This window comes from Enterococcus sp. AZ156, from assembly GCF_051714165.1.
Classification (GTDB): Bacteria; Bacillota; Bacilli; order Lactobacillales; family Enterococcaceae; genus Enterococcus_B; species Enterococcus_B pernyi.
This window is the reverse complement of the sequence record NZ_JBIORI010000001.1, coordinates 1,682,882-1,740,552: the sequence shown is the minus strand read 5'-3', so window position 1 is coordinate 1,740,552 and position 57,671 is coordinate 1,682,882. Positions and strand designations below refer to the sequence as shown.

Sequence of the window (57,671 nt, the reverse complement as noted above, 5' to 3'; positions counted from 1 at the left end):
ATTGACCGGACAATATCTGTCTGGCAAAAAATCGATCCCTGTTCCTGAAACAAGACGAAAAGGTACAGGGAAAGCGATCAAGATCACAGGTGCGACAGAAAACAACTTGAAAAACGTGTCCGTCGAGTTTCCTTTGGGTGAGTTCGTGGCGGTCACTGGAGTCTCTGGTTCAGGGAAAAGTACGCTTGTGAACAGTATCTTGAAGAAGGCATTAGCACAAAAAATCAATCGTAATTCAGCCAAACCAGGAAAGTTCAAAACGATAACTGGTTATGAAGGAATCGAAAAAATCATTGATATCGATCAAAGCCCGATTGGTCGGACACCAAGAAGTAATCCGGCGACTTATACGAGTGTTTTTGATGATATCCGTGATCTGTTTGCTCAAACTAATGAAGCGAAGATGCGTGGCTACAAAAAAGGTCGTTTCAGTTTCAATGTGAAAGGTGGACGCTGTGAAGCTTGCCGCGGGGATGGGATCATCAAAATCGAAATGCATTTCTTACCAGATGTGTATGTCCCATGCGAAGTCTGTCATGGGAAACGTTATAACTCAGAAACATTAGAAGTTCATTACAAAGGAAAAAGTATTGCGGATATCTTAGAGATGACGGTTGAAGATGCCGTTGAGTTTTTCCAACCGATCCCTAAGATCCATCGAAAACTACAAACGATCGTTGATGTTGGTTTAGGGTATGTCACGATGGGACAACCAGCAACGACATTGTCCGGCGGAGAAGCGCAACGAATGAAACTTGCGAGTGAACTGCACAAAATTTCTAATGGGAAGAATTTTTATATTTTAGATGAGCCGACTACAGGGCTTCACACTGATGACATTGCTCGTTTATTGCATGTTTTGCAACGATTGGTTGATGCAGGAAATACTGTGTTAGTCATTGAACACAATTTAGACGTCATCAAAACAGCGGATCATTTGATCGACCTAGGACCTGAAGGTGGCGAAGGTGGCGGTACGATCCTAGCGACTGGTACACCAGAGGAATTAGTGAAAGTCAAAGAAAGCTATACAGGACATTATTTGAAAAAAATCATGGGAAAATAATAAAAGTGATGATGATAGTTAAAAAAATATTAAAAGAATACAATATGTATTGTTTTCTTTTCATGAATATTCTAGAATATTTTATATGGTAGTTCTTTCTACACTTATTGGTATAGATAAAAACTTCCTATAAGTTCAATCCGTTCAAAAAAGAATTGAGCAATCGGAGGAGATTCCTTTGATTGCTTTTTTCTTTATGGTATGATATTCCTTGTGTAATTGTAAAAGAAAAAACAAGAGATTATTAAGTTAGTGAGAGATAATGATGAACAGTAATGAAAAAAATGAATTTATCCCTATTTTATTAGGTAGCGATATGAACGTTTATGGTATGGCCCGTTCATTTCACGAGGCATATGGCACAGTTTGTCAATCCTATGCGTCGAATCAATTAGCGCCTACCCGCTATAGCAAAATCGTAAACGTTGAAGTGATTCCAGGATTTGATCAAGATCCGGTTTTTATAGAGACGATGAGACGTTTAGCAAAAGAAAAATATACGGATAAAAATAAAAAATATTTACTGATAGCTTGTGGCGATGGATATGCCGAGTTGATATCTCAGCATAAAGAGGAGCTGTCTGAAACTTTTATATGTCCTTATATCGATTATTCACTTTTCGAGCGATTAGTGAATAAAGTGAGTTTTTATGAGATATGTGAAGAATATCAGTTACCTTATCCCAAAACATTGATCATTCGAAAAGAAATGTTGAACAATGGCCGCTTGGAACAAGAGTTACCTTTCAATTTTCCTGTAGCACTAAAACCGGCAAATAGTGTGGAATATTTATCTGTCCAATTTGAGGGACGAAAAAAAGCGTTTATTATTGATAATCGCGAGGAATTTGATTTGATGTTAGGTCGGATCTATGAAGCAGGTTATACGAGCGAAATGATCGCACAAGATTTTATTCCTGGGGATGACAGCAATATGCGTGTTTTGAATGCCTACGTTGATGACCAGCATCAAGTACGAATGATGTGTCTAGGACATCCATTACTTGAAGACCCAACACCAGCGTCTATCGGAAACTATGTGGTGATCATGCCTGACTATAACGAGAAGATCTACCAAACGATCAAAGCATTTCTAGAAAAAATCGAGTACACTGGTTTTGCAAACTTCGACATGAAATATGACCCACGAGATGGGGAATATAAATTATTTGAGATCAATCTTCGTCAAGGAAGAAGTAGTTTCTTTGTTACGCTTAATGGTCTGAATTTAGCACGTTTTCTAACAGAAGACCGTGTCTTTGGTGTGCCATTCGTGGAAACGACCTACGGAACGAACCAATCAGACCAAGCGAAGCTATGGCTTGGCGTGCCTAAAAAAGTCTTTTTGACTTATGCCAAAGAGAACGAACAAAAACAACGTGCCTTGCAGTTGATCAAAGAAAAACGCTATGGAACGACTGTGTTTTATGAGAAAGATCATTCACTTAAACGCTGGGTATTGATGACTTATATGTTCCGAAACTATATTCCAAGATTTAAAAAATACTTTCATTCGAAAGAAGGCTAGTTCATGGAGAATTTTTTCAGCATCTTAGGTGGGATGGGAACGATGGCAACGGAAAGCTTTGTACGCTTGATCAATCATCGTGTCAAAGCCGCCAAAGATCAGGATTATTTGAACTATGTATTGTTCAATCATGCGACAGTTCCTGATCGAACGGCCTACATTTTGGATCAAACAAAAGAAAATCCTGTCTCTTATTTAGTAGAGGATGTCAAAAAACAAAATTTACTACAACCGAATTTCATTGTTTTGACTTGTAATACAGCTCATTACTTTTTTGATGACTTACAAGCAGAGACGACGATTCCGATTTTGCATATGCCACGAGAAGCGGCAAAAGAGCTTGTCCGTCAAAAAACAACGGGTAAAGTAGCTGTTTTAGCAACTCAAGGAAGTATTCTTGCCGGCGTTTACGAAAAAGAAATCAAAGCGTTAGGATTTGACGTGGTGATTCCTGACCAAGAACTACAAGAAAAAGTGAACTACTTGATTTATCATGAAATCAAAGAAGCAGATCGCTTGAACAAAGAACTTTATTTTGAGATTTTAGAAGAAGTCGTTCAACGATTGGCATGTGAAAAGATCATCTTAGGCTGTACAGAATTGTCTTTGATGCAAGAAGTTGCCTCCGATAATCCTTATCCTGTGATCGATGCGCAGTCGATATTAGCTGATCGAACAATCGAGATGGCACTGTCTGCTCGAAAGTAAGATACGTTTTGAGTGTAATAATAGTTGTGGGCTGAGTTTGATCCACAGGGGTTCAGCTCCTATAAATTAGCGCGAAAAGAGTTAGAGACAGAAATGTTTCCCCTCGAGAAATAAGACGCCATCCACGAAAATTGTTCTTCAAATTTTTGTGGATGGCGCCTTATTTCCGAAGAGCGTACTTTTGTTCTCGCCATTTATTCGGTTTTAGAATGTGCGTGAGGACTAATGTCCCACTCACTTTTCGTGCTTATTTTGAAGTGATTTGTTTTTGTTTCACAGTCTTTGAATAAAATCAAAAGAAATCGAATTCAAACTAGCAATGATACGCCCGGGATGATATAATTTTATAGGAGAACGAGAGAGGAGGCCATACGGATGGCTGATAATTTAGAACTAGTAATCATTACAGGAATGAGCGGTGCAGGTAAAACTGTGGCCATTCAAAGCTTTGAAGATATGGGGTACTTTTGTATCGATAATATGCCCCCAACACTGATCCCGAAATTCTGGGAACTGATCAAGGAATCGGGGAAAGTCACAAAAATGGCACTTGGTGTGGATCTACGTTCACGCTCTTTCTTTGAAGAGATCCAAAGTATGTTGATCGAGATCGAAAACACAAATTTCATCGATACCTCTGTCTTATTTTTAGATGCTTCTGATGAAGAGTTGGTTGCTCGTTATAAAGAAACCAGAAGAACACATCCGATGGCGATGGATGGTCTAGTAACGGAAGGTATTCGTAAGGAACGGGCGATTTTAAATGACATCAAAGCACAAGCTTCGGTCATTATTGATACGACGACTTTAACTCCACGACAACTACGTGAAAAAATCAATCAAACATTTAAAACAAAAGATGATCAAGGATTTCGCATCGAGTTTGTTTCGTTTGGTTTCAAATATGGATTACCGATTGATTCAGATATTGTAATGGATGTTCGCTTTTTACCGAACCCTCATTATATCGCTGATTTAAGACCATTGACTGGGAAAGATAAACCAGTCTATGATTACGTCATGTCCTTTGACGAAACAGAATTATTTTATTTGAAATTCCTTGATTTATTAAAGACAGTCATGCCAGGATATATCAAAGAAGGAAAAAGCAGTTTGACTGTAGCAATTGGCTGTACGGGTGGACAACACCGTTCAGTTGCTTTAACAGAAAGGTTATCTCAAGCGCTTAGTGAAACATATAAAGTCAATGTAACTCATCGTGACAAAGATAAGCGCAAAGAGACGGTGAACCGCTCATGAAAATGAAAACTTACCGAATTCGAAAACCCAAAATCGTTGTAGTCGGAGGCGGTACTGGCTTACCTGTTATTTTGAAAAGTCTACGTAATCAAGGAGCCGATATCACGGCAATCGTGACTGTCGCAGATGATGGCGGTAGCAGCGGTGAGATTCGCCAGTCGATTGCGATGGCTCCTCCAGGAGATTTAAGAAATGTGTTAGTCTCGCTATCTGATATGCCTCAATTTTACGAAGATATCTTTCAGTACCGTTTCAAAAAAGAAGACCAATTTTTAGCCAATCATACCATTGGTAACTTGATCATTGCGGCAGTTGCTGAAATGAGAGGGAGTACTTATGAAGCAGTACAACTATTGTCTCGAATGATGCACGTGGATGGTCACATCTATCCCTCTTCTGAAACGCCGTTGACCTTACATGCGGTCTTCAAAGATGGAACGACAGCGATCGGAGAATCTAAAATCGCTCTTGACCGCAAAACGATCGATCGGGTATTCGTGCGTAATACAGAAGACGAAAGTGAAGCCAAAGCAGGCCGCAAAGTCGTTTCTGCGATCATGGAAGCAGATATGGTCGTCTTAGGACCGGGAAGCTTGTTCACGAGTATTCTTCCTAACTTAGTCATACCAGAAGTTGGTGAAGCCATGCTTCAAACGAAAGCAGAGGTCGTGTACATTTGTAATATCATGACACAAAAAGGGGAAACAGAACATTTTTCAGATGCAGACCATATTCGTGTGTTGCATCAACATTTAGACCAACCCTTTATCGATACTGTTTTAGTCAATACAGAAAAAGTACCAAAAGATTACATGGACCCGGAAATCTACGATGAATACCTTGTCCAAGTAGCACATGATTTTAATGGCTTAAGAGAAGAAAATTGTCGGGTCATTTCGACAGACTTTTTAGAGTTGAAAAATGGCGGGGTCTTCCATGATGGTGAAAAGGTAGTCGAAGAACTATTTCGTATCGTCTTTGGCTCAAAGTAATTAAAGGAAAAATTTTGTGAAAAGGAGGTGGATAACGTGTCATTTGCAGCTGAAGTCAAGAAGGAATTGACTGGTTTGGAAGTCCATCGAGAACATGCAAAAGCGGAATTAGCCGCGTTATTACGAATGAATGGCTCACTTGGAATCGTCAACCAGCAATTCATCTTGAATGTACAGACAGAAAACGCCGCAATTGCTCGACGGATCTACTCACTTTTAAAAGATCATTATCAAGTACGAAGCGAACTGCTCGTACGCAAGAAAATGAAATTAAAGAAGAATAATGTCTACATCGTTCGCTTGAAACAAGGAACAAAAAATGTATTGATGGATCTGGATATCATGGATGGCATGATGTTCAATGGGCATGTTTCCGATGAGATCATGGGAAATGCACAAAAGATGCGTTCATATTTACGTGGCGCATTTATGGCGTCGGGTTCAGTCAATAACCCGGAAACAAGTCGTTATCACTTAGAGATTTATTCGATCTACGAACAACATAACCAAGATATTTGTAATATGTTGAATTACTATGGTTTACACGCGCGTACACTAGAAAGACGTAATGGCTATATCTCTTATTTAAAAGGGGCCGAAAAAATTGCTGATTTCTTGACTCTGATTGGGGCAACAAATTCGATGTTGCGCTTTGAAGATGTGCGGATCGTGCGTGATATGAGAAATTCAGTTAACCGGTTAGTCAATTGTGAGACGGCTAACCTGAACAAAACCATTGATGCAGCATCAAAGCAGATTGAAAATATTGAATTGATCGAAGCACGAGTGGGTTTACAAGCACTTCCGGAAAAGTTACAAGAGATTGCTGAATTACGCTTGCAACATCCTGAAGTCAGTTTAAAAGAACTAGGAGAAATGATCCCATCCGGAGCGATCTCGAAATCAGGGATCAATCATCGGATTCGAAAAATCAACGAATTTGCTGAAAAATTAAAGGAACAAGCATCCTAACGAACAATGAATTTATTGTTCATTTAATGGAAATATAAACATATTGTGGTTTGACTAATTTGTCTTTTGCTTTTAGGGTCCATCGAAGCAAGAGGATAGATGTCAGACCACTTTTTTTCTTTTTCTTAAAAATGGGCCTGAATCTAAAGTTTAGGTACTTATAATGAATGTAAATTAGTGATAGTGAGGAGGAGATTGCATTATGGAAGAAGCACATAAAAGTAAGAAACGTAAAATAGATGAACTATATCCTACAAGAGACCTAAAAGAAAAGCGTGATCAAGCCATTTATCGTGAGTTAATATCAGGTCAGTTGGAAAAAGACATCATGAACAAGTATCAAATCAGCAGAGAGCGCCTCTATACAACCAAGAAAAAGCTGGCAATCCAAGAGATTATCGGGCAAAAAAGCCAAAAAAAATTGCCTATCGGTTGAAATTGACAGTCTCACAAGTTCGTAAGTATCGAAATGATTATATTTATACCGCATTAGCAAAAAATGGAGAGATAGCAGCATTAGCAGCTGAATTTCAGATGAGTGAAAAACAAATCTTGCAGATTCGCAATAAAAGGATCGAGTTTAACAGAAGTAGCAAAAGATTCACAGTTATCAGTCAATAAAATTCGTTCAATCAGAAATGAACAGATTATCGAACGATTGAAAGAACAACATCCTGAAGAAATTGCCAGAGATTTCAATTTATCAATGGAACAAGTATTTTTGATCAAGCAACGTTCGCTAGAATCAAATAGTAAGACAAAAGAGTTGTCTTCCGCGAACAAAAATCTCTTGGATCAATTAGAGGAACGCAAAGCGAAGATGCTAAGTTTACTTGAAGAAAGCAAAACAACAAAAGCTGTAGCACAAGAATTAATGATCAGTCAACGAGCAGTCATTGATATCCGTAATCGGGAAATCGAAAAATCATTCGAAGCTGGATAGACTGGCCAAGAAATCAGTCAGCGATTCCACATTGGAATCGAGGAACTCTATCGACTAAGAGATGTTCGTCTATTGATACAAAGCGATCAAGGGAAAACGAGTAGTCTTCTTTCAAAAAGATTTAATGTGTCATTATCCAGAGTTGGATCGATTTTGTGTCGGAATAATGCTTCTAGTAAGCTTGATCATACTACAGCAAGCTCTCGAAAAACATTTGATATTTCAGTAGTGTCTGATGAGACAAGACAAGAAATTCTGAAACGAATCAAAGAAACAAAAATAACGAAGGCTTTGGGAAAAGAATTAGGAGTAATCGTCCCCCTGATCTATAAAGTGAGAAATCATGGGATATTAACAAAATTGAACATTGGAGAATCCACTCAAGCGGTCGCAGAAGAATTCAAAATGGATATCAAAAATGTTCGTGAAGTTATTTTCCGAGCAAATCTGGCAGAATTTCCAAATATCAAACGACGTACTTTAGATTATTTGACACCTGAACAAGTGCAAACAGTTAGAAACTGCCTCAATCGCAAGATGACGCTCAGAGAAATCTCTGAAGTACTAGGAATCAAAGACTCGCTGGTCAGATGTGTGCAAACAAAAATGAAATCACAAAAAGGAACAATCAAGATGAAGCATCGAGTCACAAAAGAACAAAAAAAGCAGATCATGCAAGACCTAAACTACATGACTCCTTTTGTGAATTCTTCGAAATCAGGGGTTAGTGAGTCGACCATCCGCGTTTTGGCTACTAGGTTTGAAGAAATCAAGGGGAGAGAAATCCAAGAAAGACGAAAAACAGCAAAAATGAAGGCACTACAAAAGATGGATGAACTACTTACTAAGGTGAAAGAAGAAGCGAAAATCCGCAATATCCAGCAAATTATTCAAAAAGAAAAAATGCCAAAAACGAAATTGATGACACAACGTGAATAAATAGATACGAGTAATGGACAGTATTCTAAAGAGCATTAGCACTCTTTTTGATCAAGACGAAGTAGAATCATTCCCTTGATCTCTTTTTAGCATATGTTGAAAAAAAGAAAGATCGATCAAAGAAATACTCCTATAACGAGAGAATGAAACAAACAAGTTAGGAGGAAACTGTAAATGAGTGATTATGAAAAACAGGTAGTGACATCCAAAAGAAGATTTCAAATACGTACGCAAGCAATCGAAAAAAACAAGACGTATTAGCGGAAATAAGACATCGCAAAACGAACGCATATATCATAAAAAAACATCACCTTACTCTTTGGCAGGTCAGATTCGTTATAAAAAGAGAAATTATACGACAGATCAAAAAAGGTACGCGTATGGAAATAATCGCTCACCGATTGAATATGTCGCTAGATCAAATTCGAGAGGTACGCAATAACTATATCAAACATCATCTAATAAACGGTGCTTCAAAGAATGATCTCGCTAAAAAGCTACATATGGAGCATCAACAGATACTTACTATTCGAAATCATATGATCGAGAAAAAGTTAGTTCAAAAATTGACCATCAAAGAAGTTGCACACAGGTGGAGATTGGCAGAGAGTAGTGTAGAAAAGATACGAGAACAAGCCATTTTAAGACGATTACAAATGACTCATCCAGAAGATGTTGCCACTACTTTTCGATTATCAGTTGAAGATGTTTTACGTATTCGTCAGAAAATTAGCCAACCACTTGCCTTGCAAGGTCATGTCACAAAAGAAAGTAAGAAATGGCTAAAAAATATCAATCGACAAGAACAAGCAATTGTCGCGAGCTTAGAACAAGGAAAGCCAACAAGAATCATTGCCCAGCAATTGAATATCAACCAAAAATTTGTGATTCGGACACGCACGCGTCATATTGAACAAGCATTCGAGCAAAGGCAGCCACTAGTAGAAATCAGCAAGCGATTTTATACACCTGTGGATGAACTAAGAAAACTTAGGAATCAGCGAATTTTGTATTATCGCGAGGGTGGAATCAAAGCAAGGATCTTAGCTATAAAGTTCAATATGAAAACTACTGCACTTCGGAAAGTCGTTTATCATAATCGAGCAGTAAAACAGCCCATGAAAAAAGATAAGAAAGAGAATAAAACTGAGCCACTGACGTTGTTTTCAGTTGAAGCATGTGCCAAATTTATGGAGGAATTAAAAAAAAGGAAATCAATGGCCGAAATTGGTCTCTCTCTTAACTTGGATCACCATAAAACTTGTGCAATTAGAAATCACCTGATTTTAACGAAGCTTAATAACGGGGAGAAAACAGAAGCTGTCGCAAAGCAATTCAATACTAATTTGACCAATATCTATCAAATCACGTTTCAAGCGGATCTAGTAAACTATCCCAATATCAAAAAACGGACAAATAGTTATTTGACAGAGGAGCAAACGCAAGATGTTAAGCGGATGATTGGGGAAGGAAAAACAAACAGCCAAATTGCGCAGCTACTTTCGGTAAAAAAATCATTAGTCATCAGTAAAAGGCGATCATTGAAAAGACTGACAAGATTATCTAACAAAAAGTATTGAATTACAGATGAACAAAAATCAGCGATCCTTGCAGATGCTAGGTATCTCGATAAGGTCACTAATGCCATGAAACATGGGGTAAGCATAGAGTCAGTTCGAGTCATCTCGAAGCGCAATAATAAAATGAGCATAAAAAAAATCAGTGAACGTAAAAATGATGTGGAGAAACTAAAAAAATTCAAGGAAATAGAAAAAGAAATCAAACGACAAGCAAAAGTAGAGAATATCAAGCGGGTCCTCCAAGAAAAGCCGCAACAGTTTCGTTCAACCAAGCATACTTCGTTACTACAACGATAAAAAATAGACCGAAAAAGCCAATCGCTTTTCGGTCTATTTTTGATTTTGAACATCAAGGAATGATCAAATGATGAATTATTTAACCAATTCACTCAATTCTTCTGGTGTAATCGATTCATCAAAGATATGTTCATCGATGATTACAGTAGGGACGAATTGGATGTGAGCAGCATTTGCTTCATCGATGATTGCTTGAGTAGTTGCTTGGTCTTCTTTTTCGGTTAAACCAAGTGTTTCTGTTGCATATTCGGCAATGCCGGCTAAATCAAGTTGTTTCCATTCATCTTGCGCATCGAAAATCGCTTTGATTTGTTTTAATGCGACTTTTCCATCCGTCGTAGTGATATGATGATGCATCACATTTCCTTTTTGTAAACTAGGTTTTTCTTTGTCGAACAATTTGATGATTCGTAAGAGTCTTCCAGATTGAACCGCCTCTTCTAAAATGTCATAAGATTCGATAAACCATTGTCGACAATAAGGACAAGCAAGATTAACAAATTCGATCATTTGTTTTGGTGCATTTTCGTTTCCGTACATGATTCCAGTAGTTTTGTTTGTTTTTGTTGCATCAATAATTGAAATATCCATTTTTTAACACCTCTTTATTCTATTGTAATAACTTTGCCCTAAAAAAGACAATGATTTGTTCAAAGAAATAAATGTGTGTGAATCGTTAATCTCTCATTTCCTAGATTAAAAAGCTAAAAGTTGTAAGAAGGGAAAAGCTATTTTTTTATTTTTTACCTGTCGATTCTGGTCGAAGCATTTCTGTCATATCTTTAGCATGTGATTTTTCTTTCAAAATTAGGAGGTTTTCTTTGTTCGTTTACGGTATAATAATAAAGATTATTTAGATAAATTGAGCAAAGGTGATGAAACATGCGGAAAATGAAGACGATGGATGGGAATACTGCTGCGGCATATATTTCATATGCCTTTACAGAATTAGCAGCGATCTATCCAATTACGCCTAGTTCAACAATGGCTGAACTGGTTGATCAATGGGCAGCTTCAGGTAAAAAAAATATTTTCGGACAACCAGTGAAAGTCGTAGAGATGCAATCAGAAGCTGGTGCTGCTGGTGTCGTACATGGGTCATTAAAAACCGGAGCATTGACAACAACGTACACTGCTTCACAAGGATTATTATTGATGATCCCAAATATGTATAAGATAGCCGGTGAACTTTTACCTAGTGTTTTTCACGTAGCTAGTCGAGCGGTGACGACGAATGCGTTGAATATTTTTGGTGATCATGGCGATGTGATGGCCGCTCGCCAAACAGGATTTGCGATGCTTGCGGAAAGCAGCGTCCAAGAAGTGATGGATTTAGCGCCAGTTGCGCATCTAGCTTCCTTAGAAGGAGAAATCCCTTTTGTTAACTTTTTTGATGGTTTTCGAACGAGTCATGAAATCCAAAAAATCGAAGTGTTGGAATATGATGAATTAACTCCTTTGATTCCTCAAGAAAAATTGGAGGCCTTTCGTGAACGTGGAATGAATCCTAATCGGCCGACGACCAGTGGGACGAATCAAAACCCTGATATCCACTTTCAACAACGAGAAACGATCAACCGATACTATGATCGTTTGCCCCAAATCGTGAAAAAGTATATGGATAAAATCAATGAACTTCGAGGAACTTCTTATGATCTGGTCACTTATTATGGAGCGGCTGACGCAGAAGAAGTCATTATTTCAATGGGATCAGTTGCGCAAACGATCCAACAAACAGTTGATTACTTGAACCAAAACGGTCGTAAAGTCGGCTTCTTGAATATCCACTTATATCGTCCGTTTCCAATTGAAACATTGATTGAAAAACTACCGAATACCGTAAAGGCAATTGCTGTTCTAGATCGCAGTAAAGAGCCGGGAGCAGGGGGAGAACCTTTATTATTAGACGTTCAAAGTGCGTTATATGATGCAGAACGTCATCTGAAAGTGATCGGCGGACGTTATGGCATTGGTTCAAAAGATGTCACCCCTGATCAGATTGTAGCGGTATATGATGAATTGAAAAAAGAAAAAACGGATATGAAGAAACGTTTCACGATCGGGATCATTGATGATTTAACTTACTGTTCTTTGGAGGTTGGCCCATTACTTGATTTGACTGAAGCGAATACTTTCCAAGCGAAATTCTGGGGATTTGGATCTGATGGAACAGTTGGAGCAAATAAATCAGCGATCAAAATCATTGGTGACCATACAAACAAATACGCACAAGGCTATTTTTACTATGATTCAAAAAAATCAGGTGGTCTGACTGTTTCACATTTGCGTTTTGGCGATACACCGATCCGTTCGACCTATTTAGTCGAACATGCCGATTTTGTAGCTTGTCATACCCCTGCTTATCTTCACAGCTATGATTTAGTCAAAGGGTTGAAACATAAAGGGACTTTCTTATTGAATACACTTTGGTCAGACGAACAACTAGCTACGCATCTACCGACCCATTTAAAACGATATTTAGCTGAAAATGAGATCCAATTTTATACGATCAATGCGATGCGTTTGGCGCAAGAAGTAGGTCTAGGTCGGCGGATCAATACGGCGATGGAAACAGCATTTTTCAAGTTGGCGAATATCATACCTTTCGAAGAAGTCCTACCGATTTTGAAAGAGGAAGCCTTGAAGAGTTATGGTCATAAATCAATAGCGATCGTTGAAAAAAATATCAAGGCGATCGATCGTACAGTGGAATTGTTGCATAAAGTCGAAGTGCCGGCTGAATGGGCAACATTGGCGCTTCCTGATAAGGAGAAAAATACTCAAAATCGCTATATCAGAGACATCCTTGAACCAATCAACGCTCAAGAAGGAAATCAGCTCTCAGTGAGGACCTTAGCAGAAAACGGAATGACACGAGGCGATATGCCTTTAGGAACCACTGCTTACGAAAAACGCGGAGTAGCACTTGAAGTACCTGAATGGATCAGTGAGCGCTGTACGATGTGTAATGAATGTTCGTTCGTTTGTCCTCATGCAGCGATTCGACCATTCTTAGCCGATGAGGAAGAACTAGAAGAAGCACCGGAAGGGTTCATTGTTCGAGAAATGCGTGGGCCAGATGGTTTGAAGTATCGCATCCAAGTGTCTGTCGAAGACTGTACTGGTTGTGGCCTATGTGTTGAAGCTTGTCCAGCAAAAGGTAAAGCACTAGTGATGAAGCCCTATGAAGAACAAAAGAAACAAGCAATCAACTGGGCATTTGCGATGACCTTGCGACAAAAAGAAAATCCGATCAAAGGCAAAAATACAGTGCTATCAACACAGTTCAATCAACCTTTATTAGAATTTTCCGGGGCATGTTCCGGTTGTGGGGAAACGCCTTACGTGAAGCTATTGACACAGATGTTCGGTGACCGTATGATGATCGCCAACGCGACAGGTTGTTCATCTATTTGGGGCGGAGCAGTGCCGGCTTCACCATTTACCACAAATGATTGTGGGCAAGGACCTGCGTGGTCAAATTCATTATTAGAAGACAATGCTGAATTTGGTTATGGGATGCTTTTAGCCGCACAAACAAGAAGAGAAGCTTTAGCAGAAACGATGAAAAAAGTGATGTCTAAAGTCTCCTTAAAACTACGTGAATTGATGGAAGATTGGTTGGCGCATATGTTTGAAAGCGAAGGAACCCAACAACGGGCAGCTAAATTACGTGGGGCAATCGAAAATGAGCTTGAAGCTGTTCCTGAATTACAAACGATCTACCAAGAAAAAGATCTATTTGTCAAAAATAGTCAATGGATGATCGGTGGTGATGGCTGGGCGTATGATATCGGTTTTGGCGGAATCGATCACGTCTTGGCAAGTGGCGCAGATGTAAACATTTTAGTCATGGATAACGAAGTCTATTCCAATACAGGTGGACAAGTCTCGAAAGCTACACCTGCTTCAGCAATCTCTAAATTCTCAGCAAATGGGAAATATGCCTCGAAGAAAGATTTAGGCATGATGGCGATGACGTATGGGAATGTGTATGTAGCACAGATCGCTTCAGGCGCGAATCAAATGCAAACGATCAAAGCATTTGAAGAAGCAGAAAAATTCCCTGGACCATCGTTGATCATTGCGTATACGCCATGTATTGCTCATGGGTTACTAGGTGGAATGAAAGAATCGATCAAAGAAGCAAAAGAAGCAGTGGCTTCAGGCTATTGGTCGTTGTATCGCTATAATCCTGAATTGATCGAAAAGAAGAAAACGCCGATGACGCTAGACTATAAAAAGCCTGATTTTACCATGATGGCTGACTTCATGCGCAAGCAAGTCCGTTTTTCATCGCTTGAAACGATTCATCCGCAGGCAGCGGAGCAGTTATTTAATAAAACGATCCAAGATGCGAAAAAACGGTTTTACAACTATGCGGCGATGACTGGTCAATTAGAAAAAATCAAAGCGAAGATCGAACCGGCAGAAGGTACTGAAAGTCCAGAGATCGAAAAACCGAGAGTCAAAAAAGAACGAACGGTTGATCCGGAAGCAGAAGCTAGACGTGCTGCCAGACGTGCCGCTAGAGCGGAACGAAGAAAAACCAAAGAATGATAAAACGAAACGATCCAAGGAAATAGAATAACTTATTGGTGAATAAATGGAAAATGTAAATTTCTTGAAAAAAATTGGTTTTTGTTAGGAAATTCCAAGCAGATAAGTCTCTTCTGAGGAAACATATGATATACTAAAGAGGAAATCTCAAAAGAGAAGAGAGGCTGTCTATGTCATTTCAAATCGGAGAACTTTTTAATTTAGACTATTGGCGACAAATGTTTTCCGGTGACTTGTTTTCTCAGAATTTTTTGGTGAACATACTCGATGTATTGGTTGTTTGGTATTTAGTTTATAAACTCATTCAACTATTGCGAGGAACAAAAGCAATCCAATTGCTAAAAGGGGTAGGGATTTTTGTTGTTATTCGGATCTTAGCCGAGATTATTGGTCTACATACCTTATCTTGGTTGATGAATCAAGTGATCACGTATGGTGTGATTGCGGCTATCGTCATTTTTCAACCAGAGATACGGCGTGGATTAGAACACCTCGGTCGTAGCTCACTTTTCAAACAATCGAAGAGTGAGAAGCAAGAAGATGAACAGATGATCCTTTCTTTCGACAAAGCGATCCAATATATGTCCAAACGTAAAATCGGTGCCTTGATCACGATCGAACGCCACACCGGGTTGGATGAATATATCGAAACAGGGATTGCTTTAGATGCCGATATCACTGGCGAATTACTGATCAATATTTTTATTCCGAATACACCGCTGCATGATGGTGCAGTGATCGTAAAAGATGGAAAAATTGCAGTAGCCAGTGCCTACTTGCCTTTATCTGAAAGTATGTTGATTCCGAAAGAATTCGGAACCCGTCACCGAGCGGCTGTCGGAGTCAGTGAGGCGAGCGATGCGATTACGATCGTTGTCTCAGAAGAAACAGGAGATGTCAGTATTACGTTGGATAACCAATTGATGCCTGGCTTATCTCAAGAAGAATATTTGACGATCTTGCGTAAAAATTTGATCGTCGAAGAAAAAAACAAAAATAAAAATACGCTCCAAACCTTCTTAGACGTGATGACTAAAGGAGGGGATCACAAATGATCTCAAAAGAGAGGCGTAAAAGTATCTTATATGCGTTTGTTGCGTTATTATTCAGTATTGTGCTGTATTTTAATGCAAATGGACAATCTGTCCAAGACACGCTGTCAGGAAATGAAGCCTATACGCAAAACGTTTCTGATGTGTCAGTACAACTTTTATATGATACGGATCAATATTATATCCATGGATATGAGAGTACGGTCACAGCGAAGTTGTCCAGTGCCAATCGTGTTCAGTTGAATGCCGAAGCAATTGAAGATACAAGAATGTTTCGGGTGACAGCAGATCTCACTGGTTTAGGTGAAGGAACACATGAAGTACCATTGAAAATCAGAAATCTGAGCAGTGCAGTCAAAGCAAAACTAGAGCCGGATACGATCACAGTGACTATCGAGAAAAAAGTGACAAAAGAATTTGAGGTCACGCCTTTACTCACAACAGAATCAACTCCAGCTGGATTCGAATTGAATGACCTTGAATTATCACCAAAAAAAGTGACGGTCACGACTGGCGATCAGACACTGGAAGAGATCCAACAGGTCGTAGCGAGGATCGAACCTGCGATGATCACGGACGATGGGGTCGATACGAGAGTCACTGTACAAGCATTGAATAGTGCAGGAGAACCTTTAAGTATTGTTTCAGATCCAGTGCAAGTCACTGCAAAAGCAACGGTAACAAAGCCTACGAAAACGATTCGACTTTATGGAACAGCACAAGGGACCCCCGCAGATAATGTGGAGAGTTACGATTTCAGTTTCTCTGACATTGAAGCAGAAGTCACTGGTTCAGAGAGTCAACTGGCTCAACTAGGAAATAGCATCACGATACCAATCGATATTTCTGGGATCGTCCACCGGACGACAAGAAATATTGATATTCCGGTAGAGAGTGGACTTAGTATCACACCACCTTCAATCGATGTTGAGATTACACCGGTCCTGAAAACAAGCACGGAAAACACTAGCCGTTCTAATTCGGGAAATTCCGGAAATTCGGGAGGAAGTACAACTTCTGGTGCAGGGTCGACACCTGCGAACTCTTCGTCATCGACGACACGTCAGTCTGAAGAGACGCAGTCAACATCGAGTGAAGGGTCGAATGAATCATCAAGTGAGACAACACAATCAAGTAGTCAACCGAATAGTCAAGAGGATTCATCGGAAAATTAAGTTAAAGGAGCAAATTTACAGCTATGGGTAAATATTTTGGAACGGACGGTGTCCGTGGAGAAGCGAATAAAGAACTAACACCGGAATTGGCCTTCAAATTAGGACGTTGCGGCGGTTATGTACTGAGCCAACATGAGAAAGATGGAAAACGTCCACGTGTATTGGTTGGACGTGACACAAGAATTTCAGGTCAAATGCTTGAAGAAGCGTTAGTTTCTGGTCTGTTATCTGTCGGGATCGAAGTTTTTCAATTAGGTGTGATCTCTACACCAGGAGTGGCTTACTTGACACGTTTGCAAAAAGCAAGCGCAGGTGTCATGATTTCTGCTTCACACAATCCAGCTCAAGATAATGGCATCAAGTTTTTTGGTGCAGATGGATTTAAATTAGATGATGACCAAGAATTAGAAATCGAAGCATTGTTAGATGCGGAAGTCGATGAATTACCACGACCTTCTGCTGAGGGATTAGGTACAGTCGAAGAGTTCCCAGAAGGGTTGCTGAAATATTCACAATTCTTAGTACAGACGATCAACGGCGATCTTTCGGGCTTAACGGTCTGTGTAGATGCGGCAAATGGTGCAACAGCAACATCTGTCAATCGCTTGTTTGCTGATTTGGAAACTGATTTCTACACGATGGGAACAAATCCGAATGGCTTGAACATCAATGACGGTGTCGGATCAACGCATCCTGAGCGTCTAGCAGAAATGGTAGTAGAAAAAGGAGCAGACGTCGGTCTTGCCTTTGACGGCGACGGCGACCGTATCATTGCGGTGGATGAATTAGGAAATATCGTAGATGGCGATAAGATCATGTTTATCTGTGCGAAATATTTGTCAGCTAAAAATCGTCTGAAAAAAGATACGATCGTTACAACGGTCATGAGTAACCTCGGCTTCCATAAAGCGGTCGAAGAAATCGGTTTGAAAGATGTTGTGACACAAGTGGGCGACCGCTATGTGGTCGAAGAAATGCGTAAAAATGACTACAACTTCGGTGGCGAACAGTCTGGTCATATGATCTTCTTAGATTTCAATACAACAGGAGATGGTATGCTTTCTGGGATCCAATTGTTGAATATCATGAAACAAACTGGTAAAAAATTATCAGAATTAGCAGCAGAAGTAACGATCTATCCGCAAAAATTAGTCAATATCCGTGTAAGTAACAAAAACGGTGCAATGGAAGTTCCTGCAATCAAACAAGTCATTGAAGAAGCAGAAGCTGAAATGGCCGGTGAAGGACGTATCTTAGTTCGCCCTTCCGGAACAGAACCATTACTACGCGTGATGGCAGAAGCACCATCTGATGAAAAAGTAAACTATTATGTTGACAAAATCGCAGCAGTTGTCAAAGCTGAGATTGGAATCGATTAAAACGTACGATGAGAGAATCAACCCTCAAGTAGAGGATGTTGATTCTCTTTTCTTTTGATCAAATGCACGTTCTTTAGTAATTTTTGATATCTAAAAAATCGCCAAATAGGGGATCATTTACAATGATTCCGGGGAATTCATTGGTTAGAATGAGTTGTTTGAAAATTCGGTAACCTTTTAAAGACTTTGACATGCCTAATGTTTCTAAATGATGGAGTGATTGTTCCATCATTCGATCAGCAAGAGACACATCGTTTTCTAAAAAAGCAATCCAACCTTCATAAAAAGGAATAAAAATGGCTTGTTCGATGTGCTCTTCTTTAAAGACCCATGTTTTCCATAGTTTGAATGTTTCTTTAGCGTAAGCTACTTCTTCGAAGAAACAAAAGACCGAAAATATTGTTGTAAAGGTTTGATAGAGAATATCTTTATTTCCCGGTATTTTGGATAAACGCTGACTTTTCTTGACCGCAATTTTCAAGCAACGAAATAATAGAGAAGATTCAATTGCTATAGAGATACGGGCGAATAATTTTAACTCGTAGATACCCCAAGTATCAGTATTCAATAAATAGTGTTTGGCAGGTTCTAAGTAATGATTATGCTTTTTATATGCTTCAAGGACAGGCGTATCTTGAATAATCTCCTTTTTCATTGCCAAATCAAAACGAAATAATTGTAACACATGATCCAATTCCAAAGAATAATTTTCTTGATAATAAATATACAATTTTTCATACTGTTCTTCTAACTTTATCCAGTCTTGGATTGTTTCGATATACATATATTCCATATATTCGATAATCGCCAATTGTGAAGCAGAAAAAGTATTCCCAGTTTGCATCAATATAAATTCATCAAGTGTTACTTGTAACTTTGACAATAAGTGATGGAATCTCTCGCATGAGATCGTTGATTTCTCATTTTCAAACTGAGAAAGAAGAGACATCGATAGCTGTTTATCCGCCAGTCCTTTAAGTAAAATCCCTTTACTTAAGCGAATTTCTTTAATTGTTTTTCCGTAACTTTTCATACGCGCACCTTCTTTTCAATATATTGAACTAAAATAAATAATACTTCTAATTTTATATATAGTTGAATTATCTTATAGAAACGAGGAAGAAGCCATGCAAAAAGAAAAAATAATCGAAAGTATTGATCTAAAAAAAGATTTTGGTAAAAAACAAGTATTAAAAGGCGTAGATTTTACGGTTAAACGTGGTGAAATTTTTGTTCTTTTAGGCTCTAATGGGGCTGGAAAGTCAACACTTTGTAAAATTTTGACTACGATTCTTCCTTTTGATGGAGGGCAAGTTCGAATCAATGAACATGATCTACTGAAAGACGGAGTTAAAGTGCGAGAAGCTATTAGTCTGACTGGACAGTTTGCCGCAGTTGATGAGATGTTGACAGGTTACGAGAATATGAAAATGATTGCAGCTCTTCGTCATGTGAAAGATAAGCACAAGGTTGTAAGTGACTTATTGAAACGGTTTGATTTGCAAATATACAGCCAAGAACTAGTTAAAAATTATTCAGGTGGAATGCGAAGACGTTTAGATATAGCGATGAGTTTTATCGGTGATCCGCAAGTGATTTTTCTCGATGAACCGACAACAGGCTTGGACCCCCAGAACCGAATCGCAACGTGGCAATTGATCAAAGAAACCGCAATATCAGGGCGGACTATTTTTTTGACTACGCAATATTTGGAAGAAGCAGAGTATCTTGCAGATAAAGTGGCTATATTACATGAAGGTAAAATCATTGTGAATGCTACGCCACAAATGATCAAAAGCACATATGACAAACAGAAAATGGAGATCAATGTATTGACCATAGAGGATTTTAATCTACTTTCTGCACATTTTAAACGACGACTACTGACAAAAAATGAAGAAAAACTTTCTGTGACTGTCAATGTAGGGGATCATTTCAATGATTCAGTTGATCTTCTGAACGAGTTAAAACGATTACCGATCAGGATCACAAATTTCCAGCAGAAAAATGCATCTTTAGAAGGCATCTTTTTAAAATTAGTACAAGGAGTGGTCTAATTGAAAGCAATCATAGAAACAAATACATTATTTAAACGTAATATTAAATTATCTTTTCTTAGCCTGGAAACATTTATCGGTGGACTACTAACCCCAGTGATATTGATGTTGCTTTTTGTTTATGTACTTGGAGGAGCGATGGATGTAGGTGAGCTATCTTATGTTGATTTTGTTTTGCCCGGAGTGTTAGTCCAATGTATTGCTCAAAGTGCTTCTGTCGTCGGGTTAGTCATTAACCAAGATGTCCGTTCTGGTATGGTTGAACGACTCCTAACACTAAATCTTTCAAGGGGAGCATTTCTAAATGGACATGTATTTGCAGCTGCCTTTAGAAGTGTGATGAGCAGTTTTGTCGTATTAGCCGTGGCATTGCTCATCGGTTTTCATCCAAACGCCACCTTTGCAAAATGGCTACTTGTTTGGTTGCTCATTCTTTGTTTTATCCTTGCCTTTACTTGGATTTCGGCCTTGTTTGGGTTATTAGCGAAATCAGCAGAAATGGCAAGCTTATTTACTCTCCTGACTACCATCTTACCTTATTTAAGTTCAGGATTCGCACCGACTGAAAATATGCCTACAGCGATCAGACTATTTGCTGAGTACCAACCGATGACACCAATCATCCAAGCACTTCGAGGGTTGCTACTAGGTCTCCCAAATCCACCATTAAAGCAAGCATTTTTATGGAGTATTAGTTTGATTTTGATTTTTAGTTTCTTAGCATTATTGGCTTTTAATAAGTGTGTGAGGTGGAAATAACTTATCGAACTACAATAAAAAAACCAGTGAGAAAACAAACTTTTCGTTTTTCTCACTGGATTTTTTGCTATTGATTACTTATTTTTTAATCGGACAATTATTCAACCGTGACTGATTTAGCTAAGTTTCTTGGTTTGTCTACATCGAATCCACGCAATAGGGTAGCGTAATAAGCAAGCAATTGCGTCGGGATGACCATGGCAAGAGGAGAAAGGTATGGATGGACAGCAGGAATCACTAATTGATCCGTTTCTTTTTCTAATCCATGTGACGCGATCACTAAGGTTTTTGCACCACGACTTTCAACTTCTTTTAAGTTGCCACGTGTATGAGCCCCTGTGATTTCCTCACTAATAATCCCAATTACTGGTGTGCCTTCTTCAATCAGTGCAATGGTACCGTGTTTCAATTCACCGGCAGCAAAACCTTCTGCTTGGATATAGCTGATTTCTTTTAGTTTCAAAGCAGCTTCTAAAGCGACATCGTGATCGTTGCTACGACCGATATAAAAAGCGTTGCGCGTGTCATTCAAGAATTCCGCAGCTAGTTCTTGGAGTTCATCTTTTTGGGTAATTACTGTTTCCATCGCATTCGCTACCATACTCAATTCATGCGCTACATCAAATGTCAATGAACGTTTATTGCCTTTTTGATCACCGACTGCTTTTGCAAGTAAAGCTAGTACAGCGATTTGAGCAGTATATGCTTTAGTTGAAGCAACAGCGATCTCCGGACCTGCATGTAGCAACAGAGTGAAGCCAGCTTCTCTTGATAACGTAGAACCAGCAACGTTCGTGATCGTCAATGAAGGATGACCTAATTGATTGATCTTGACTAACACCTGACGACTATCAGCGGTTTCGCCACTTTGACTTAAAAAGATAAAGAATGGTTTTTTCGATAATAAAGGCATGGTATAACCAAACTCACTGGCCAAATGGACTTCTACTGGAATGTCAGTCATTTGTTCGAAGGAATGCTTGCTCGCTAATCCTGCATGATAACTTGTGCCGCATGCCACGATGTAAATACGGTCACTTGCTAACAGTTCATCCATCAATTTGTGATCTAAAGGAATTTCATTGTCCTCATTCACATAGGTTTGCGCGATTTTACGCATGATGATCGGCTGCTCGTCGATTTCTTTCAACATATAGTAAGGGTATGTTCCTTTTTCAATGTCAGAAGCATCTACTTGTGCTTCATAAGAATCACGTTCTATGATCGTACCAGTCATTGTTTGGATCGTGATATCATCTGCTTGAACGATCACCATTTCTTGGTCTTCGATTTCAATAAATTCTTTAGTGTAAGCAAGCATCGCCATCGCGTCACTTGCGATCACATTGAATCCTTGGCCTTTACCGATCAATAAAGGGCTTTTGTTTTTGGCAACGAAAATTGTTTCAGGAGCTGTGCGATCCATCAAGGCAAAAGCGTAAGAACCTTCGATGACTTCTAGCGCTTTTCTAAATCCTTCTTGTGTATCTTGCGTTTCTTCCACGAATTTTTCAATCAAATGAACAACGATTTCCGTATCTGTTTCGCCGATGAAGTCATCAGTGGCTACGTATTGTTGTTTCAATTCTTCAAAATTTTCAATCACCCCATTGTGGACTAAAACAAAACGTCCGCTTTGTGAGTGGTGGGGGTGCGCATTTTTCTCAGCGGGTTCCCCATGAGTTGCCCATCTTGTATGACCGATACCTGCTGTACCAGTTGTTTCTGGAGATAATTTATCTTTAAGGTTTTGGATTCTACCGCGTGCTTTGACTAAATGGTCCTGTTTTCCATTTGAGACAAAGATACCCGCCGAATCATACCCGCGATATTCTAATTTTTCTAAACCATTGATCAACCCTGGTGTCACGTTCTCTAATCCAATCATTCCAACAATTCCGCACATAAAAAAACATCCTACTTTCTGTTATAAACTTGATATTAGCGTTTCCAACTGCGTAAGAAACCTTTTGTTCTACCTTCACAGATAGTTTTTATGTTTCTTTTTAGGATGCAGTCCCTAGGGCCATCCGCCGAATCCTTCGATCAACCCTTTCCTCGTCATCTGTTAAAACAGACCTGGCGCTATTCCGTATTGGTCTAATTATCCTCCTGTTATTATTTTCTTTGGAAACATCTAAAATCATAACGTTAATGTGTGAGGTTTGTCAATAAAAAAGACAAAAAAATAAATTGGTATATATCTAATTGGGATGGACGAAAGAAAAATATCAAATTCGACTATCATCTTTTCTTGTAGTTCGGTACAATAATTATAGATAGAAGGAGGATGAAAGATGGAAGAGAAGATAGAAATCATGACGTTGGGGATGTTAAAAAAACAAATTGCAGCATTTGAAAAAACAGAACACGTGACGGATGACACTAAAATCTTTTTGGATACCGGATGGGACAGTATCCAAGAAATCGCCCCTGATGCGTTCGAAATCGAACATGCGCAACAGTTTGTCGTTGAAGATGAATTGACCCACGAACAGTTTACTGGTTACACCCTTGAAGAAAAAGCAGAAAAGATGAATGCGAAACCTGGTTCTGAAACGGTGATCGTGATTAGAAATCTATATTAGGAGCGTGTAAAATGAATAAGAAACGTTGGATAGCAGTACTGATTGCTGCCGGCTTATTGGTTGTTTCGTTGGTATCATCAAGTTTGACGCAACCGCAAGAAGAGATGCAGATGGGGAACATCAATAGTTGGTTATATGGGGACGATGAAATGTCACCGGTGGTACTTGAAGAAGGCAGTGGCATGGGAAGGATCGCAAAATTGTCCGTTGATGGTGCCATAGCTAGTGGAGGCTCTTCTGGTTTATTTGCTACTGAGAGTTATAATCATGAAGACTTCTTGAAACAAATTGAAGCGATCGAAGTCGATGAACGCGTCAGTGGGATTTTATTGGAAGTCAATTCTCCGGGTGGCGGAGTTTATGAAAGTGCAGAAATTGCCAACTTACTCAACGAGGTCCGAACAGAACGTGATCTACCGATGTATGTCAGCATGAAAAATATGGCTGCCAGTGGTGGTTACTATATTTCCGCACAAGCAGATAAAATCTTTGCAACGGAAGAAACAGTAACTGGTTCAATCGGTGTCATTATGTCCGGACTCAACTATTCGGGCTTACTTGAAAAAATCGGTGTCGAAGATACAACAGTAAAAAGTGGCGCACTAAAAGATATGGGATCGGCTACTCGACCTGAAACTGAGCAAGATCATGCAGTGTTGCAAGCTTATATCGATAACGCCTATAATCGTTTTGTTAAAGTTGTTAGCGAAGGAAGAAACAAATCAGAAGATGAAGTGAAAAAAGTCGCAGATGGTCGTATTTACGACGGTGTACAAGCGAAAGAAGCAGGTTTGGTGGACGAAATCGGCTATCCAACAGATGCTTTAGCTGCGATGAGAGAAGATCTTGATCTACAAGATGCTGAGTTAGTCGAATACTCAACTAGTTCTACTGGATTTGGCAATACTTGGTTTGGTGCAAAATTAGCAGAATTACAAGGGTTGCAAGCTTCTGAAACAAGTCAGATCTTGTCATTACTTGAAAGTCTAGGAACAGCAGAATCTCCAAGAGCAATGTATCTATATGGAGGTGAGTAAGCATGAATGAGAAATCAACGAACGCGTCAACACCCGAAGAACGCTCAAAAACCAATGAGGAACCGAAAGTAGCTGAACGTACAGAGGGATCATCTAAACAAGTTTTTAAGGTAGAAGAAAATAAATTAGTAGATCCTACTAGTAGAAACCAGGATACAGTAGACGCTTTAGTTGCTCCTAAAGACGAAATTACAGCTGACAAAAACACAAGTAGCTCGTCGGAAGAACTTGAGTTTGCAGCACAAGCAAAAAATGACCAACCGGCTGTAGGACCAGATGCGGGATTTTCTCAAAAGGTGCTAAGTTCCTTTGAAGAAAAACCACTGTCAGAAACTGAGATCAAAGAAAATCAGAAAAAATGGAAAAAATATACAGAACAAAAAACCGAGGAACCAAGTATCAATCGTTTTCCTTATTATTTCTTTGCCGGTTTTTGGGTTCGTTTTGCTGCGTTTTTGGTTGATTTGATTTGTATTGGGTCAATCACTCGCTTAACGTTAGGTATCGCAGTGAACCTAGGATGGCTTCAAGTTTCTGATTCTTATTTGAGTATCTATGGTAGTTTGTCGTTGATCGCCTATTTAGCTTATTTTATTTTATTGACGAAATGGAATCACGGACAGACGATTGGAAAAATGATTTTTGGTATTCGAGTGATCAGTTTTGATGAAGAGGAACTTTCATGGAGTACAGTATTAGTCCGTGAGGGCGCTTGTCGCTTCATTTTGAGATTTCCGTTACTTTTTATCGGCTATCTCCCAGTTATCTTTAGTAAGAAAAAACAACACATCGGTGATTATTTCTCAAATACGAGTGTAGTAACCATCAATATGATCAAAGCATTTAATCAAGAGATGAATGCTTGATGCTTTAGGTAGAGAAAATGGCTGAATATGGTTATTATTCAATAAGTCGTGTCAGACAAATGATAAAACAGTGAAGGGAAGAACCTAAGTGAGACCGATCGATTTTCCTGATAAATACGACAATTTGATGCGTATTGGCCAACAGGCATTAACAGATCATCAATACAGTCAAGCAAAAGAGCTGTTTGAACGTGCATATGAACTTGAAGCAACATTTGAAGCAAATACGTTATACGTGTTGGCACTATCAGAATTGGATATGTGGGAAGAAGCACTTCATCAAGCACTTTTGCATGAAAAACAGTATTTGATGAATGAAGAATTGGCTACTTTTTACTTTGATCTACTGATTACAGCAAAAGATTTTTTATATGCACGAAAATTGATTGCAAGTGCTGATTTTCCCGATGATTTTGAGCAAGCAGTTTTGTTGAAAATCCAACAATCAGAAGAATTAGTCGGACAGATGCGAAGACAGAAGATTCGTGAAATCTATCAACTGGTAGAAAAATTACCTTTTGAAAAACCAACTACCCAGTTGAGTTATATTCAAGAAATCGAGCAACTGCCTTACCACGAATTTATCCAGACCGCTAGAAAGTTGATCGTTTTAAAAACGGTCCATGTTCTTGTAAGGGCTAAGTTGCTTGAGTCGCTCGTTCAAGTCGAAGAAGCAGCACCAGTTGCATACTTGACGATCGAGGAAGAGTTGATCGAAGTGATACCAAAGAAAATGGTGCGTCCAGAAGAGCAAACTTCCTATCGACGAATCAAACAAATGGCGGAAGCATATGAACGAGAAGACGCCTTAATGAGTGAGAACTTGAAAGAAGAGTTTGCGATGCAATCGGCGATCGTTTATCCGATCTATGATAGCTACATTGGAAATCTTGACAAATGGTTCAAACAAACAGTAGCAACCTATACGAATCAGCCGTGTGAGGATCTTTTGGCATCTGAACAACACGAATTCACTGAAAAAAGAAATAAAATAATGACAGAACTATTATTATTCAATACGTAAAAAAACAGAGGAAAAGATAAAAAAGTCATGAAAAACGTGGATTCCCCTCGTTCAATATGTTTACAATTTGGAAGGGTTAGTGTACTATTTAAAGGTATGCATGAAACGTTTTTGATGTATCAAATGAATTTCTAAACTCGGAGGGAAATAAATGACTGCAACATTCGAAAAAAAAGGCACAAATGATGGTGTTTTAACATTTACGATCGGGCAAGATCAAATCCAAAAAGGATTGACAACTGCCTTTAATAAAGTAAAAGGAAACTTGAACGTTCCTGGATTCCGTAAAGGAAAAGTATCTCGTCAAGTATTCAACCGTATGTACGGAGAAGAAGCATTGTACGAAGATGCATTGAACGCTGTCTTACCTGAAGCATATGAAGCAGCTGTTAAAGAAGCAGCAATCGATCCAGTTTCTCAACCTAAGATCGATGTGGCAAGCATGGAAAAAGGTCAAGACTGGACGATCACAGCAGAAGTAACTGTAAAACCTGAAGTAAAATTAGGTGATTACAAAGACTTAGTGGTTGAAAAACAAGACCGCGAAGTAACAGAAGCAGACGTTGAAGAACGTATTAAACGTGAACAAGAAGCGCAAGCTGAATTAGTCATCAAAGAAGATGCTGCAGCTGAAAATGGCGACACTGTTGTCATCGATTTTGAAGGTTTCATCAACGATGAAGCATTTGAAGGCGGAAAAGGCGAAAACCATTCACTTGAATTAGGATCAGGTTCATTCATTCCTGGTTTTGAAGACCAATTAGTTGGCCACAAATCAGGCGAAAACTTAGATGTTACTGTGACATTCCCAGAAGATTATCAAGCAGAAGATCTTGCGGGTAAAGAAGCAGTCTTCAAAGTAACGATCCACGAAGTGAAAACAAAAGAAGTACCTGAACTAGATGATGAGTTCGCAAAAGATGTAGACGATGAAGTATCTACATTAGCAGAATTAAAAGAAAAATACATGAAAGAATTGACTGAAACGAAAGAAAAAGCTGCAGAAGATGCAAAAGATGAAGCAGCAATCAAATTGGCAGTCGAAAATGCGGAAATCGTTGATCTTCCACATGTTATGGTCCATGATGAAGTTCACCGTTCAATGGACGAATTCTTAAACAACATGCAACGTCAAGGAATCTCACCAGAAATGTACTACCAATTAACTGGTTCAACAGAAGAAGACTTGCACAAACAGTTTGAAGAAGAAGCAGAAATGCGTACAAAAACAAACCTTGTGATCGAAGCTGTAGCAGCTGCTGAAAACTTAGATGCAACAGAAGAAGAAATCACTGCAGAGATCCAAGAATTAGCAGAAACTTACAATATGCCAATTGACCAAATCAAACGTGTATTGACAGAAGATATGCTAAAACATGATGTGATCATGAAAAAAGCAATCGAATTGATTACAAGTACAGCAAAAGAAGCAGAATAAGCGAATAGAATTGTTGATCTGCATCTATATGAAAGAGTCCAGGCGCTTAGATGAAGCCTAGACTCTTTCGTTTTGTTTTAAACTTCTTTGATACTTTTGCTTTTTTTTAAATTATGGTATGATAAGGAAAGACTGTAAAGTCTTTGATAGTTTCTTGCGAATCAACGCAAGTTAAGGGGTGAAGACCATGTATGATAATCCAAGTGGTAATGAGACTGTACGCTGTTCTTTTTGTGGTAAAACACAAGAAGAAGTAAAGAAAATCGTAGCAGGTCCGGGGGTCTACATCTGTAACGAATGTATCGACCTATGTAAAGAAATCATTGATGAAGAATTCTATGAAGAAGCAGTACGAGAGTTTACTGAAGTACCGAAACCTTCTGAGATTCTTGAAGTATTGGATAATTATGTGATTGGACAAGAACGTGCAAAACGTTCATTGGCTGTAGCTGTTTACAATCACTATAAGCGTGTCAATCAAGAAGCAAAAGACAGCGATGATGTCGAATTGCAAAAAAGCAATATCTGCCTGATCGGTCCAACTGGTTCAGGTAAAACATTCTTAGCGCAAACATTAGCAAAAACATTGAATGTACCATTTGCCATTGCTGATGCAACAAGTTTGACAGAAGCGGGTTATGTAGGTGAAGATGTCGAAAATATCTTATTGAAACTTTTGCAATCTGCTGATTACAATGTTGAACGTGCGGAAAAAGGAATCATCTACATTGATGAGATCGACAAAATTGCACGTAAAAGCGAAAATGTATCGATCACACGCGATGTATCAGGGGAAGGTGTACAACAAGCCTTACTGAAAATCTTGGAAGGAACAGTTGCCAGTGTGCCGCCACAAGGTGGACGCAAACATCCTCATCAAGAATTCATCCAAATCGATACGACGAATGTGTTGTTCATTGTCGGTGGTGCGTTTGATGGCATCGAAACAATCGTAAAAAATCGTATGGGCGAGAAAACGATTGGTTTCGGTACACAAAACCAAAAACTCTCAGAAAATGAAAGTGTCATGCAACATATCATTCCTGAAGATTTATTGAAGTTCGGCTTGATCCCAGAGTTTATCGGACGCTTACCTGTAATGGCTGCGTTAGAAAAACTAACAACCGACGATTTAGTTCGTATCTTGACGGAACCGAAAAATGCGTTAGTGAAACAATACCAAAAATTACTTTCACTAGATGACACTGCTTTAGAATTTGAACCAGAAGCACTAAAAGCCATTGCGAAAAAAGCAATTGAGCGTAATACTGGTGCACGTGGTTTGCGTTCGATTATCGAAGAAATCATGATGGATGTCATGTTTGATATTCCTTCTGATGAAACGATCGAAAAAGTGATCATTACAAAAGAAGCTGCCGAACTTACCGGCAAACCAACAGTTATTTACAAAGACTCAGAAAAAAAAGCGGGATAAAATGAAAGGAGCAGTCGTGAAAGTTTTAGCAGCTTTTTCGACTACTCCTTTTCATTCTGTCGAAGAAAGTGGAGAGGGATTGAGCCACTTTGCCGCTTTGAAGGAGAGAGAGCATATGAAAGTCCATCATGCGGATATTGTGATCAGTGCTGTTGCACCGAAACAATATCCAGAAACAGATCTACCAGAGATTGCCTTAGCAGGTCGCTCAAATGTCGGGAAATCTTCCTTTATCAATACGCTGATCGATCGAAAGAATCTCGCACGTACATCAGGTAAACCAGGGAAAACACAAACCCTGAATTTTTATCTGATCGAAAATGCGCTGCATTTTGTCGATGTTCCAGGTTATGGTTACGCGAAAGTTTCTAAAACTGAGCGTGCGAAATGGGGACAGATGATCGAAACTTATTTGACATCGAGAGAACAATTAAAAGCTGTGGTGTCACTGGTGGATGTTCGCCATAAACCATCGCAAGAAGATATCCAAATGTATGAATTCTTAAAATACTATGATATCCCAGTGATCGTTGTTGCGACAAAAGCAGATAAGATCCCTCGTGGAAAATGGAACAAACACGAAAGCGAAATTAAAAAAGCATTGAATTTCGATCGCAATGACACATTCATTTTATTTTCTTCTGTAACTAAACAAGGAAAAGAAGAAGCGTGGAAAGCGATCGAAGACGCGATCAGCGAGTAAACAAAAAAGACTTGATACTTAGGTTGAAAGACAAACTTTCAAAAGCTAAATATCAAGTCTTTTTTGTTTATTTCTTTTTTTTGTCTTTTTTTGGGTCGCTTTTTGGTTTTAAAAAGCGGTCAATGTCTTCTTTTGGAGCAACGGTCTTTTCCGGATCAACGCCAAAAGATTCAAATAGTTTGTCGAAATTATCTGTACGCTCAAATTTCAATCCCATGTTTATCACCTCTTTCTTTATTTTAACATGCTACCCCTCAATCGGTGGCATAAGACGAAAAGTTTTAGTTTTTTTTTATTATTCGTTATAATTTGATTATAAATAGATTTGAGAGAGGTGAGAAATATGGTGTCGAAAGAAAAAATGATGTTCCGTCTCGTGTTGACCAGAGATCGTACGAACGAAAAAGAAGAAGCCTATGATTGGTCCATGCTGACTCGTATCTTGCTTACTCCTGACTTTTTCCAATCCTCTCGTCATTCTAAAGAATCATATACCTTAATTGCACTAAAAGAAGCCTTAGAAGAAATCTCTGATGAAGAGATCGGTTGGTTTGAAATTTATCAGAATGATCTCACTTGCCGTTTCGAATTTGGCTATCATCATCTCCAAATTGATTATCAGTTTTTGTGGCAGGTATTTCAAAAAAATGAATCGGTGATTCGAAACTATCTTCAAACAAAAATGCAAAAAAATGGTATTTTTGCTTATATGAGAAGTGTCGAAGAATATTTATATCATAATACGAAAGAAATCGAAAAGCGTTTATCCTTTGAATCTGCCGAGAACATCGAGAAGTTGCCTAAAATCAAAGGTCGAAATGGGCAGATTGAGGTAGATTGTAACCAGTTTCCCGGTTATGATCTAATCGTAGAAGGGCGTTGTTTTACTTCTTGTTGGGAAATGTATTATAGTCAATATTATTATCGACTGATCCCTAAAGAGATTTTTTTGGAAATGCAACAGGTGGAGGAAATCACCCAATACGAGAATCAAGTCATTGGTATCCAGTTGTATCGCGAGCCATTTCGTTGGCAAAGTGAAGCGAATTTAAAATTTCAACAATACTATCGAGATCAATTAGGCTTTGATCATTTGTCGTGGGACAACGGCGTTGGTTTACTGAAAGAGCCATTTGTCGAGTATGCCTATACTCAGGACTCCTTGCAAGCGGTCCAGTATCAAAATCATTTGATGCAACCAACAGAAAAGAAGAAAGCAACATTTTTCGTAACAAGAAGCTATGATTTTGCTACTTACGATTACAAAGAAAAAAGAGCGAGAGGTGTCCTGAATCGTCAAGCATTTTTTCCTTGGGTCGATGAAAGCCATAGCCAGTTGATCTGTTATAAAGTGATCGATCCAACATTCATGTTAGATAAGGGAATCGATGCTTATAGTTATTATATTAATGAATACTTGAATGTTGAAGCCCCCGATGAAATGTACCAAGACTATTTGACCTCATTGCGCATTTACTTGCCGACCAAGTTTTTAGCTGATTTTCCCATCGAGGAGATCCGCGATCGATTATCAGAGATCCAATTCAAACGAATACGCAAGAGAAGAGGACGTTTAAGCTTTGATGCAGTTCAAGGAAAAAAACGTCTTCGGGTCGTCTTGTTAGATCAAGCGGAATTGTCTGGGAATCTATTGATGCAGAAAAATTAGCTGATTTCAATAATTTGCAAGAAAAGCCGGATCATACTGAGATGATCGGAAAAGTGAAATGGTAAAGTAGTTTAAAATCTAAAATATCAGAAGGCATCCATAAAAATTGAAGTATGATTTTGTGGATGCTTTCTTACTTGTAATTGAAGTTACGTGTGTTTTCAAGATTTTTATCGTTTTTGAATGTTTTTGAATGAATATTGTTGAATGTTAAATAAAAATATGCTAGAATCTATCGTGAGGTGATCGTGGAAATGCTTACAGAAGAACGTAAACAGAAAATCCTACAACTATTGGAACAACATAAAATTGTCAAATCCCAAGAGTTAGTAGTCTTATTAGATGCTTCTGAATCAACGATTAGACGGGATCTCCAAGAGTTAGAAGATGAAGGTTTATTGCAACGTATCCATGGAGGAGCAAAAAAAGAGGATCTTTTAGGTTTTGAACAAAACATGAGTGAAAAAACGCTCAAAAACGTTCATGAAAAGCAAATGATTGCACGATTAGCAGCAGAACTGGTGAACAATGAGGAAGTCATTTATCTTGATGCAGGATCAACCACGTTAGAGATGATTCCTTTTTTAAAAGATAAACAGATCACTGTTGTGACCAATTCAGTGAAACATGCTGCCGCGCTAGTTGATCTACAAATCTCAACGATCGTCCTAGGGGGCCAAGTGAAACTCTCAACGAATGCAGTGTTAGGAGCTAATACACTTAGCCAATTACAGGCTTACCATTTTAATAAAGCATTTATGGGAATGAATGGCGTTCATCTTGAACGTGGGTTTACTACCCCAGATCCAGAAGAAGCAGCGGTCAAACGCTTAGCCATTACAAATGCCCAAGATAGTTATGTTTTACTTGACCATACGAAGTTCAATAAGCAAACCTTTGTTTCTGTTGCACCACTGCAAGATGCCACGATCATAACCGAGCGTTGTCCACTAGAATTTCTTGACGACTACAGTGAACGGACGACAATTAAGGAGGCAAATCAATGATTTATACAGTAACGCTTAATCCATCCATAGATTTTATCGTACGAGTAGATGGATTAAAACTCGGTGATTTAAATCGAATGACCGAAGATTTCAAAGTCCCTGGAGGAAAAGGGATCAATGTTTCCCGTATTTTGAAGCGCATCGATTCTGATTCGACCGCTTTAGGATTTCTTGGTGGTTTCACTGGGAATTTTATTTCTGACTGGTTGAAAGAAGAACAAATCGCAACAGCTTTTACACAAGTGGAAGAAGATACTCGGATCAACATCAAATTAAAGTCTGATTCTGAAACAGAGATCAATGGACAAGGACCAACAATCTCGGATCAAGCCATTGAACGTTTGAAAGCAGAATTAGCAACTGTTGGAGCAGACGATATCGTGGTATTATCAGGAAGCGCACCTGCGAGTTTACGTGCTGGATTCTATCAAGAATTGATTGAGATCATCCGTGAAAAAGGTGCTGAGTTTGTGATCGATACTACCGGCGATGATTTGAAAGAAGCATTAAAAAAAGAACCGTTGTTGATCAAACCAAACAATCACGAGTTAGCTGAATTGTATGATGTGACATTCCGTTCCGTTGAAGATATCATTCCTTACGGCAAGAAATTATTGGCAGAAGGAGTAAAAAATGTGTTGATTTCAATGGCTGGAGATGGTGCTTTATTGTTCACAAAAGAAGGAACCTACCGTTCCAATGTATTAGTTCGACCATTGAAAAATTCAGTGGGTGCCGGAGACTCGATGATTGCTGGTTTTATCGGTTCATATAGCAAACATAGAGATGCGGTAGAAGCGTTCAAGTGGGGCGTGGCATGTGGAAGTGCAACTGCTTTTTCGGATGATTTAGCGGTTCGCCCATTCATTGATGAATTGTTACCAGAAGTAGAAATAACAAAAATTGATTAATATCGTGGGGGATAAATCATGGAAATCAAAGACTTAATGATTAAAGATGCGATGATCATGGATCTACAGGCAACTGATAAAAAAGGCGCCATCGATGAAATGGTCCAAAAAATGTATGATGCAGGTCGTATCTCAGATATCGAAACTTATAAACAAGGGATCTTAGCTCGTGAAGCTCAAACATCCACTGGGCTAGGCGATGGCATTGCAATGCCACATGCGAAGAATGCTGCTGTCAAAGAAGCAACAGTTTTGTTTGCGAAAAGCAATAAAGGCGTAGATTATGAAGCACTAGATGGTCAACCAACTTTCTTATTCTTTATGATCGCCGCACCAGAAGGAGCAAACGACACACATCTGCAAGCATTAGCTGCCTTATCACGTTTATTGATCGATCCAGATTTTGTTGGAAAATTAAAAGAAGCAGGAACACCGGAAGAAGTCCAAGAATTGTTCCAAACAGCTGAACAACAAAAAGAAGCAGAAGCGGTAGCAGAACAAGAAGAAGCAGCACAAACAGCGGCTTCATCTAATAAAAAATTCGTTGTTGCAGTTACTGCATGTCCGACAGGGATAGCCCATACTTACATGGCTGAAGATGCGCTGAAGAAAAAAGCCAAAGAGATGGGTGTTGAGATCAAAGTTGAAACAAACGGTTCAGAAGGAATCAAAAACCGTTTGACTGCTGAAGATATTGCTCGTGCAGATGGCGTCATCATTGCGGCTGATAAAAAAGTCGAAATGAATCGTTTTGACGGAAAAGAATTAGTCAATCGTCCAGTAAGTGACGGTATTCGAAAAACTGAAGAATTGATCAACTTAGCTGTCAGTGGCTCAGCACCAGTTTTCCATGGTGATGGAAAAGAAAAATCTTCTGACGAAGGAAATGCAGATGGAACGATCGGCCAACGAATCTATAAAGATTTGATGAACGGTGTTTCTCACATGTTACCATTCGTTATCGGTGGTGGGATTGCCATTGCATTATCATTCATGGTCGACCAATTCATGGGTGTACCACAAGATCAATTAGCAAACCTTGGGAATTACAACCAAGCAGCAAGCTGGTTCAATCAAATTGGACAAGCTGCATTTGGCTTTATGTTACCAGTTTTAGCAGGATTCATTGCTTCAAGTATTGGTGACCGTCCTGGATTGATCGTTGGTTTTGCAGCGGGAGCATTAGCAAATACTGGCGGTGCTGGGTTCTTAGGTGCCTTGATCGGTGGTTTCTTAGCAGGTTATGTGATCGTCTTCTTACGTAAATTGTTTAAAAACTTGCCTAAGTCACTTGAAGGAATCAAAACGATTCTATTCTATCCTGTTTTTGGATTATTGATTACCGGTTTCTTGATGTTGATGGTCAATGTACCGATGAAAGCACTGAATGATGGTTTGAATAGTTTCTTATCTGGACTTAGCGGTTCAAATGCTGCATTATTAGGTGCGTTACTTGCTGGGATGATGGCTGCCGATCTAGGTGGACCAATCAATAAAGCAGCATATGTGTTCGGTACAGCAACATTAGCAACCACTGTCGCAACCGGTGGTAGTGTTGTGATGGCTTCCGTTATGGCAGGAGGAATGGTTCCACCATTAGCTATCTTCGTTGCAACACGTTTGTTTAAAAATAAATTCAGTAAAACAGACCAAGATGCTGGCTTGACAAACATTGTTATGGGGCTCTCCTTCGTAACCGAAGGATCGATTCCATTCGCCGCAGCTGATCCAATCAGAGCCATTCCAAGTTTCATTATTGGTTCTGCATTGACAGGTGGTTTAGTGGGAGCATTTGGTATCAAATTGTTAGCACCACATGGCGGGATCTTCGTTGTCTTCTTACTAAGTCATCCGATTATGTATCTTGTATTCATTGCAATTGGTGCAATTGTTTCTGGAGTAATTTATGGTGCTTTAAGAAAATCACCAGATGCTGTTAAAGTAGCCTAATCTTTATTAAAAATATAAAACAGACTAAGAATAGTGGGTAAGGTATTCGACGGAATATCTTGTCCACTATTTTCTTGTAATCAAGTATAGTGAGAGTGAAAGGAAGCTCGAACATGATCTCATGGACTTGAAGTCCTTGTAAGGGAAAGTCGAATCGGAATGAATCTGTGAAGATTTTTCAATCAAATAGTGAAGGAGGTTGGGACGGAAGGGTTTAGACTTATTTCCGAAGAGGGGACTTTTGTTCCCGCCGTTTATTCGGTTATAGGCGTGGGGGAGAACTAATGTCCGACTTCTCTTTTTTTTACTTGTGTTAGTAGATAATCAAATCTGATTCTCTAAGATGTAATTGGTCTGGTATTCTCAATAGGTTGAAAAATTATTTCTAGTGACTGAAGAATAGTATCGCAAAAACGTTAAGTGGCCCTTTATGTTGTCTCAAATTCTGGCTTTTTGCTGAAGCGATTTAACCATGCGTCAGACTATTCTTGAATCAATGACTAATGTGATGTTGAAGACGTTTTACAAGAAGATTCCCTTTATCGAATAGGGGGTTAATGCTATAATTAGAAGGATTGATAATAGAAAGGATGTTGTGAATGTCATCCAAAGAAAACTTATTAAAGGGAATGAACCCTCGTCAAAAAGAAGCGGTTCTACATACAGATGGCCCGCTTTTATTAATGGCTGGTGCCGGTAGTGGAAAAACACGTGTTTTGACTCATCGAATCGCTTATTTGATTGAAGAAAAAGAAGTGAATCCATGGAATATTTTGGCAATCACCTTTACCAATAAAGCGGCGAAAGAAATGAAAGAACGGGTCAATGCCATTTTAGAAACAGGTGGCGAAGATGTCTGGGTCTCTACCTTTCACTCGATGTGTGTCCGTATTTTAAGACGAGATGTGGATTATATCGGCTATAATCGAAACTTTACGATCATTGATTCTTCGGAACAATTATCATTGATGAAACGAATTTTGAAAGAGTTGAATATCGATCCTAAAAAATACGATCCAAGAAGCTTGTTAGGATCAATCTCGCAAGCAAAAAATAGTTTGTTGTCACCAGAGGCTTTTGCCAAAATGCAAGGCAGTTATTATGAAGAAATTGCCGCAAAATGTTATGCAGCATACCAGAAGGAACTCCTATACAACCAATGTATGGATTTTGATGATCTGATCATGAATACGATCCGTTTATTTGACGAGCATCCAGATTCATTGACGTATTATCAAAATAAATTCCATTACATCCATGTAGATGAATATCAAGATACGAACCACGCACAATATACGTTAGTCAATCTATTAGCTGGACGGTTCAGAAATCTTTGTGTAGTTGGGGATGCAGATCAAAGTATTTACGGCTGGCGTGGAGCAGATATGCAAAACATCTTGGATTTTGAAAAAGATTATCCAGATGCCGCGGTGATCTTGTTAGAACAAAATTATCGCTCAACGAAAACGATCTTGAATGCAGCGAATCAAGTCATCGAAAACAACCGCAATCGTAAACCCAAAAATCTTTGGACAGAAAACCAAGACGGTAACAAAATCACGTACTATCGAGCAGACAATGAGCGTGACGAAACACGTTTTATTGTAGAAAGAATGCAAGAAGAGATCCAGACGAATCGTCGCAATTATGGAGACTTTGCTATTCTTTACCGAACAAATGCCCAATCACGTGTCATGGAAGAAACCTTACTGAAAGCCAATATTCCGTACAAAATGGTTGGAGGTCACAAATTCTATGATCGAAAAGAAATCAAAGATGTTTTGGCGTATCTTAATGTGATGGCAAATCCTCAAGATTCATTGAGTTTTGAGCGGATCGTCAACTCACCAAAACGTGGGATTGGACCAGGATCGGTGGAAAAACTTCGTAGCTTTGCCACGATGCACGAATGGCCTTTGCTAGAGGCTGCAAGAAATGTTGAGTTAGCGAACATCGGCGGAAAAGCAGGAACACAGTTAGGCTCTTTTGGCGAGATGATGCATCAATTGACTGAAATGATCCCTTATTTGACCGTTACAGAGTTAACCAAAGAAGTCTTAGAACGTAGTGGCTATTTGGATGATCTAAAAATCCAAAATACATTAGAATCCCAAGCACGTATCGAAAACTTAGAAGAGTTTTTGACGGTGACTCAAGAATTTGATAAACAATTTGAAAAAGAAGGGCTAGAGAATGCTGATTCGCCAGAGGACAAGCTGGTCGTCTTTTTAAATGACCTTGCACTTGTATCAGATATCGATAGCTTAGAAGAAGAAACGAAGCAAGTGACATTGATGACCTTACATGCTGCGAAGGGTCTAGAGTTTCCAGTCGTCTTTTTGATCGGTCTAGAAGAAGGTGTCTTTCCACTTTCTCGTGCCTTGATGGAGGAAAGTGAACTGGAAGAGGAACGCCGTTTGGCCTATGTAGGGATCACCAGGGCAGAAGAAGCATTGTTTATGACCAATGCGTTTTCACGGACTTTATATGGTCGTACGCAATACAATCGACCTTCACGATTTTTAGAAGAAATCGATCAAGAATTATTAGATATCCACGGGATGCGACCAACTTCCAATGCCTCTCAGCCGTCGCCTCTTCGTGCGAATAACGCGACACCTAAGTACCAACAGCCAACAAAAGCAGGTGTATCAGCAAAAGTCGCTACAGGTGGCGAAACAGGTGGTTGGAAGCCAGGAGATAAAGTCAAACATAAAAAATGGGGACCTGGTACAGTGGTTAGAGTTAGTGGTGATGCAAAAGACCTTGAGCTTGATATTGCATTTCCAAGTCAAGGAGTCAAACGTGTATTAGCCGCTTTTGCACCAATCGAAAAAGTTTAGTTCAATAGGGGGAGAAAAAGATGGAACACGAAATGACGATCGATGAAGCGACAAAAAAAGCAGAAGAACTCAGAGTGCAGTTAGATCGTTGGTCTCGTGAGTATTATGTGTTGGACCAGCCAACGGTTGAAGATTATATCTATGACAAAACCTATGCCGAATTAGTGGCGATCGAAGAACAATATCCAGATCTGATCACCGCAGATTCACCGACCCAACGAGTAGGTGGAAAGATTCTTTCCTCATTTGAAAAAGTCACACATGACATTCCATTATATAGTTTGAACGATGTCTTCAATAAAGAAGAACTCTTAGCATTTGATCAACGTGTCCAAAAAGCAATCGGCCGTCCAGTCGCTTATTGTTGTGAACTGAAAATCGATGGACTATCGGTATCTTTACGATATGAGAATGGTGAGTTTGTACGGGGAGCAACTCGGGGAGATGGTTCGGTCGGCGAAAATATCACAGAAAACTTAAAAACGGTGCGTTCTGTTCCAATCAAATTAAAAGAACCGATGAGTATCGAAGTACGTGGTGAATGTTTTATGCCGAAACGTTCATTCGTTAAATTGAACCAAAAAAATGAAGAAGAAGGCAAACCAGTCTTTGCCAATCCTCGTAATGCAGCAGCAGGTTCATTGCGCCAGTTAGATTCCAAGATCACAGCGAAAAGGAATCTTGATACGTTCTTATATACCGTAGCAGATTTTGGACCGATGCAAGCGACGACGCAATACGAAGCGTTAGAAGAATTAGACAAAATCGGTTTCCATACGAACCATGAAAAACGTCTTTGTCATTCAATCGACGAAGTTTGGGCGTTCATTGAAGAATACCATGAAAAACGTAAAGATCTCCCTTACGAGATTGACGGGATCGTTATTAAAGTCAATGATTTTTCATTGCAAGACCAATTAGGTTTTACGGTCAAAGCTCCACGGTGGGCGACGGCCTATAAGTTTCCGCCAGAAGAAGTAGAGACGGTCATCGAAGAAATCGAATGGACGGTCGGCAGAACGGGTGTAGTGACACCGACAGCAATCATGACACCGGTTCGTGTGGCTGGTACGACAGTCAGCCGTGCTAGTCTGCATAATGGCGATTATATCCAAATGAAAGATATCCGCTTGAATGATACTGTCCAAATCTACAAGGCAGGGGATATCATCCCTGAAGTCGCACAAGTCATTTTAGATAAACGTCCAAAAGACAGCGAGCCTTATAAAATGCCCGAACATTGCCCTGTCTGTCACAGTGAGTTGGTTCATTTAGATGAAGAAGTTGCCTTGCGTTGCATCAATCCAAAGTGTCCCGCACAAATGAAAGAAGGACTGAACCATTTCGTTTCCCGAAATGCGATGAACATCGATGGCTTAGGACCAAGAGTCTTGGAACAGATGTATGACAAGAAGTTAGTCGCTGATGTTGCTGATCTCTATAAACTAACAGAAGAAGAATTATTGATGTTAGATAAAATCAAAGAAAAATCAGCGAATAATATTTTAACAGCAATCGACAATAGCAAAGAGAACTCGGTAGAACGTTTGATCTTTGGTTTAGGTATCCGTCACGTTGGCGCAAAAGCAGCGAAAATCTTAGCGGAGCATTTTGGCGATTTAGAAACGTTGAGTCGCAGCGATTTTGAATCGATCATCCAATTAGATACGATCGGGGATATCATTGCAGATAGTGTAGTGACTTATTTTGACAACGAAGAAGTCCACGAGTTGATGGAAGAACTTAAACAAGCAGGTGTCAACCTTGAATACAAAGGCATTCGTTCGACACAGCTGAAAGAAGTAGAATCGCCGTTCAAAAACAAGACGATCGTGTTGACAGGCAAATTAACTCGATTCACAAGAGAAGAAGCCAAAGAAACGATTGAAAACCTTGGTGGAAAAGTCACTGGCAGCGTCTCTAAAAAAACGGATATCGTTGTCGCTGGCGAAGATGCAGGTAGTAAATTAACGAAAGCCCAAGAGTTAGGGGTCGAGGTTTGGACGGAAGATCAGATGGCTGAAGCGTTAGCGGAGAGTCATCCTGCTGAGGAAGCAGAATAATTTTTCAGATAAATTTCAAGAAAGAATTTCAGAATGCGAATTTCTTATGTTAAAATAAGAAGCAAAGTTTTCATTTAGGAAAGAAGGGGTACTATGGCGATTAGTGAAGAACAAGTAAAACATGTAGCGAAGTTAGCCAAATTGAAATTTGCCGACGAAGAGCGCGCAGGTTTTACTGACCAATTAGGAAAAATCATTGACATGGTAGAAATGCTGGAAGAAGTAGACACAGAAGGCGTACCATTTACATCAAACGTCGTTGAGACTGTCAACGTCATGCGACAAGACCGTGCACAACTAGGTTGGAGCAGAGATGAATTATTAAAAAATGTACCAGAAAAAGAAGATGGTTTCATCAAAGTACCAGCAATCATCGATAATGGGGAGGCTGGCGCATAATGACAGAATTATACAATCGTTCATTAGAAGAACTACACGACTTATTAGTGTCAAAAGAAATCACTGCACAAGACTTAGTGAGAGCTACATTTGATCGCATCAAGGAAACAGAACCCGCGATCGATGCATTCATCACATTGAATGAAGAGAAAGCTTTAGCCCAAGCCAAAGCTTTGGACGAAAAAGGTATCGACGAAAACAATGTTCTTTCAGGTATCCCGATCGGTATCAAAGACAATATCGTGACGAAAGATCTTTTAACGACAGCAGCTTCAAAGATCCTTTATAATTTTGAACCGATCTACGATGCGACAGTCATGGAAAAAGTATACGAAGCAGACATGATCCCTGTTGGTAAATTGAACATGGATGAATTTGCAATGGGCGGAAGTACCGAAACTTCTTACTTCAAAAAAACAAAGAACGCTTGGGATCAAACAAAAGTTCCTGGCGGATCATCTGGTGGTTCAGCAGCTGCAGTTGCCGCAGGACAAGTGCCAGTTTCTCTAGGTAGTGACACTGGTGGAAGTATCCGCCAACCAGCCGCTTTCAATGGAATCGTAGGAATGAAACCAACTTATGGTCGTGTTTCCCGTTTCGGTTTGATTGCATTTGCTTCATCTTTAGACCAAATCGGTCCAATGACTCGGACAGTCAAAGATAACGCATTAGCATTGACCGCAATCAGTGGCTACGACGAAAAAGACGGTACTTCATCTGGTGTATCTGTCCCTAACTTTGCAGAAGGTTTGTCTGGTGATATTAAAGGAATGAAGATTGCTTTACCTAAAGAATACTTAGGTGAAGGTGTCGATGAAGGCGTGAAAGAAGCAATTCTTAAAGCAGCTGAAACATTCCGTTCATTAGGTGCAACAGTAGAAGAAGTTAGCTTACCTCATTCAAAATATGGCGTGGCTGTCTACTATATCATTGCTTCATCTGAAGCTAGTTCGAACTTGCAACGTTTTGACGGTATTCGTTATGGATATCGTTCAGAAGATGTCAAGAACTTGGATGACGTTTATGTCAATTCACGTTCTGAAGGTTTCGGAGAAGAAGTAAAACGCCGGATCATGTTAGGAACGTTCTCATTGAGTGCAGGTTACTATGACGCGCATTTCAAAAAAGCAGGACAAGTCCGTACATTGATCAAGCGTGACTTTGAAAAAGTTTTCGCGGATTATGATTTGATCATCGGCCCTTCTTCACCAACAGTTGCGTTCGGTCTTGGTGAAAATATCAACGACCCAATCACGATGTATATGAGTGATATCTTGACGATCCCAGTGAACTTGGCAGGACTACCAGGTATGTCAGTACCTGCAGGCTTATCGGAAGGGTTACCAGTTGGCTTGCAGATCATCGGTAATTATTTCGAAGAGAAAACCATGTATCAAGCAGCTTATGCGTTTGAGCAAGCGACAGAGTTCCATCGTCAACAACCAGCTATTTTAGGAGGGAAAGCCGAATGAATTTTGAAACAGTCATTGGACTTGAAGTCCATGTGGAATTAAAAACCAACTCAAAAATTTTCTCTCCAGCTCCTGCGCATTTTGGTGCTGAACCAAACAGCAACACCAATGTGATCGACTGGGGATACCCTGGAGTTTTACCAGTAATGAATAAAGCAGCGCTGGAATTTGGGATGCGTGCAGCGTTAGCATTGAATTGCGAAATTTCGAAAGATACTCATTTTGACCGCAAAAACTATTTCTATCCAGACAATCCCAAAGCTTACCAAATCTCACAATTCGATCAACCAATCGGTCATGATGGCTGGATCGAGATCGAAGTAGAAGGTAAAAAGAAAAAAATCCGCATTGAACGTGTACATTTAGAAGAAGATGCAGGAAAAAACATGCACGGCATCGGTGGATACTCTTATGTCGATCTAAACAGACAAGGAACACCATTGATCGAGATCGTTTCAGAAGCAGACATGCGTTCACCAGAAGAAGCCTATGCTTATTTAGAAGCTTTACGTTCTGTGATCCAATTTACTGAAGTCAGTGACGTGAAATTAGAAGAAGGTTCAATGCGTTGTGATGCGAACATTTCTTTACGCCCTTATGGACAAGAAGAATTTGGGACAAAAGCAGAATTGAAAAACTTGAACTCCCTTTCTTTTGTCAAAAAAGGTTTAGCATTTGAAGAAAAACGCCAAGCAAAAGTATTATTATCTGGTGGAGAGATCCAACAAGAAACTCGTCGCTTTGATGAAACGACGAATAAGACGATCTTGATGCGTGTCAAAGAAGGGTCAAGTGACTATCGTTATTTCCCAGAACCTGATATTCCAAGATTCGTGATCGATGACGAATGGATCCAACGAGTGAAAGCAAGCTTACCAGAAATGCCAGCTTCTCGTCGTGTACGCTACATCAGCGAATTAGGCTTACCAGAGTATGATGCGAAAGTATTGACGCTATCAAAAGAAATGTCTGATTTCTTTGAAGCAACATTGGAAAACGGAGCAGATGCCAAACAAGCTTCCAACTGGTTGATGGGTGAAGTATCAGCATACTTAAACAGTGAGAAATTGGAATTAGCTGAAACGAAACTAACACCTGAAAACTTAGCGGGTATGATTCTTTTGATCGCAGATGGCACGATCAGCTCTAAAATTGCGAAAAAAGTCTTTCGTGAGTTGATCATGAATGGCGGAGATGCACAAAGTGTTGTTGAAGCAAACGGTTGGGTCCAATTATCTGACCCAGCGAAGTTATTACCGATCATCAATGAAATCTTAGATAACAATCAACAATCTGTTGATGATTTCAAAAACGGAAAAGACCGTGCAGTAGGTTTCTTAGTTGGACAAATCATGAAAGCTACTAAAGGACAAGCAAACCCAGGTGTGGTCAACAAATTGCTAAATGAAGAATTAGCGAAACGATAGAGGGATGCTATGAAAAAAGCGCGTGTGATCTATAATCCGGTCTCAGGTAAAGAATTGTTAAAACGTAATCTTGCCGACATCCTCCAAGCTTTGGAGGAGTCGGGCTATGAAGCAAGTGCTTATGCAACGACTCCGGAACAGGACTCGGCAAAAAATGAAGCACGACGAGTCGCTGAGTTAGGTTTTGATCTTGTCGTTGCTGCTGGTGGCGATGGGACGATCAATGAAGTCGTTAATGGTATCGCCTCATTGGAAGTTAGACCTAAAATGGCGATCATTCCAGCGGGAACGACCAATGACTATGCTCGCGCCTTGAAGATTCCTAGAGATAATATCAAGGCAGCAGCAGAAGTCATCAAAAAGAATCAAACAGTCAAAATGGATATCGGTCAATCCGATAATAGCTATTTCATCAATATTGCAGCTGGTGGCTACTTGACAGAATTGACCTATGAAGTTCCTTCCGAATTGAAAAGTATTTTTGGCTATCTTGCATATTTGGCAAAAGGAGCAGAAATGTTACCACGTGTCAAACCGATCAAGATGCACTTGAAGTATGACGAAGGCGAATATAATGGCAATGCTTCGATGTTCTTTTTAGGGTTGACGAATTCCGTTGGTGGCTTTGAACAAATTGCGCCTGATGCAAAGCTAGATGATGGAAAATTCTCTTTGATCATCGTCAAAACGGCGAATATTTTTGAGATCCTACACATTGCTGCCTTAATGCTCAATGGAGGGAAGCATGTCGATGATCCAAGAGTCATCTATACGAAAACAAGTTCTCTTTATGTTGAAACCGAAGATAATGCGAATCGCCCTGTCATGATCAATTTAGATGGCGAATACGGTGGGAATGCTCCGATGCATTTTCAAAATCTTCATCAGCATATCGAGTTTTATGCAAATACAGATCAAATTCCAGATGAGGCAATCACTGGTTTTGAGGAAGAAGAGCTAGAAGAAGTTAGCAAAGAATTCGTCAAAGAAGTAGAACGTTTGACGGATGAAGATATCGATGGCGATGGCAAAATTGCTGACAAGGATCAGAACTGAGCAGGATTGGACGACTATTAGAAGGAAGAAGCAAAGATCATAGGATTACTTGTTTTTTCCAATAGACTGAAGAAAAAAGGGCTGGGAATGAATGGATCTCCCAGCTCTTTCCTTTGTTGAACGGACAAAATTAGAAACCATTCAAAAGAATAGGAGTAATGAAATGACACAAACAATTAAGAAAAATGAACGGTATACTGTTGATATCATCGATTTAAGTTACGAAGGATTAGGTGTTGCGAAAATTGATGGCTATCCATTATTTATTGAAAATGCTTTGCCAGGTGAACAAGTGGAGATCCTTGTCGTAAAAGCAGGCAATAAATTTGGCTACGGTAAGGTCGAAAACTGGTTGACGACGTCACCAGACCGTCAAGAAATCACTAGTAATGTTCTATTGCGTACAGGAATCGCTCCTTTAGCCCATTTAAGTTATGAGCAACAATTAGTATTCAAACAAAAACAAGTCGAACATGTTTTAGCTAAAATCGCTAAAATGCCTGAAGTCACAGTACAACCAACGATCGCTATGGAAGAACCTACAGGCTATCGGAATAAAGCACAGATTCCTGTTCGTCGCGTCGAAGGCGAATTAGTGACTGGTTTTTACAAGAAAAATAGTCATGACTTAGTGGAAATAGAAGATTTCTTCATCCAAGACCCACAAATCGATCAAGCCATCATCAAGGTAAGAGACATCTTGCAACGTTTTCAAGTACGTGGCTACAATGAAGAAAAAAATGAAGGACAAATTCGTCATATCATTGTTCGTAGAGGTCATTACACGCATCAAATGATGGTGGTTTTAGTCACTCGAAAAGAAAAATTCTTCAAATCGAAAGAAATCGCTGAAGCTATCCATGAAGCTTTACCGGAAGTAGTGTCAGTGATCCAAAATATCAACGAAGAAAAAACGAATGTCATTTTAGGAGAAAAAGAAAAAGTTCTTTTTGGTCAATCGTATATCGAAGATCAGTTACTTGGTAAGACCTATCGTATTTCTTCTAAATCCTTTTATCAGGTCAATACATTACAAACCGAAGCATTGTATCAAAAAGCGATCGAATTTGCTGAATTGAAAAAAGAGGATGTCGTGATTGATGCATATTCAGGAATTGGAACGATTGGTTTATCCATAGCGGATCAAGTAGCAAATGTTTATGGCATGGAAATCGTACCAGCAGCGATTGAAGATGCGCAGTTCAACGCGTTGACAAACAAAATCGAAAATGCGCATTATGAAGTTGGAAAAGCGGAAACAGTCATGAAAAAATGGCAAGAAAAAGGAATCAAACCAACTGTTTTAGTTGTCGATCCTCCAAGAAAAGGCTTAGACGCACGCTTTATTGATTCAGCGATCGAGATGGCTCCTGAGCGAATCGTTTATATCTCATGCAATCCTGCAACTTTTGCTAGAGATGTGAAGTTGTTTGCAGAAGACGGTTATCAGTTAGAAAAAGTCCAACCAGTTGATTTATTCCCACAAACGCACCATGTAGAATGTGTCGGATTATTACGCAAAGGGTAAGTGATTTAAATAGATGAGCGCAAGGCATTATATCCTATACACTCATTTTAGAAGACGTTTCTGTCAAAAGAAACGTCTTTTTTTATACAATTGTTTGAGTGAAATAAGCGATTTGAAAGTAAAGAGAGTTATTTTAAGACTGACATAAATCTTTTAATGCTTTATAAATATAGTGTATAATAAATAGAGAGTATATCGTTCAGTTATAAAAAAATTTCGAGTAAACGTTCTTTCTCATCAGAGGACAGATAAAAAAATAAAAATCCAATGTGTAAAAGGAGTCCTTACATGATAAAAATAAAAATGGTGGCCAAGCAAATGGTAGAACTTTCAGCAAGTCGAGCACTTATATCATTCAGCTTTTCCAAAATCTGAACAAGTGCCTATGGGAACATTGCTGAAGCGTTCAAAGAGAGAGGGTATCGATTTTATTGCTTATTACGATGAAGAAAAGTTTATCGGTCTAGCGTATCTCATTACATTTGAAAACTTGACGTACCTCTGGTATTTAGCGGTAGTTCAAGACTTACGCAGTCAAGGCTACGGGGCGCAAGTATTATCACATATCAAAGAGAACTATCCAGATAATTGCATTGTATTAAATTTAGAGGCAGAAAATCCAGCTGCTAGCAACAATGAGCAAAGAAAAATCCGTAAAGCATTTTATCTTAGGAATGGCTATCGACCAGACCATCACATTGTGAAGATGGGGGGAGAGAAACTAGAGATCCTTTTTACTAATGGAGTGTTTGAAATTGAAAACTATCAAAAGATTTTTAAACGTTTTTGGGGTCCAATCTTGAATATACTGGCAGGGCCAAAGATTGTGAAAAATAACTAAAGTTTGTCGAATGATGACTCATATCTATATAGGGTCAAAGTAACTTTAGATCATTTTCCTAAAAATTACCATAATTTATGCTCTGATAAAAAGCGCTAGAAATACAGGATAAATCGATTATAGGGAAACTTATCAAATATCAACATGATTGGATGTGGCTTGGGACTGGATGATGAAGACGCTTCTGATATCACGAGCGAGTTCTTTTCCGTCGTGGAGTCTTCTCAATGAACATACATGATTAAAATTCGACATGTGGGGCGGTAGTTCCCATATGACTTCTCTTAGTCATACTGACAGGGATTCCTATCGGCGTCATATTTTATCGTGCTTTAGTCTATGATGGATCACTGGATGTAGGAAAAACGATCATCAGTACGTTGTTATTAAGCATTGCAGTCGTGATCTGTTCGACTGTGCTTGCGTTACTATTAGCTTTTTTGACGGTCAGGACAAAGATCACAGAGAAAAAAAGGCTAGATATCGTTTTGCTGATACCGTTTATGAAACCTCTATATATTGCAACCATTGACTGGATCTTATTTACCTAACGTCGTGAGCTATTTCAATAGCTGCTTACTTTTATAAGAGATTTATCAGAAAACTTTTTGGGGTCTTGTATTAACGATGAGTTTTCATCTTTTTTCTTTTATTTTGACGATCTTAAAAAATGCGTTACTGAACCTCGGTGCTGCTCTAGATGAAAGTGCAGTGATTTTTGGTGGTGGCATTTTTATCGTTTGCGCCGAGTGAATTTCCCGTTGATCACTGGAAATTCCACCATTGGTGCTTTTCTTGCGTTTGTCAAAGCAGTTTAAGCGTATCGCACACCGCAACGATTGGCCAAAGCATTGGTTTTTCTAGTTGTTACGGCGATTCCTCATCATGCCACAATTGCACCAATCAACTTCCAGGCAGCAACAAGTTAGTGCTCTTCATTTGCTTTTTGTATTAGGTTTTTATAATGAGAAAAGTTACGTGATCTTATCCTGTGATGAACACACAAAAACCGTGCGCTTTTATGATAAAATCATAAAGAAATCAATAAGTTTGAAGTTTCCAAGTAAAAATGTGTTACAATAACGAAGTGTGTATCATAGTAGTAAAAAAGTGAATAGAGTAAAAGAGGGAAACAGATGAATTCAAAAGAAAAAATGCTTGAAATAATCAAAAAGAAACAAGGTGGCGGTCGAGTAGAAAAGATGGCTACTCCAAAAAATGATCGTAGCAATATGAGAAAAGGACCTAAAATCTATAATAAATAGTAAACGCCTGACGAGTATCGGCTAAATTATTTGTTAATAAAAACTGACATCAGTGATTAATCACTGGTGTTTTTTTGTCTTAAAATAAAGAAGTAGGTCTTTAAAAACATAAAAGTTCATACAAATATAAAGGATTAATGGTTAAAAAAGTAGAGAGAACTGATTACTTGAAAAAATACGTTATCTATTTTAATTTTTTTAAATTACATTAATTGAGAGGAGGCATTAGCGGAATATGGGAAACGATGGGGAGTGGAACAGCAGTATTCTCCCGCTCGATTTCACAATAAATATCCCAAAAACAAAACATTCAAAGAAAGTATCATCGGCAGAGAAAACCGAAAAATATTGGTTAATAGAGACTTTCACTCTGAATTTATCTTGAATCATGAAGGGGACTTTGTGAGTAGCTGGAATGTATTAAAAATGGAAAATGGTCGAGTAGATAGTAACCCGGCACACTATTCATTTCATTTCGACTTGCGAAAAGAATTACTTGATGGAGAATCGTTTAATTATGCCAGCAAAAATGATCGATTGCATAAACTTTTAGATAGTTCCCTCTCAAAAAAACTTGATCATCAGGTTCGTCAACAAGCAAAAAAAGGTTGGATCAGCGCGAGTATCACAGAATACTTCCATCGGCACCCTAATATTTCGCCGATGATTCTTGGATTGTTACTCTTTTTGGCGTTCCATTTTTTTGTTCTTTTTTGTCATAGACAAAGAAAAAGAACAATGAACAAAAAAGTCAGATGAAAGGAGAGAACCTTCTATGCAGACGAGAACATATAAACAGATCGATGTCTTTGTTTTAGTGCTTGTGGTGACCATTTTAAGTGTTTATCTTATACGTAACCACAAGGAAGATTTATTTCAAGTGTTTCGCTGTCTTAAACTATTTTGAAAGACTCTCACACTTCGTTTTACCTTCTTTGGTTGGCATCCATAGTCTAGTAGCTTCATTTGTGAATAGCCGCAAGTCTTAGACTTAGGGGGGGATTTTAGACGTTTCTCCCTAAGTCTACAGCAAAAGTCGAGTGGTTCCTGGATACTATGCTATGAATGACTTGAAGCCCGTTCAATCAAGTGTAGTTTCAAATCTTTCCACTCCTCATGGGTCGGTATTTGGGCAATTTGAATCACTTCACAGGTCATTTTCTCCGTAAGATCATAGTTGCTGACGATGAGACAAGCTTCTAACTCGTCGATCTTTGTTTGTTTAATCGGTTGATCAAAAAGAAAAAGAGGGTGATACGTTTCAGGTAGCCACTTTTGGATCATAGCCATTAAAAAATTATCATAGCCAGCATCTCCATGAAAAGTAAAGACGATTGTTTGCTTTTTCCTTCTTTGGATTTGCTGATAGGAGGATTGGATCATACTTAAGGATAGTGCAACGTCTTTTATGCAGGTCATTGGTAGGATCTCTTGCCATTTGAGTTGCTGCAATCGGTCTTGCCAGGAGTGATAGAGTAATTCAAAGGATGGATCGACTAAATGATCAATTGCCAATGGGTGATTCTCAAAACCATCAGTGATTTTATTAAGCAAGCGTAAATTAGCTAAGTAAGCACTCATTTGCTCAATACCTTCCTTTGTTGTACCGTCAATCAGCGCTTCGTCGAGTAAAAATTGCTTGATCCATTTTTTGGCTGGTGCTTCTTCTTGGTAATGGGTCGCTTTATGCGATCTTGTCTCTTGATAGTTCGATGAGCTATAGGAAATACAGTGTAAAGCAATCAAATAAGCCCAAACTAGTTCATTTACAGACAGCTGTTGAATCCCAAGAATCTCTCTCAGAAAAGGAGTGATTTTTTTTGAGAACCTTTTGAAGCTTTTTCTAGACTGGATCATACTCAATGTTTCTGAGGGGATTTCACCTTGTTTACGACGCAACCATCTTTCTTTTAAGATGGACAACCATAACGTTGCACGAAAATTACTAATATGTAAATGAGACTGAAATACTTGCTCTAGTTCAGCGAACATGACTTTGTATGTTTCCTGAGAGAATAGATAGGAATGATCTGTTATGATCGTTCGTCGAAAACTCGTATAAAAGTTAAAAAAGAAAAAACGAATCTCGTTTTCTTTTCCAACAAGATCACCATTTTTGGGAGAGAGTTGGATTCGGTAGTTTTTTAGTTCATGGTTCATGTGTTGAATGATTTTGCGTAAAGCCGAACTAGACAAATGATACTCCAAGCGCATGGCTTCGAAGGATTGTTGATTTCCCTTAAGGCTACGGTCAATGATTTTATAAGTAATCGTTTCTCTAACAAGAGATAAAAGATAGGTATCCAGTGTTTCCCCATCGGGTATTTTTAAGCGGTAACCGATCATTTTGATTGATTGCAAATGAATCGATGGTGGTAATTTGGCACGCAATGCTTGGATATCTGAACGTAGAGTTGGAGGTGTACAGCCTATTTCTTGAACTAGTTCTGTGATCGAAGTGATGTCATTTCGTTTTCTCAAATAAGTAAGAATATTGATTTGGCGATGTAATTGTTTATTTTCATGTAGTTTGAAAAAAGGTTCCATTAATTGCTCCTTTCGTTTGGGTGACTCTTATTCGATTGTTTTATTTTATCTTTCTTATTTTGGAAATACAAATCGATTCTCAAATATTTTTTTCAAAAAAAAAAAAATAAAAAATTTTCTTTCACAGATTACGTTAGAATTTAGTTGGATGTTTTTTTATCTTTCTATAATTTGAGGAGTTGAATAAGGAATGGACCACAGAAAAATAGTAAAAATGACAGCTTCAATGTTATTACTTATGAACGCATCCCAACAGAGTATCACGACATTTGCTGATCATTTAGACAGTGGACAAATGACAGAAGAGGTAGCTATTTCGACGCTTGAAGAACAAGCTGAAGACGTCACTATGGAAGCAATAAAAAGTGAAGAGACGAAAGAACAGCAAGAAATTGAAATCCTAGAATCATCAGTCTCTGTTCCGTCAGAACCCCCTACAGAACCAACGATGGAAGCGACAACAGATGTAACCACCGTGACAGAGCAATCGACTACGGATTCGACTGTTGCTTCAACTGTTGGAGAAGAAGTCACTAAAGCTGCGAGTGAACCAGTGATCCCAGATCCAGATGCTCGCACAGTTTGTGAGATACAGGAGGTAGATGATCAAGTTGATTCTGGCATATTCGGTACCAGCCAATGGCGAATCGACCAAGAAGGTATATTGTACATAGATGCAGGGACATTAGGAGAAACAACGTCGGCGGCTCGTGCACCTTGGTTTCCTCACCGTTCACTCATCAAAAAAATTGTTCTTACTGGACCCGTGGTAGCAAATGCTGAATCATTAGGATTGTTTTTTGATTTGAATCAGCTAACGACGATCGAGAATTTATCCAGTTTAGATACAAGTCAAGTCACGAATATGGATTATTTCTTTGCATGGTGCCAGCAGCTGACCTCATTGGATCTTACAGCTTTTGATACCCAAAATGTTCGTTCGATGAACTATATGTTCAATGGGGTGTCTTCTGTTAGCACGCTCGATCTAAGCAACTTCAATACAGCGAATGTCACTGAAATGAGTCATATATTTTATGGGATGAGCGGATTGACTTCATTAGATTTATCCAGTTTTAACACGATGAACGTGTCGAACATGAGCTACATGTTTTATGATTGCTCTGCCTTGACGACATTGGATGTAACTGGTTTTCAAACAGCCAACGTGACGAATTTTAGTCATATGTTCCGCGGTTGTTCCGGATTGGCTCAACTGGATCTTTCTAGTTTTGTAACGAGTCAAGCAACAGAAATGTCCTTCATGTTCCATGGCTGTTCGGGATTACAAGCGTTAGATGTGACACATTTTGATACGAGCAACGTTATGTACATGCATTATATGTTCCATGGCTGTTTCGGTTTGACAGAACTTGATGTTAGCCACTTTGATACGACAAACGTGACTTCCATGTACTATATGTTTTTCGGTTGTTCCGGTCTGACAGCGTTAGATGTTACGAACTTTTCAACAACTAACGTGACAACAATGAGTTTTATGTTTGCAGAATGTCTCAATTTAGAAGCAATCGATGTCAGTGGTTTTGATACGGAGAATCTTCGATTTATGCGAGGAATGTTTAGAAACTGCAAAAAGATCACTGAATTGGATCTATCTCATTTTAAAACTGGCAAGGTGCAATTGCAGCAAGAGATGTTTGCTGGTACAACCTCTTTATCCAAAATTTCTTTAGGTATCCAGTTCTATTCTTTAACTGATACCAATATTCCTGAGTTGCTCGCTACAGAAGAGCATACGGGGTATTGGCAAAATGTGGGATCTGGTACAGAAGATGTCCCACTTGGTGAATATGTATTAAGCTCCTCTTCACTGATGACAACTTATCAAAATAGTATGGCGGATACTTATGTGTGGCAACCAATTGCTAGTGAGTCGATCCGGGCAATGGATTCAACGATCTATGTTGGTGATAGTTGGGAACCGATCGACAATTTTGTCTTAGCGACCGATCCAAATGGAGAATCAATTCCTTTTGATGAAAGTATGGTCACTGGTACAGTGGATACGACGACAGCAGGAGTCTATCCAGTGACTTATACCAATGGATCTGCAAGTCAACAGATCAATGTGACTGTCGAAGAAAGTCAAGAAACCCTTAAAGTCACAGATTCGACGATCATTGTAGGGGATGCTTGGACACCAAGTGATAATTTTGTTTCCGCTACTGATAAAACGGGAGAAGCTGTTGCCTTTGATGAAAATATGGTCAGCGGCGAAGTCGATACGACACAAGTAGGTGAGTACAAGATCACCTATACTTTTGGGAGACTCAGTCGTGAAATCACAGTGACCGTCATTGCTAGTCAAGAAGCGATCAAGGCGATCGATTCAAGAATCCACACAGGGGATGTTTGGCATCCAAGCGATAATTTTATCTCAGCGACCAATAGAGCAGGTGCCACTTTGCCATTTGATGAAAGTATGGTGTCAGGCACCGTTGATACCGGACGAACAGGAAACTTCATCATTACTTATACGAATGGAGAAGCCTCTCAAAAAATCACAGTGACCGTGGTTGAAAATAGAGAAACGATCCAAGCAAAAAATGGCAGCATTTATGTCGGTGATAAGTGGGCGCCAAGTGATCAATTTGTATCTGCTACAAACAAAGATGGGGAAATGATCGTTTTTGATGAAAGCATGGTTAGTGGTACGGTAGATACAACTAAAGCTGGCGATTATCCGTTGACTTATACCAACGGTCGAGCAACAGAAGAAGTTGTGGTGGTTGTAAAAGAAAACGGAGAAACGATTGTAACAAAGGATCTTCAATTATATATCGGTGATACGTGGGACCCAAGCGATGGCTTTGTCTCCGCAACAAATCGCGAAGGGTTCACTCTCGCATTTGACCAGAATATGGTGTCAGGCGATGTTGATACCAACAAAGAAGGAACCTATACGATCACTTACACGAATGGTTCAGTTTCAGAAACAAGTCAAGTGACAGTGAGTAAACGAGGGACTGCCGGAGGAAATGCCAACACAGGCGGAGGGAATACTCAGCAAAAGAAAACAGCCAACACCTCTGCAACCTCAAAAAAACAAGTCCAAGGAAATGCAGCAAAAAATTTACCAAAAACTGGTGAGATCCGATCTAGTGCAACCGTTCTTGGTTTTGCTCTTGTTGGAGGAGCAATCGGAACCTATATCTACAAGAAAAAGAAAAATCGTAAAGATTGATTCTTTAAAATCAATAAGCCAACTTAGTTTCGGAGTGATCCTAGACTAAGTTGGTTTTTTATCGCTCAACTATTTTGAAATTGGCTATTGTATAAGCTTGCATAAAGTGTCGGTTGTTGCAATAGCTCTGTATGCGTTCCTGTTTCAATGATGTCTCCGTTTTGCATCACTACGATCATATCCGCATGTTCAATCGTTGACAGACGATGGGCAATCACAAAGCTGGTCCGGTTTTTAGTTAAAGCATCCATCGCTTCTTGGATTAAGGCTTCCGTACGTGTATCGACACTTGACGTTGCTTCATCTAAAATGACGACTGCAGGATTAGCTAAAATGACTCGTGCAATCGTTAAGAGCTGTTGTTGCCCTTGAGATATCGACCCATTTTCGCTTGAGATAAAGGTGTCATAACCTTGTGGCAGCGTACGGATAAAATGATCACATTGAGCAATTTTAGCTGCTTGAATGATTTCATCTCTAGTTGCTTCTTTTTTGCCGTAAGCAATATTTTCTGCAACAGTACCTTCGAATAACCAAGTATTTTGTAGTACCATGCCAAATAGATTCCGCAATTCATGGCGCGGCAAATCGGTGATGTCATGACCGTCGAATAAAATCTGACCGTCATTAATTTCATAAAAACGCATCAAAAGATTGACAAGAGTTGTTTTTCCAGCACCAGTTGGCCCAACGATGGCAACCGTTTGTTGTGGCTTGACCGAGAAGTTGACATCTTTCATCAATGGTTTTTCTGATGTATAACCAAAACGAACATGTTTGAATTCAATTGCTCCTTGTGGTGCAATGATGGGATTTTCTACTGCATGATCAATTGCTTCTTCTGGTTCATCCATGATCTCAAAGATTCGTTCGATGGATGCCATGGCTGATTGTACAGAATTGATGACATATGAAGCAGTGGAGATTGGTTCTGATATTTGATTGATATACTGCAAATACGCTTGTAAGAAACCAATGGTGATCCCACCAGATAAAACGGCTATTGCCCCAATGACCGCACTTGCGATAAATGCTAATTGATTGATCAAACGGATGGCTGGATAAATCGCAAAATTCATGAACTGCGCTTTTTTGAAAGCTTGCGATTGTTTTTCATTTGCTTTCTTGACTTCATCAATCGCTAATGCTTGTTGGTTGAAGGCTTTGATCACCAAATTCCCAGTTAGATATTCTTCTGCTTTATTATTCAAATCTCCCAGTTCTTCTTGGTTATGATCAGAAATTTGTTTATTCTTGTTTGCGAATTTTGTTGTAACAGTTGTGCTGATCATAATCAAAATAAGAACAAGTAAAGTCAATTTGATATCGATGTAAAACAACATGATACCAGCTAATAGGATCGTTACAAGAGAGGTGAAAAGTTGATTGATCCCTGTGAGCAATACTTGTGATAGCTGATTTAAACCTGTAGTTGTTCGACTGATGATATCACCAACTTGATGACGGTCATAGAAAGCCATTGGAAGAGCTTTGAATTTTTTTGTAACTTCTTTACGGACACGTAAGGTCACTCGTTCACTTAATGAAGCCATCGCTCGTTCTTGAATAAAGGAAGTGATACTACTTAGTAAGGAGAAGAGTATCAACAGGATCACTGGTAAAAGCAATGTTTCTTTTACATCTGTTACTGTCATATGGTTAAGTCCAACCTCTTTGATCCGCCCGAGTAGTTGATCGATCCCGATACCCATGATTAGTGGCATAGCAACGACTAATGTATTACCGACCAAGCTGCAAAGTAATGAACCATAGAAGATTTTATGTTCAGGCTGGATCATTCGCCAGAAACGTTTCAAGCTTTGTTTTTTTATCGTTGTTTTAGTCATTTCCATCGACTCCCTCCTTTAACATACCTTGTGATTTCGCAAATTCTTGATACGAACGATTATTTTTCAACAATTCTTCATGAGTGCCTTGTCCAACGATCCGTCCTTCATCTAAAACGATAATATTATCAGCATTTATGATGGTACTTAGACGTTGTGCAATGATAATCAGTGTTTTATCTGCCATTTCACGTTGCAACGCCCCACGTAACTTAGCATCGGTTCGATAGTCCAATGCAGAGAAACTATCGTCAAAGACATAGATTTCAGCAGATTTGACTAACGCTCTAGCAATACACATCCTTTGCTTTTGGCCGCCAGAATAATTATCTCCGCCTTGAGCCACAAAGCTGTCCAATTGATCCGGTAGGTTTTCTAATACTTCATCCAATTGTGCGATGCGAATTGCTTTGGTTAGTTCTTCATCTGTCGCATGTTCGTTCCCCATCAATAGATTACTGCGAATCGTTCCACTAAATAAAAATGCTTTTTGGGGAACATAACTAATATAGCTTCGAAGCGTTTCTTGGTTCATTTCTGTGATCGGGGTGCCTGCGAATTTGATTTGTCCATTTGAAACATCGTTTAGACGTAACAGTAATTTTGCAATCGTGCTTTTTCCTGAACCTGTTCCACCAACAATGGCTGTCGTTTTTCCTTTTGGTACAATAAAATCAATGTCTTCCAATACAGGATCGGCGTTTTCGTTGTAGCGAAACGTCACATGTTCGAAGGATAAGAAAGTATCATCGACTGAATCGAAGGATAAAGTTTCTGGTTGGTCGGGGTCTTTGATTTCGATTTCAGCTTGTAATACTTCTTCGATTCGTTTAAGACAAGAGATTGATTTTGGTACGATAACAAAAACCATTGCGGCAATCATTAAATAGGCAAGTGTCAACATCGAATATTCCACAATGGCAGTTACTATACCGATTTGTAAGCTACCATTAGCCACCAAGCCTCCACCAAACCACAAAATGGATGCATAAACGATACCCATGAGTAAAAAGGCGATCGGTGTGACCCAAGCAAAGATTCGATTGACTCGGATCATCTGTTGCGCATAATTTTCAAAGGTTTCATTTGTTCTTTTTTCTTCATAGTCTTGATTGTTGAAGGCACGGATCATATTGACACCTGTAAAGAATTCACGCAACGTTGTCGTGACACGATCCATCTTCGGTTGAATACTCAAAGATAAAGGGGTTCCTTTTTTCATCAAATAATACGTGATCAGCGCATAGATGAAGATCGAGCCTAACGTAATCAATGTCAACTTG

46 protein-coding genes and 1 pseudogene (2 of these 47 running past the window's edge) are annotated in these 57,671 nt (G+C 39.2%); 40 read left to right on the top strand and 7 right to left on the bottom strand.

Annotated elements, in window-relative coordinates; translation table 11 throughout:
- From uvrA to IGJ95_RS08230, 11 genes are all read left to right on the top strand, one after another.
- Positions 1–1,066, top strand: the final stretch of a protein-coding gene (gene uvrA / locus IGJ95_RS08280) for an excinuclease ABC subunit UvrA (RefSeq protein ID WP_010735229.1). It extends 1,754 nt beyond the left edge of the window; only the last 1,066 of its 2,820 coding nucleotides appear in the window; the start codon falls outside the window, past its left edge; it ends in the stop codon at positions 1,064–1,066.
- Between the two features lie 262 nt (positions 1,067–1,328).
- On the top strand, positions 1,329–2,594 hold the full coding sequence (locus IGJ95_RS08275; protein WP_041684221.1) for a D-aspartate ligase: 1,266 nt from the start codon (positions 1,329–1,331) through the stop codon (positions 2,592–2,594).
- A gap of 3 nt (positions 2,595–2,597) precedes the next feature.
- The gene (locus IGJ95_RS08270; protein ID WP_010735231.1) at positions 2,598–3,302 is read left to right on the top strand and encodes an amino acid racemase; all 705 of its coding nucleotides are present in this window, start codon (positions 2,598–2,600) and stop codon (positions 3,300–3,302) included.
- A 375-nt stretch (positions 3,303–3,677) separates the two neighbouring features.
- Positions 3,678–4,562 (top strand): RNase adapter RapZ, encoded by an 885-nt coding sequence (gene rapZ / locus IGJ95_RS08265; RefSeq protein WP_010735232.1) that lies wholly within the window; start codon positions 3,678–3,680, stop codon positions 4,560–4,562.
- A complete protein-coding gene (locus IGJ95_RS08260; protein WP_010735233.1) occupies positions 4,559–5,554 on the top strand; it encodes a gluconeogenesis factor YvcK family protein in 996 nt (331 codons plus the stop codon). Before rapZ ends, IGJ95_RS08260 begins: the two co-directional genes overlap by 4 nt.
- A 36-nt stretch (positions 5,555–5,590) precedes the next feature.
- Positions 5,591–6,526 (top strand): DNA-binding protein WhiA, encoded by a 936-nt coding sequence (gene whiA, locus IGJ95_RS08255; RefSeq protein WP_010735234.1) that lies wholly within the window; start codon positions 5,591–5,593, stop codon positions 6,524–6,526.
- A gap of 202 nt (positions 6,527–6,728) precedes the next feature.
- On the top strand, positions 6,729–6,962 hold the full coding sequence (locus tag IGJ95_RS08250) for a hypothetical protein (RefSeq protein ID WP_023519820.1): 234 nt from the start codon (positions 6,729–6,731) through the stop codon (positions 6,960–6,962).
- A gap of 102 nt (positions 6,963–7,064) precedes the next feature.
- Entirely contained in the window at positions 7,065–7,469 is a 405-nt protein-coding gene (locus tag IGJ95_RS08245) for a hypothetical protein (protein WP_438761707.1), read from the top strand.
- Positions 7,470–7,595: 126 nt separating this feature from the next.
- Positions 7,596–8,408, top strand: coding sequence for a hypothetical protein (locus tag IGJ95_RS08240; RefSeq protein ID WP_153829761.1), 813 nt, complete (start codon positions 7,596–7,598; stop codon positions 8,406–8,408).
- 380 nt (positions 8,409–8,788) lie between these two features.
- On the top strand, positions 8,789–9,988 hold the full coding sequence (locus IGJ95_RS08235; RefSeq protein ID WP_153829762.1) for a hypothetical protein: 1,200 nt from the start codon (positions 8,789–8,791) through the stop codon (positions 9,986–9,988).
- 66 nt (positions 9,989–10,054) lie between these two features.
- Positions 10,055–10,285, top strand: a complete 231-nt coding sequence (locus IGJ95_RS08230; protein WP_194179798.1) for a hypothetical protein — start codon at positions 10,055–10,057, stop codon at positions 10,283–10,285.
- Positions 10,286–10,360: 75 nt separating this feature from the next.
- Here the strand turns inward: IGJ95_RS08230 and IGJ95_RS08225 are convergent, their stop codons facing one another.
- The gene (locus tag IGJ95_RS08225; RefSeq protein ID WP_153829764.1) at positions 10,361–10,876 is read right to left on the bottom strand and encodes a DsbA family protein; all 516 of its coding nucleotides are present in this window, start codon (positions 10,874–10,876) and stop codon (positions 10,361–10,363) included.
- A gap of 291 nt (positions 10,877–11,167) precedes the next feature.
- Here IGJ95_RS08225 and nifJ point away from each other — a divergent pair, with 291 nt between their 5' ends.
- From nifJ to glmM, 4 genes are all read left to right on the top strand, one after another.
- Positions 11,168–14,845 (top strand): pyruvate:ferredoxin (flavodoxin) oxidoreductase, encoded by a 3,678-nt coding sequence (gene nifJ, locus IGJ95_RS08220; protein WP_438761704.1) that lies wholly within the window; start codon positions 11,168–11,170, stop codon positions 14,843–14,845.
- Between the two features lie 170 nt (positions 14,846–15,015).
- Positions 15,016–15,900 (top strand): diadenylate cyclase CdaA, encoded by an 885-nt coding sequence (gene cdaA, locus IGJ95_RS08215; protein WP_010735241.1) that lies wholly within the window; start codon positions 15,016–15,018, stop codon positions 15,898–15,900.
- On the top strand, positions 15,897–17,072 hold the full coding sequence (locus tag IGJ95_RS08210) for a CdaR family protein (protein WP_137072525.1): 1,176 nt from the start codon (positions 15,897–15,899) through the stop codon (positions 17,070–17,072). Before cdaA ends, IGJ95_RS08210 begins: the two co-directional genes overlap by 4 nt.
- A gap of 23 nt (positions 17,073–17,095) precedes the next feature.
- A complete protein-coding gene (glmM, locus tag IGJ95_RS08205; protein WP_010735243.1) occupies positions 17,096–18,451 on the top strand; it encodes a phosphoglucosamine mutase in 1,356 nt (451 codons plus the stop codon).
- A gap of 73 nt (positions 18,452–18,524) precedes the next feature.
- On the opposite strand, the gene IGJ95_RS08200 is transcribed toward glmM, so the two are convergent.
- Positions 18,525–19,484, bottom strand: coding sequence for an Rgg/GadR/MutR family transcriptional regulator (locus IGJ95_RS08200; protein ID WP_153829766.1), 960 nt, complete (start codon positions 19,482–19,484; stop codon positions 18,525–18,527).
- Between the two features lie 94 nt (positions 19,485–19,578).
- Here IGJ95_RS08200 and IGJ95_RS08195 point away from each other — a divergent pair, with 94 nt between their 5' ends.
- On the top strand, positions 19,579–20,508 hold the full coding sequence (locus tag IGJ95_RS08195; protein WP_153829767.1) for an ABC transporter ATP-binding protein: 930 nt from the start codon (positions 19,579–19,581) through the stop codon (positions 20,506–20,508).
- A complete protein-coding gene (locus IGJ95_RS08190) occupies positions 20,509–21,267 on the top strand; it encodes an ABC transporter permease (RefSeq protein ID WP_153829768.1) in 759 nt (252 codons plus the stop codon).
- Positions 21,268–21,364: 97 nt separating this feature from the next.
- On the opposite strand, the gene glmS is transcribed toward IGJ95_RS08190, so the two are convergent.
- Positions 21,365–23,173, bottom strand: coding sequence for a glutamine--fructose-6-phosphate transaminase (isomerizing) (glmS, locus tag IGJ95_RS08185; protein ID WP_153829769.1), 1,809 nt, complete (start codon positions 23,171–23,173; stop codon positions 21,365–21,367).
- A gap of 391 nt (positions 23,174–23,564) precedes the next feature.
- On the opposite strand from glmS, the gene IGJ95_RS08180 reads away from it, so the two are divergent.
- The 7 genes from IGJ95_RS08180 to yihA all read left to right on the top strand — a co-directional run bounded on the left by IGJ95_RS08180 (position 23,565) and on the right by yihA (position 30,358).
- On the top strand, positions 23,565–23,855 hold the full coding sequence (locus IGJ95_RS08180; RefSeq protein WP_010735248.1) for a hypothetical protein: 291 nt from the start codon (positions 23,565–23,567) through the stop codon (positions 23,853–23,855).
- An 11-nt stretch (positions 23,856–23,866) separates the two neighbouring features.
- The gene (sppA, locus tag IGJ95_RS08175) at positions 23,867–24,892 is read left to right on the top strand and encodes a signal peptide peptidase SppA (RefSeq protein ID WP_438761701.1); all 1,026 of its coding nucleotides are present in this window, start codon (positions 23,867–23,869) and stop codon (positions 24,890–24,892) included.
- A 188-nt stretch (positions 24,893–25,080) separates the two neighbouring features.
- On the top strand, positions 25,081–25,758 hold the full coding sequence (locus IGJ95_RS08170) for an RDD family protein (protein WP_224434897.1): 678 nt from the start codon (positions 25,081–25,083) through the stop codon (positions 25,756–25,758).
- Between the two features lie 88 nt (positions 25,759–25,846).
- Positions 25,847–26,782 carry a hypothetical protein gene (locus IGJ95_RS08165; protein WP_010735251.1) on the top strand — a complete coding sequence of 312 codons (936 nt, stop codon included), beginning with the start codon at positions 25,847–25,849 and terminating at the stop codon, positions 26,780–26,782.
- Positions 26,783–26,933: 151 nt separating this feature from the next.
- The gene (gene tig, locus IGJ95_RS08160) at positions 26,934–28,220 is read left to right on the top strand and encodes a trigger factor (protein WP_010735252.1); all 1,287 of its coding nucleotides are present in this window, start codon (positions 26,934–26,936) and stop codon (positions 28,218–28,220) included.
- Between the two features lie 187 nt (positions 28,221–28,407).
- Positions 28,408–29,655 carry an ATP-dependent Clp protease ATP-binding subunit ClpX gene (gene clpX, locus IGJ95_RS08155; RefSeq protein WP_010735253.1) on the top strand — a complete coding sequence of 416 codons (1,248 nt, stop codon included), beginning with the start codon at positions 28,408–28,410 and terminating at the stop codon, positions 29,653–29,655.
- A gap of 115 nt (positions 29,656–29,770) precedes the next feature.
- Positions 29,771–30,358: a ribosome biogenesis GTP-binding protein YihA/YsxC gene (gene yihA / locus IGJ95_RS08150; RefSeq protein WP_029594239.1), complete on the top strand. Its 588-nt coding sequence runs from the start codon at positions 29,771–29,773 to the stop codon at positions 30,356–30,358.
- A 67-nt stretch (positions 30,359–30,425) separates the two neighbouring features.
- Here the strand turns inward: yihA and IGJ95_RS08145 are convergent, their stop codons facing one another.
- Positions 30,426–30,575: an SPJ_0845 family protein gene (locus IGJ95_RS08145; RefSeq protein WP_010735255.1), complete on the bottom strand. Its 150-nt coding sequence runs from the start codon at positions 30,573–30,575 to the stop codon at positions 30,426–30,428.
- A 126-nt stretch (positions 30,576–30,701) separates the two neighbouring features.
- Here IGJ95_RS08145 and IGJ95_RS08140 point away from each other — a divergent pair, with 126 nt between their 5' ends.
- From IGJ95_RS08140 to IGJ95_RS08070, 15 genes and pseudogenes are all read left to right on the top strand, one after another.
- Positions 30,702–32,027 (top strand): hypothetical protein, encoded by a 1,326-nt coding sequence (locus IGJ95_RS08140; protein ID WP_438726665.1) that lies wholly within the window; start codon positions 30,702–30,704, stop codon positions 32,025–32,027.
- Between the two features lie 254 nt (positions 32,028–32,281).
- Positions 32,282–33,034, top strand: coding sequence for a DeoR/GlpR family DNA-binding transcription regulator (locus IGJ95_RS08135; protein ID WP_153829773.1), 753 nt, complete (start codon positions 32,282–32,284; stop codon positions 33,032–33,034).
- Positions 33,031–33,945, top strand: a complete 915-nt coding sequence (pfkB, locus tag IGJ95_RS08130; protein ID WP_010735258.1) for a 1-phosphofructokinase — start codon at positions 33,031–33,033, stop codon at positions 33,943–33,945. Before IGJ95_RS08135 ends, pfkB begins: the two co-directional genes overlap by 4 nt.
- Before the next feature lie 18 nt (positions 33,946–33,963).
- Complete coding sequence (locus tag IGJ95_RS08125; RefSeq protein ID WP_010735259.1) at positions 33,964–35,895, top strand: PTS fructose transporter subunit IIABC; 1,932 nt, start codon at positions 33,964–33,966, stop codon at positions 35,893–35,895.
- Between the two features lie 599 nt (positions 35,896–36,494).
- Entirely contained in the window at positions 36,495–38,738 is a 2,244-nt protein-coding gene (gene pcrA / locus IGJ95_RS08120; RefSeq protein ID WP_010735260.1) for a DNA helicase PcrA, read from the top strand.
- Positions 38,739–38,758: 20 nt separating this feature from the next.
- Positions 38,759–40,801, top strand: a complete 2,043-nt coding sequence (gene ligA / locus IGJ95_RS08115) for an NAD-dependent DNA ligase LigA (RefSeq protein ID WP_153829774.1) — start codon at positions 38,759–38,761, stop codon at positions 40,799–40,801.
- A gap of 93 nt (positions 40,802–40,894) precedes the next feature.
- Entirely contained in the window at positions 40,895–41,200 is a 306-nt protein-coding gene (gatC, locus tag IGJ95_RS08110; RefSeq protein ID WP_010735262.1) for an Asp-tRNA(Asn)/Glu-tRNA(Gln) amidotransferase subunit GatC, read from the top strand.
- Positions 41,200–42,672 carry an Asp-tRNA(Asn)/Glu-tRNA(Gln) amidotransferase subunit GatA gene (gatA, locus tag IGJ95_RS08105; RefSeq protein ID WP_010735263.1) on the top strand — a complete coding sequence of 491 codons (1,473 nt, stop codon included), beginning with the start codon at positions 41,200–41,202 and terminating at the stop codon, positions 42,670–42,672. Before gatC ends, gatA begins: the two co-directional genes overlap by 1 nt.
- Entirely contained in the window at positions 42,669–44,099 is a 1,431-nt protein-coding gene (gene gatB, locus IGJ95_RS08100; RefSeq protein ID WP_010735264.1) for an Asp-tRNA(Asn)/Glu-tRNA(Gln) amidotransferase subunit GatB, read from the top strand. Before gatA ends, gatB begins: the two co-directional genes overlap by 4 nt.
- Before the next feature lie 9 nt (positions 44,100–44,108).
- Complete coding sequence (locus IGJ95_RS08095; RefSeq protein WP_010735265.1) at positions 44,109–45,155, top strand: diacylglycerol kinase; 1,047 nt, start codon at positions 44,109–44,111, stop codon at positions 45,153–45,155.
- Positions 45,156–45,318: 163 nt separating this feature from the next.
- Positions 45,319–46,683: a 23S rRNA (uracil(1939)-C(5))-methyltransferase RlmD gene (gene rlmD / locus IGJ95_RS08090; RefSeq protein ID WP_023519797.1), complete on the top strand. Its 1,365-nt coding sequence runs from the start codon at positions 45,319–45,321 to the stop codon at positions 46,681–46,683.
- A 343-nt stretch (positions 46,684–47,026) separates the two neighbouring features.
- Positions 47,027–47,524: pseudogene (locus IGJ95_RS08085) on the top strand (GNAT family N-acetyltransferase); the annotation flags it as partial.
- A gap of 627 nt (positions 47,525–48,151) precedes the next feature.
- Positions 48,152–48,277: a hypothetical protein gene (locus IGJ95_RS08080; RefSeq protein ID WP_264083012.1), complete on the top strand. Its 126-nt coding sequence runs from the start codon at positions 48,152–48,154 to the stop codon at positions 48,275–48,277.
- A gap of 383 nt (positions 48,278–48,660) precedes the next feature.
- A complete protein-coding gene (locus tag IGJ95_RS08075) occupies positions 48,661–48,789 on the top strand; it encodes a hypothetical protein (RefSeq protein WP_010735268.1) in 129 nt (42 codons plus the stop codon).
- A gap of 252 nt (positions 48,790–49,041) precedes the next feature.
- On the top strand, positions 49,042–49,548 hold the full coding sequence (locus IGJ95_RS08070) for a DUF3114 domain-containing protein (protein WP_153829776.1): 507 nt from the start codon (positions 49,042–49,044) through the stop codon (positions 49,546–49,548).
- A 300-nt stretch (positions 49,549–49,848) separates the two neighbouring features.
- On the opposite strand, the gene IGJ95_RS08065 is transcribed toward IGJ95_RS08070, so the two are convergent.
- The gene (locus IGJ95_RS08065; RefSeq protein WP_194179803.1) at positions 49,849–51,336 is read right to left on the bottom strand and encodes a helix-turn-helix domain-containing protein; all 1,488 of its coding nucleotides are present in this window, start codon (positions 51,334–51,336) and stop codon (positions 49,849–49,851) included.
- A gap of 190 nt (positions 51,337–51,526) precedes the next feature.
- On the opposite strand from IGJ95_RS08065, the gene IGJ95_RS08060 reads away from it, so the two are divergent.
- Positions 51,527–54,541 (top strand): bacterial Ig-like domain-containing protein, encoded by a 3,015-nt coding sequence (locus IGJ95_RS08060; protein ID WP_438761698.1) that lies wholly within the window; start codon positions 51,527–51,529, stop codon positions 54,539–54,541.
- 65 nt (positions 54,542–54,606) lie between these two features.
- On the opposite strand, the gene IGJ95_RS08055 is transcribed toward IGJ95_RS08060, so the two are convergent.
- Entirely contained in the window at positions 54,607–56,394 is a 1,788-nt protein-coding gene (locus IGJ95_RS08055; protein WP_438761696.1) for an ABC transporter ATP-binding protein, read from the bottom strand.
- Positions 56,381–57,671 carry the 3' portion of an ABC transporter ATP-binding protein gene (locus IGJ95_RS08050; RefSeq protein WP_438761693.1) on the bottom strand. It continues 458 nt past the right edge of the window, so only the last 1,291 of its 1,749 coding nucleotides appear in the window; its start codon lies off the right edge, out of view — the gene reads right to left on this strand; its stop codon occupies positions 56,381–56,383. Before IGJ95_RS08050 ends, IGJ95_RS08055 begins: the two co-directional genes overlap by 14 nt.

Excerpts from the sequence above, each read along its gene's own strand:
- IGJ95_RS08180 (WP_010735248.1), top strand. The coding sequence starts at position 23,565 with ATGGAAGAGAAGATAGAAATCATGACGTTGGGGATGTTAAAAAAACAA.
- rapZ (WP_010735232.1), top strand. The coding sequence starts at position 3,678 with ATGGCTGATAATTTAGAACTAGTAATCATTACAGGAATGAGCGGTGCA.
- tig (WP_010735252.1), top strand. The coding sequence starts at position 26,934 with ATGACTGCAACATTCGAAAAAAAAGGCACAAATGATGGTGTTTTAACA.
- IGJ95_RS08095 (WP_010735265.1), top strand. The coding sequence starts at position 44,109 with ATGAAAAAAGCGCGTGTGATCTATAATCCGGTCTCAGGTAAAGAATTG.
- IGJ95_RS08200 (WP_153829766.1), bottom strand. The coding sequence starts at position 19,484 with ATGAAAAGTTACGGAAAAACAATTAAAGAAATTCGCTTAAGTAAAGGG.
- IGJ95_RS08135 (WP_153829773.1), top strand. The coding sequence starts at position 32,282 with ATGCTTACAGAAGAACGTAAACAGAAAATCCTACAACTATTGGAACAA.
- nifJ (WP_438761704.1), top strand. The coding sequence starts at position 11,168 with ATGCGGAAAATGAAGACGATGGATGGGAATACTGCTGCGGCATATATT.
- IGJ95_RS08145 (WP_010735255.1), bottom strand. The coding sequence starts at position 30,575 with ATGGGATTGAAATTTGAGCGTACAGATAATTTCGACAAACTATTTGAA.
- IGJ95_RS08075 (WP_010735268.1), top strand. The coding sequence starts at position 48,661 with ATGAATTCAAAAGAAAAAATGCTTGAAATAATCAAAAAGAAACAAGGT.
- ligA (WP_153829774.1), top strand. The coding sequence starts at position 38,759 with ATGGAACACGAAATGACGATCGATGAAGCGACAAAAAAAGCAGAAGAA.
- IGJ95_RS08195 (WP_153829767.1), top strand. The coding sequence starts at position 19,579 with ATGCAAAAAGAAAAAATAATCGAAAGTATTGATCTAAAAAAAGATTTT.
- IGJ95_RS08260 (WP_010735233.1), top strand. The coding sequence starts at position 4,559 with ATGAAAATGAAAACTTACCGAATTCGAAAACCCAAAATCGTTGTAGTC.
- IGJ95_RS08270 (WP_010735231.1), top strand. The coding sequence starts at position 2,598 with ATGGAGAATTTTTTCAGCATCTTAGGTGGGATGGGAACGATGGCAACG.
- sppA (WP_438761701.1), top strand. The coding sequence starts at position 23,867 with ATGAATAAGAAACGTTGGATAGCAGTACTGATTGCTGCCGGCTTATTG.
- yihA (WP_029594239.1), top strand. The coding sequence starts at position 29,771 with ATGAAAGTCCATCATGCGGATATTGTGATCAGTGCTGTTGCACCGAAA.
- IGJ95_RS08065 (WP_194179803.1), bottom strand. The coding sequence starts at position 51,336 with ATGGAACCTTTTTTCAAACTACATGAAAATAAACAATTACATCGCCAA.
- IGJ95_RS08125 (WP_010735259.1), top strand. The coding sequence starts at position 33,964 with ATGGAAATCAAAGACTTAATGATTAAAGATGCGATGATCATGGATCTA.
- IGJ95_RS08060 (WP_438761698.1), top strand. The coding sequence starts at position 51,527 with ATGGACCACAGAAAAATAGTAAAAATGACAGCTTCAATGTTATTACTT.
- cdaA (WP_010735241.1), top strand. The coding sequence starts at position 15,016 with ATGTCATTTCAAATCGGAGAACTTTTTAATTTAGACTATTGGCGACAA.
- pcrA (WP_010735260.1), top strand. The coding sequence starts at position 36,495 with ATGTCATCCAAAGAAAACTTATTAAAGGGAATGAACCCTCGTCAAAAA.
- glmM (WP_010735243.1), top strand. The coding sequence starts at position 17,096 with ATGGGTAAATATTTTGGAACGGACGGTGTCCGTGGAGAAGCGAATAAA.
- IGJ95_RS08230 (WP_194179798.1), top strand. The coding sequence starts at position 10,055 with ATGAAACATGGGGTAAGCATAGAGTCAGTTCGAGTCATCTCGAAGCGC.
- pfkB (WP_010735258.1), top strand. The coding sequence starts at position 33,031 with ATGATTTATACAGTAACGCTTAATCCATCCATAGATTTTATCGTACGA.
- glmS (WP_153829769.1), bottom strand. The coding sequence starts at position 23,173 with ATGTGCGGAATTGTTGGAATGATTGGATTAGAGAACGTGACACCAGGG.
- IGJ95_RS08140 (WP_438726665.1), top strand. The coding sequence starts at position 30,702 with ATGGTGTCGAAAGAAAAAATGATGTTCCGTCTCGTGTTGACCAGAGAT.
- gatA (WP_010735263.1), top strand. The coding sequence starts at position 41,200 with ATGACAGAATTATACAATCGTTCATTAGAAGAACTACACGACTTATTA.
- IGJ95_RS08235 (WP_153829762.1), top strand. The coding sequence starts at position 8,789 with ATGGAAATAATCGCTCACCGATTGAATATGTCGCTAGATCAAATTCGA.
- gatB (WP_010735264.1), top strand. The coding sequence starts at position 42,669 with ATGAATTTTGAAACAGTCATTGGACTTGAAGTCCATGTGGAATTAAAA.
- IGJ95_RS08210 (WP_137072525.1), top strand. The coding sequence starts at position 15,897 with ATGATCTCAAAAGAGAGGCGTAAAAGTATCTTATATGCGTTTGTTGCG.
- IGJ95_RS08275 (WP_041684221.1), top strand. The coding sequence starts at position 1,329 with ATGATGAACAGTAATGAAAAAAATGAATTTATCCCTATTTTATTAGGT.
- clpX (WP_010735253.1), top strand. The coding sequence starts at position 28,408 with ATGTATGATAATCCAAGTGGTAATGAGACTGTACGCTGTTCTTTTTGT.
- IGJ95_RS08080 (WP_264083012.1), top strand. The coding sequence starts at position 48,152 with ATGAGTTTTCATCTTTTTTCTTTTATTTTGACGATCTTAAAAAATGCG.
- rlmD (WP_023519797.1), top strand. The coding sequence starts at position 45,319 with ATGACACAAACAATTAAGAAAAATGAACGGTATACTGTTGATATCATC.
- IGJ95_RS08225 (WP_153829764.1), bottom strand. The coding sequence starts at position 10,876 with ATGGATATTTCAATTATTGATGCAACAAAAACAAACAAAACTACTGGA.
- gatC (WP_010735262.1), top strand. The coding sequence starts at position 40,895 with ATGGCGATTAGTGAAGAACAAGTAAAACATGTAGCGAAGTTAGCCAAA.
- IGJ95_RS08055 (WP_438761696.1), bottom strand. The coding sequence starts at position 56,394 with ATGGAAATGACTAAAACAACGATAAAAAAACAAAGCTTGAAACGTTTC.
- IGJ95_RS08250 (WP_023519820.1), top strand. The coding sequence starts at position 6,729 with ATGGAAGAAGCACATAAAAGTAAGAAACGTAAAATAGATGAACTATAT.